Raw genomic sequence first — 57,671 nt, forward strand, 5'->3', positions numbered from 1 at the left:
AGCTTTTTCATACAAAGCGGTTTGCCGGTAACAATAAAATCAATCAACATTTGCGCTGCAGCGGCACCCATCTCATACGCAGGCTGTTTTACTGTTGTCAATGACGGGCTGAGAAAACGGGAAAAATAAATATCATCAAACCCCGTAATTTTAATATTTTCGGGAACGGAAATCTGTTTGTCTTTTAATGCGCTCATTACACCGACAGCGATCAGATCGTTTCCGCATACAATAGCATCGGGGACATACTGCGCAAAGATTTTTTCAACACCTTCGATACCGGTCTCTACATTGTATTGAGCACGATAAACCGATTTTTCATTTAAATCTAATCCGGCATGAATTAAAGCCGATTTGAAACCGTTATATCGTTCATTATCATATTTCCCTTTTGCGGAAATATACGCAATATTTTTACAACCGCAAGCAATAAGATGCTCAGTAACGTCGAAAAAAGCTTTTTTCGCATCTATAACTATTTCTCCCACTTTTTCGCGGCCGGTTTTGCCTTTGCGGTCTACAACGACTATCGGAAAATTGTATTTTGTGAGTATTTCGGATGATTTTCCGAACATTGAGCGAGTTACGATTACGCCGTCGACCATCTTTGATTGCATTAATTGTAAAGCATCTTCTTCCCGTTGTGTATCATTATCCGTATTGCAAAAAGTAACGGAAAAACGATGTGCCCATGCAATATCTTCTACCCCTCTGGCAATTTCGGGAAAAAACGGGTTACTGATATCAGGAAGAATAAAACCGAGTGTCTTAGTCCTTTTGCTTTTGAGGCCTTTTGCGACGGCATTGGGAACATAGTTGTTTTCTTTTATGAGTCGATTGACTTTATCGCGCGTAGCACGGCTTATATTACGGTCGTTTCCGTTTTTAATTTTGGAAACGGTAGCAATTGAAACTTCAGCCAGCTGAGCGATATCTTTAATGGTAGTCAAAGAAAACACCTCGCTAAGGTAAACGTTTTACTTAGGTAAACGTTTACCTTAATATAAGTGTACAACGACTTTTTTAAGCTGTCAACAAATTTTTATATTTGCTGTATGAGTAGAGTTACAATTGTTTTTTCAGGCTCCACATAGAATTGAAAAAAAAGAGCCCGAAAACTTCGATTTTCGGACTCTTTTTTATGATTTTCGGTTTTTAAGAAACGGTGTTACAAATTATTTGCAACGACGCGGATCATTTCGCAGAGTTTGTTCGAATAACCCCATTCGTTATCGTACCATGAAACAACCTTTACAAAGGTCGGGTCGAGGGCGATACCGGCTTTTGCGTCGAATACGGAAGTGCGTGCTTCACCGCGGAAATCGGTGGAAACAACGGCTTCGTCGGTGTAGCCGAGAATGCCTTTGAGCTCGCCTTCGGAAGCTTTTTTCATAGCGTCGCAGATTTGCTCATAGGTGGCTTCTTTGTTCAATTCGACGGTTAAGTCTACAACCGAAACGTCGGAGGTGGGAACGCGCATCGACATACCGGTCAATTTGCCGTTTAATTCGGGCAATACCTTGCCTACGGCCTTAGCGGCGCCGGTTGATGAGGGGATGATGTTTTCGAGAATACCGCGTCCACCTCTCCAGTCTTTTTTGGAGGGTCCGTCAACGGTTTTTTGGGTAGCGGTAGCGGCGTGAACGGTGGTCATAAGACCGCGCTTAATGCCGAATGCATCGTGCAATACCTTGGCCAAGGGGGCAAGACAGTTTGTGGTGCAGGATGCATTGGAAATAATATCTTCACCCTTGTAGTTTTTGTGGTTTACACCGTATACGAACATGGGGGTAGCGTCTTTGGAGGGAGCCGAAAGAACGACTTTTTTAGCTCCTGCGGTAATGTGTGCGCGGGCAAGTTCATCGGAAAGGAAAAAACCGGTGGATTCGACTACGACATCGGCACCCACTTCGTTCCATTTTAAGTTTGCCGGTTCTTTTTCGGCGGTTAAACGGATTTTGTTACCGTTTACAATCATTGTGTTTCCGTCGACTTTTACATCGCCTTTAAAGCGGCCGTGTACGGAGTCGTATTTAAGCATATACGCAAGATAATCGGGATCGAGAAGGTCGTTGATACCGACAATCTGAATGTCATTTGCAAAATTTTGTACAGCGGCGCGGAACACCATGCGTCCGATGCGGCCGAAACCGTTAATTCCTACTTTAATCATAAGAGCACTCCTATCTCTATAAAATTCTATCTTATAATAGAGAAATTAAAGACAAAAGTCAAGAACAGCGCGAAAACGGAAACGCGCAATACCGTTTGTATCGTATGTTTTCAACTTTTATTCGGCTTTCACTACATGAAAATCGCAACAATCGTCTCCGTTACCCAGTGTTTTAGTACGAAGCAGCTTTCCGCCCGAAAATTCTATGGTCGGATAATCCATAACACACATGTGCGGAACCAAAAAAGAAAGATTTTCCTGCTTACCTATCATGCAAACACCGCACTGCCGGTGCGTAATATAGTATTCCGGTACATCGGGATTGCAGTTGAATTCATATACCCAATCCATAGGATATTCTCTTTTTTGAGAACGGATTGCTCCCTGTCGATACCGCTCCATTTTTTTAGAATCAAAGCAGCTTTTGTTTTTGTACATCTTTTTCATACGCTCACTGTAACACACCGCATAAACCATACCGTCAAATATATCCATAGTAATTTTTTCCGGAGCAGCCTTGTAATAGCCGAACAAATAGCAGGCTAAATACATAACGGGGGCGAGCATATTGTCTTTAGGTGAGCCTATCGAAGGCGTGCGCTCAATCATGGCCTTATATTCCTTCAAATGAGCCTTTTTAAACGCTTTGATATCCAGTTCCGGCACAGCAGAAGATGTATAGGCATATACGGTTTTGCCGAAAAACACCGGGGCCATAAGACCGATGGGAAAATACTTCATAAGAGCCTCCTATAAAAAATTAAAAAGATTATAAGTGCATATCTTCCAGCATTATAAATGCCAATTTTTCCAAAAATACCATACCGTAGTTGAGTCCGATTGCAACGGCACACTTTTTTTTGAGGTCAATGGCCAAAACGCTGCTAAAGGCCCCTGCCAGCCCTTCGTGGTAAGATATTTCGGTGCCGTTTTTAAGGTGCCAGGCGAGTCCCTGACTAAAGTCTTTTTGTCCGTCCGCCAAACGCTTATGACACTGCGCCACATAAGGCAAACTTCCGTCCAAATGCTTTTGTGCATAGGCAAGCAAATCTTCTATGGACGAGTATATGCCGCCGGCCGGCGTTATAATGTCGTTTTTATCCCACAGCCAGGGACGGCAGGGGCGGTCTTTTTTGTCGTAACCGGTCAGCGATATATCTCCGTAGCCGGTATCGGAAAGTCCGAGCTCTTTACGGATGTAAGGCTCTATTACCGTGTAGTAGTCGCTTCCCTCAATCCGTCCTAGAATATAGGCGAGCACGGAAAACCCGAAATTCGAATACCGGTACTTATAGGGTTTATCTTTAAGTTTTGTTTGCGTAAGGATTGGAATAAATTCCTTATCCATAGTGTGTCCGTGGAAGGGATTTTTCCGGAACATACCGTCTTCTTTATGCTGCCTAAGCTGACTTTTAAGCATTTCCGTAAAGGTAAGGGGTTGAATAAAATAGCCCGAATGATGTGTTGCAAGCCTAAGAAGGTTCGGGTAATAGCGTTTCGGCAATCCGGGGATATAATCGCACAGACTTTTGTGTAAATCTATTTTCCCCTCCTCTACCCTTTTGGCTAAAAGAGCGGCGGTAATCGTCTTGCCGATAGAACCCACCGGATAAGTAAGCTTTTCTTCTTTTTCTTTGCCGTCCGGGCCGAAGTGTTTTATCTTTGTCATCCCGTCTTTGAGCACACCCACGGTCAGCTCCACATGTGAGCGCGAGGCATAGAGTCTGTTTACATAATTCCTTGCTCCGGTGTTGAACATTGTTTTCCTCCTTAACATCGGACTTGTTGAAACATAAGCGGCTTTTTATCCAAGTCCGTCTTATTTTTCCAGCATAATATTCAAAATCTCAAGGTCGGTGCTTTTCATCCCTTCACGGCCCATACGTCCGACGCTTTCAATAGTTTTTTCCAAACTCTCTTCCACCAATCCTTCGCCGGGCAAAAACACTCTGTTTTTTATGCTCATTTCCAAACTAAGCAGAGCCATGGAAACAGAAGCTGCTATTTTGGACGCGCATGAGGACTTTGCACCGTCGCAAATAATACCGCCGGTTGTGTTTATGGAATTGGTAATTACGCCGTAAATCACATCGTACTCGTATCCGAGCATATAGGCGATTCCGCAGGCGGCGGCGGTTGCGGCGCTTACCGCTCCGCAATAGGCCGAAAGACTTCCGATAAAACGTTTTTGATGAAGAGAAATCAGGTTTGCAAGTGCCAAAGAGCGCAGCATTTTTTCTTCGGGAATATTATAAAACTTAGCGTATACATAGAGGGGCATGGAAACGGTAATTCCCTGATTTCCGCTGCCTGAATTGATAACCACCGGCAGCGGGCAGCCGTTCATCCGTGCATCCGAGCCGGCGGCTGCATAAGCTGCAGCCATTGCTTTAACGGAGTCGTCGCTCTCCGAGATTGTTTTACCCACGGAGGCGCCCCAGTCGTTTTTAAGCCCTTCTTCGGCAATTTTTTTGTTACACTGAATCTGTGTAAGCAGCGTTTTGTGAACATCTGTAAGTTCAAGCGTGTTTGCAAATTCCAAAATATCTTTCACGTTGAGAAGACTTCTGTCCGGTTCTTCGTATTTTTTTCCGATATGTTTTGAAGCGTCCAGCAGTACGACTCCGTTATGTTCAATGCGCACAATATTCGTATGATAGTTTTGAATCTCTACAAGTGCGCGGTTTTCTCCGGTTTCGCCTTCCAAACGGATATACAAATTGGGTACTCCCGCCGCCAAATGCTTTGTGCAGCGTTTTTCGGCTACATATTGCTTCATACGACGTATATCTTCTTCACTTACTTCGCCGAGCACATCCAAAACACGCTCAGAATTCCCGCCGACGGCCCCCAAATAGGCTGCAGCTTCGATTCCTTTAGCGCCGCCGGAATTGGGTACGGTTACCGCCAACACGTTTTTTACAATATTTCCGCTGCAATACACGTCCATTTTTTCCGGAATTTCTCCCATTGTCTTTCTCAGTACGGCTCCCGCATAAGCAATCGCAATAGGCTCGGTACAGCCGGTTGCCATAGTAAGCTCGTCCTGCAGTAAGCGCACATAGGTTTCATAGACTTTTTTTTCGAGCATTGTCTTTTCTCCGCTTTCAAACCGCTTTTTCCCGCCATGCTTTGCCGAGAATCAAATCGGCGTAATCCGCCATCTGCGAAATATATTCGGTCATTTCCGCTTCGTTTTTTTTTGTTCCATTTTTTTTCGTTCCGTTATGTGCCGATACGAGTTCTTTCAGCTTAACAAGCACCATCTTTTTTTTTGTTAGGTTTTCCACAAGCGCTACCGGAATAAGATGTACGTGCTTAACCGGATGCTTTGCGCCCTTTTCAAAGGCAATCCGTGCCGTTAAACTCATCGCAGATTCAGGACAGGAAAAAAGCGGGGTCAAATTTCCCAAGCTGTAAATAACCGGTACGTCTTTTTCCGGCTCGCCGCAGGGATGTAAAACTTCCGTAAATTGCGCCACATGAGGATGATGCCCTATCACAATATCGGCTCCGGCATCGATAAGATGCTGTGCCCAACGGCGCTGGCAGGGGTGCGGATAAGCTTCAAATTCCAACCCCCAGTGCAAGGCTGCAATTACAACCTCGCAGCCCGCCTTTTTGCAATACGCTATCTGTTCCAAAATCTGCGAAAGGTCTGGCTCCGCTTCGTAATGAAAGGGGGTTATATTTACCAAATAGGGCATCTCTGTAGGAATAGGCCGCTCATTAACACAGAGTGTGTGGGCAACCCAGCCGGTGCGGATTCCGCCTTTTTCCGTAATAACGGCTTCACGGCTTTCCCGTTCCGTTAAATTAATACCGCAAAAGGCAATACCGTCTTTTTGCAAGCGGCTTACGGTCGTTAAAATCCCCTCCGTTCCTTCATCCAAAACGTGATTATTTGCCAGCTGTACCATATCTATGTGCCGGTCTTTGCAGCGGATAAGCGTTTCGTACTGCGACGGAGTAAGATTAACTTTCGGCCCGTTATTATCCGAAAAGCTGACATCGGCTGCTTTCCCCGGAGAAAGAGCGGATTCCAAATTGGCAAAAATAAGGTCCGCCGAAAATAACTCATCGCGGATTCCTTCATAAAGCTCGTCCTTTGAGTTTTCAATACCCTTAGTGCACAAAAGATCGCCTGCAAAACTCATGTATATGGGCCTTTGTGCGGGCAAACCGCCGTTTAAAGAAAACACGTTTCCTTTTTTTTCGTTAAAAATCGCGGAAAGCTCTTCGCATCCGAAAAGCGGCTTGCGGATTGTTTTTGCGGATTTGGTCATCCAGTATGCCCAAAAATACGGGTCTTCCATATCCAAGGCGACTTCTTTGGCATACTCCCAGCTGCCCTCCTCGATATTTTTTTGTGCAATCTCCCGAATCGTTTTTTCCTGCTCCTTAGGAAGCGACATAAGCTCATAGCCGGAGCGCGGCAAAGGAGCCGGGCCGAACTTACACATGGGGGTAATCCTCCGGTATATTTTCGGGAATATCGGGCTGAATATCTTTCGGAATCAAACATTCATACACCCCGCCGGTTGTCTTTATAAGTTCCGCCCTTGCCTCGTCGGCGATGTGCCGGTTTTCCAAAACTTTCAGCGCAGTGTAGGCCATAACCTTGGCAATATGGACCAAAGCATTGTCGCCGATAGCCGATCCTACCTGAGCACATAGCTGGCGGGAATGGTCGGTTGTTCCCTTAACATAGGATGAGGCCATAAGCATAACCGTAGGAACATTAAAAGAAACGTCCCCGACATCCGTGGACGCAGGCAATACAATATCCGACAGCGTATATTCGGGAATCTCGGAAGTAATATTTTCTTCAAGGGGTTCGCCGAAATATCGGCTAAAGCGGTTTGCAATCTCATGCGCTTCTGCAGAATATTCGCAGGCGCCTATTTCTTTCCAACACGAGGCGGCCAAACGGCTCAGCGTTTGACTGGGAATAAACTCGGTCATGCCCGATTCAATTTTATAATCAAGTTCGGTTTCCGTCATGAGAGCCGCCCCCTGCGCAATTTTAACGACTCTGTCAAAAATTTGTTTTGCCTCGACACTTTTGGGACAGCGGATATAGTAAAGCAGTTTAGAAAAACTTTGCACTACGTTGGGAGACGAACCGCCGGTATCCTGAAAAGCGTAATGTATGCGCGTTGTCGGCGGCACATGCTCTCTTAAAAACTGCACGCCTATGTTCATCAGTTCGGCGGCATCGAGGGCGCTGCGTCCTTTTTCCGGACAGGCCGAAGCGTGGGCGGGCAGACCTTTAAAGGTAAAATTGACTTGAATATTGGCAAGCGTCGGAAAATTAACGATTCGGTTAAGTTCATCCGGATGCCAGCAGACGGCGGCGTCCACTCCGTCGAACACACCGGCCCTTGCCATAAACGATTTACCGCAGCCTCTCTCTTCGGCAGGGCAGCCGAAAAAAATAATTGTTCCCGGCACTTTGTGCCGCTCCATATGGTTTTTGAGCGCCGCAACCGCCAAAGCAGTACCGGCTCCCAAGGCATTGTGGCCGCAACCGTGACCGTTCCCTCCCGGAACGACGGGCGAGTCAAATTCGACACCTGCATGCTGGCTCAGATTCGGCAGAGCATCGTATTCTCCCAAAAAACCTATAACCGGTTTTCCGGAACCGTAAACCGCTTTAAAAGCGGTCGGAATCCCTGCCAATCCCGTTTCGATCTTAAAACCGTTTTTTTTCATACAGTCTATAATAAACCGGCAAGAGGAAAACTCGTGATAGGCTAACTCGGGATTGCTCCATATGCGGTGACTCAGCTCTATAAACTCCGCGCCGAGCGCATCGGTTTCGCAGCATAAAGCTTGACACGAATTCATACACATGCCTCCTTGCCGATTTTACAACTAATTTCGTTCTAATTATCGTATCACGACTAATTTGTTCTGTCAAGCATACGGCATATCCGCATAAGTACGGCCTGAATTACTGCGCACCTATATAGACTTTATTTTTTTTTCGTAGAGCCGGAGCGGCTTTTTTTTCGGGGTGTTTTATATTTAGTCGTAAATTGCGGAGAAATCAGCGATTCCTTTGTGGCAAGATTAACAATCCGAACAAACTCTTGAGCCTCTGCATAGGTAATCCGCGAAACAAAATTATGCGCCGCATTGATATCGATCATATCGTGTTCCGTGTTGATTTTAGAGCCAAGCTCCGTAAGAGAAAGCAGCGTTTGTCTTTTATCTTCCGGACTCGGCGTACGGGAAATGCATCCGTTGGAAACCAACCGATTAATAATACTGGAAACGGTGCTCACGGGCAGATCGATTTGAGTGTTTAACTGACTTCTAAGCATTTTTCCGCCGTGATGGGCTATCGCTTTAAGCAAATGAAGCTCAATCATAGAATAATCCTCTATGGATTTTTTTTCACTGCTGCGATAACCGGAATAGTACATCAGCTCCCATGCTTTGATAATGTTGTGAAGCGCTTCATTCACTTCCCTTTCGATTTCAAACAAAAAGCACCCTCATTCATTTTTTTGCAGTAACAGTGCTGCAACTTAAAACTAAGTTCACTTCCATCATAATACACAGAGAACATAGAACCTGTCAATAAAAGCAGCGAAAAAGCCTGATTCGCCTGTAAATATATGCTTGACAGCCGGCAAAAAGCGTGTTACCCTTTTATTTATAACGAAGTTCGTTTTGTTTTTGAAATAAAACGGGAAAAGGTGTGTCTGCCATGAAAACAATTCAGGACGTACCTATGCTTTTACGGCGGGAGATTGAGGCAAAAATGATAGCGCCCTTTTATGACGCATTCGTAGAAGAAATAGGTAAAGAACGGACAGACGAAATTGTCCGTAAGGTTATTGCCGGCTTGGCGCGGGAAGCCGGCGCCGCAATGGTTAAGGAAAAACCGGCGGATAAAAATGTTTTAACCTTTTTTAAAGAATCGGTTACACCCCGCTTTGCCGCCGGCGGTGCATTGGAACCCGAATACAAAGAGCTTTCAGATACGCGGGTTCTTATGGACATAAAGCGCTGCGCGTATGTACAAATGTATAAAGATATGGGACGAGCGGACTTGGGACCGCTTCTTTCCTGCCAGCGGGACGAATTTCTTTTTAAGGGAATGGATCCGCGCATTTGTTTTAAGAGAACGGGTACAATTATGGAAGGAAATCCCGTCTGCGATTTTTGTTTGGAACTGGGCAAGCAGCAAGAAAGCTGAAAAAAGGAAATAATATGTACGGAAAACGCGGAAGAGTCGGTGTAGCGACTCCCTTCGGAGGAGAAATTATCATCAGCGATATGTACCGCTATCTTCATCCCGATATACAGGTAGCGGAAGTGCCTATTCTGTTCAGTAAACTTACCAAAGAAGGTTTGGAGAATCTCAGCAGCAAGGTTGTAGAGGGTATGTCCAATTTTCCTCTTTCCCTTCCTATAGATTTGGCGTATTTTTCCTGTACAACCGGAAGTCAAATCGGCGGTGCGGGCTTTGATAAAAAAATGTGCGAAGCTATGAAAAAAGCAGCCCAATCGCGCGGAGCATTGACTACAACCACTGCACTTTTGCAAGCTCTTAGAGCCGTCGGTTCAAAAAAACTTTCGATTATAACCCCGTATCCGGACGAAATCAACGATATGGAAAAAGCATACCTTGAACATGAAGGTTTTAAAGTCGTTTCCATAAACGGTATGAAAACCGAAAATCCGACCAATCCCATGCTTATCACAAAAATACCCGAAGAGCAGACCTTTGATTTCGCGGTCAAACATGTGAGCGGACAAGCCGATACGCTGCTTATCAGCTGTTGCGGCCTGCACTCCTTATCGCTGCCGGCAGCCCTTGAAAAAAAACTCAATATTCCGGTTCTTACGAGCAACCAGTGCGCCGTATGGGCAGTAGGAAAATTTTTCGGATCTCACGGTCCTCTGGCAAAAGAACTCGGAAGCCTCTTTGATAAGTAACATTTTTTGCAGCGGTACCGTTATAAGAATACGGTATCGTTAAACTTATAATAAAAGGAAGGAGCGTATGGAAAAGAAAAACTCTTGGAATTCATTTAAAACCTGGTTCGCCATCGGTGCGGTTATGTTCGGAACCGGCTTCGGCGCAAATATCGCTTCCGGCGCCTACGCTGCAGCTTATATCGTCCCTGTGGGCGGCGGTTGGGCGATTATCTGGCTGCTCATTATAGGTATACTGGTGAGCTTATTCGGTATTATGAGTCTTTCCTTTATTCGCAGCTATAAGATCGGTAACTATAATCAGTTTTTTACAACCCTCTGGGGCGTACACAAAACGAAAAATAAATTCGCTAAAGCTGTAGTTTCGACTTTTTTTGATATCTATCAAACAGGTTCCGGTATTATCGCCTGCGCAGCTTCAACGGCACTTTTCGGTACGCTTTTAAAACAACTGTTCGGCCTGCCCTACTGGCCAGCCTGTATTCTCGGTACCGTACTCTTTGCCTTTTTAACTATGTACGGAGCACGATTTTTAAGAAATTTCAGTTCCGTTATGTCTGTAGGGCTGGCGGTAAGCTGTGTGATTATTTTGTTTGCCGTAATCGGTGAACGGGGACAGACGCTTGCACAGCGAATCGGAAATTTTCAAATCGGCTTGGATTGGGGTATTTCCACCGTTCCCAAAACGGCTGTTATGATATTGATATTTTGTTTTTCCAATTCGTCCGTAGGAGCTTTACTCTGTAATTTTTCGGAAAAAATTACCACCCGTCGCGATTCCGTCGGAGCCGGAATTGTCGTCGGCATTATGTCCGCTTTAATGCTGCTTTTAACGGGTATCATTGTATTACCCTATATGCCGGACTGCCATTCCGATGCTCCTATTTTAACCATTTGCTCTACCTATCTCAAAAGCTGGGTAACGGGTGTTTACTGGATCATTGCGATTTTGGCTATTGTTTCCACTATACCCACCATGGCCTTCGGTATTTCCAACCGCTGGGCTATGTCGTGGAAAACGGAAAAAATAACGAAAAAAATGAAATTCTTTATTATTTCCATTGTATTTTTATCCGCTTCGCTTTTAATATCGAGTATAGGGCTTATGACCATTGTTCGCGTACTGATTCAATTTATCGGCTATATTGCCATGGTCGCTATTGTAATTCCGCTTATTGTTTCGGTTTTCCGAGTTCGAAAGCACGATAAAGGCGAATAGAAAAAAACAAAGAAGGAAAATATGCAGATGAAATTTAGTGTTGAACCGAAACGGGCTGTATCCGACTGCCCGCTACGCATTTCAGCAAGCGGCTTGACACCCGGAGAAAAAGTTACCTTAATTGCCCGGGAAAAAGACATGTTCGGCAACCTTTGGGAATCGTCTACCTGCTTTGCCGCACAAGCGGACGGTACTGTAGACGTATCGCGAGATTTACCCCTCTCCGGAAATTACGACTGGGTAGATGCGATGGGACCTGCCGTTTCCATGAAGGCGGTTTCTCCCGGCCCCGGCGTACCCGGACGTACCATGCATAAAACGGAGTCTTTTTCAACCGAGTATACTCTTATCCGGGAAGACGGCTCAAAAGCAACGCAGACAGCCGAACGCCTTATGATGGCCGACGGCATGCGCCGGGAAGTTATAGAAGAAGACGGTATTTTCGGCACACTTTTTATGCCGGCATCCGAAAAAAAACTTCCGGTTATTATCCAACTGAACGGATCGGACGGCGGCATTGAAGAAGGAATGGCTGCAGTACTTGCCTCACACGGTTTTGCGGTTATTACACTGGCGTATTTTAACTATGCTTCGCTTCCCAAAATTATGGAAAATATCCCGCTTGAATATTTCGGAAAAACCATTCGTTATTTGCAAAGCAGGTCCGAAATCGATGCCGAAAAAATCGGTATATTCGGCGGCTCTTTCGGCGGACTTCTTTCTTTACTGGTGCCTTCTCTTTATCCTGAAATTACGGCTTGTGCCGCCAATGTACCCAGCGGAATACTGTTCGGAGGTTCCGGGGTCGATTACAATAAGCCCATATCCCCTTTTTCGTGGCAAGGCAACCCCCTGCCCCTTGTTCCCCGCCCGTCCGATACAAAAGAATGGATGAACTCTCAAATGGAAGAAAACGGAGCTATAGACTTCACGCAAAATCATTGGAATGCTTTGAAAGCAGCCTCAAAGGAGCAGATAGAGGCAGCAACCATAAAGGTTGAAAATATCAACGGGCCTGTTATGCTTATTTCCGGCGACGACGACCGGCAGTGGCCGAGCATGGAACTGTCCGATATGGTAGTACAGCGCTTAAAAGAAAAAGGCTTTTCGCACAAAGTTATTCATTTAGCCTACAAAAACGCGGGGCACAGCTTAATCCATCCCTATTATACCTTTACGCAGAGTCGATTTACGCATCCGGTAGACGGAAACACGTATCTTCTCGGTGGCACGCATAGGGCAAACATATCTGCTATTGAAGATTATTGGCCGAAAATGATTGCTTTTTTCCGCGAAGCGTTTAATATGTAAACGGGCTTTTAATAATAAGAAACTAAAGGAATCTTTTTCTTTTATTGCTGACAGTCTTTTTCACTTTTTTTTCCGCACCGCAGCGCTTAATTTAGGGCCGTATACAACGAGTTTTTCATATTGCGGATTCAATAAGCGGTGTAGCGATTCGCTTAACGCTTGGGCACTTAAATCACGTACCGCTTGCAAACTGTCGTCAAAAGCGGTTTGCGGAAAACCGAAAAATCGGCAGCGGGCCAAACGTTTCATACGGTATTCGGTATCTTCGGCATTGATGATTTCTTCCCCGCATACGTGCTCTTTTGCCGCCTGTACTTCATCGGCGCTAAAGCCGTTTTTTACAAGCAGGGCCAACTCGGCACGGACGGTCGAAATAATGTCCGCGGCATTTTTTTTCGGAGCGCAAGCGTAAGCGCACCAATAACCGCAATCGGCATACATTGAAAAAAAACTGTACACGGTATAACAATAGCCGCTTTTTTCACGCAAAGCTTGAAAAAGCCGCGAGCTCATCGTATCCCCGATAAGGGCATTCAGTACCGCCCAGCAATAATAATCCTTTAAGCTGAAGGGAAAGCTCAACGGATACAGCATAAAAAACTGTTCTTGCCTAAAATCCGCAGTTATAAAATGCACACGGCCGGCTTTATCTTTATCGGTATTTTCGGTTTTAACGCAGAAAGAACTGCATTCGAAAGTGCAGCCCGGCTTTTTGGCACCGCTCTTTTTTCCATGACAGTTTTTTTCCGTATGACGGCCGGCTTGCAGCGAAAGATTACGGTTTTTCATTTTTTCCAAGCGGTTTTGCATTTCGAATATATCTATATTGCCCGATATACATACGGTCAATTCGCCTTGCTGAAAAAATTCCGCATACCATGAACGCAAAAAATCGGCACTAAGGCTTTGTACGTCTTCAACCGTTCCCGCTATGGGAAGCGAAAGCGGATTGTCCGGCCACAAGATTTCGGCAACGGCATCCAAGGCGGCTTCTTCAGGGTCGTCCGAAGATGCAATGATTTCGCTTTCTATAACGGAGCGTTCCCGTTCAAGTTCCGAGTCCGGAAATACGGAATTTTCGGTCATATCGCAGAGGATATCGAGGGCGTTTCGGGCATAAACGGCCGGAACAACGCAGTATAAGCATACCTGTTCGCGCTCGGTAAAGGCGTTTGCATAGCCTCCCATACGGTCGAAAGCGGCGGCAATATCAAATGCGCTGCGGCTTTTTGTGCCCTTAAAAAGCATGTGTTCGGCAAAGTGGCTTACCCCCCTATGCCCGGCTTTTTCATAACGCGAACCGCAGGAAAACCAAAAACCGATTGCGGCCGTTCGCACGGCTTCAATCGGTTCGGCAATAAGGGTAACGCCGTTTGAACACGTTTTTTGAACAATGTCCGCTGCGGCGTTGTTTGTTTTATGTATTCGGGGTTTCAAGGGCATCAATATAGGACAAGTTTAATCTGCCCATCTTATCGATTTCCAGCAACTTTACCGGAATTTGCTGACCTTCGCTTACCACATCGGAAACCGAAGCGATTTTTGTGCGTGAAAATTTGGAAATATGACACAAGCCTTCTTTTCCCGGTAAGATTTCCACAAAGGCGCCGAAATCCATAATGCGCTTTACGGTTCCGTTATAAATCAAGCCTACTTCCGGATCTTCAACGATTCCCTTTACCGCCGCACGTGCAGCATCGGTTGAAGCGGCGTTTTTACCGTAAATCGTAACCGTTCCGTCGTCATCGGTGTTGATGGTAACCCCGTATTGGGCGGAAATGGCTTTGACGTTTTTACCGCCGGGGCCTATAAGGGCTCCGATTTTATCCACATCGATTTTCATCGTTTCTATTTTAGGCGCATACTTGCTGATTTCGGCGGCGGGAGCGCTGATAGTTTGGTTCATAATGCCCAAAATATGCAAACGGCCGCGCTTTGCCTGATCCAGGGCCTTGGTCATAATTTCTTTGGTAACGCCGGCGATTTTAATGTCCATTTGAAAGCCGGTAATACCGTCTTCGGTACCCGCAACTTTAAAGTCCATATCTCCGAGGTGATCTTCTTCGCCCAAAATATCCGACAAAATCGCATATTTTTCATATGCGTTTCCTTCAGTAATAAGTCCCATAGCTATACCCGCGACGGGCTTTTTCATCGGAACGCCGGCCGCAAGCATACAGAGGGTGCCGCCGCATACGGAAGCCATCGACGAAGAACCGTTCGATTCCATAATTTCGGAAACGACGCGCACTGTATAGGGAAACTTATCGCGGCCGGGAACCATGGGCTCCAAAGAGCGCCGCGCCAAATTTCCGTGTCCGATTTCGCGCCGGCCGGTACCCATTCTGCCTACCTCGCCTACCGAATAGGGCGGGAAATTATAGTGCAAAATAAAGTGTTCGCGGCGGTCGCCGTCTATATCGTCGTACACTTGCTCGTCAAGCATCGTACCCAGAGTGGCAACGGCCAAAGCTTGGGTTTCGCCGCGCGTAAACAGGGCCGAACCGTGCGGCCGCGGCAATACGCCGGTTTCGCAGGTAATGGGACGGATATCTTCGGTACCGCGTCCGTCTACGCGCACGCCCTTATCCAAAATGCTTTTGCGAAGGATATTGTATTCCATATCTTCAAACAAGGCGTTAAACAGTTTGTTTTGTACCTCGTCTTCAAGCTGTGCCTCATATTTTTCGGACAAAGCGGTTTTAACGGCAGCGATAGCGTCGCGCCTCTCGTGCTTGCCTTTTACAAAACAGGCTTTTTCCATTTGAGGCATAGCTTCGGCAAGCATCGCATCCTTATTTTCAAGACTGATTTGAAGGGGCGAAAGCGGAAGCTTTTCTTTTCCGGCAAGCTTACGCAAATCGTCCTGTAAGCGGCACATCGCGGCGATAAAATCCTGAGCCTTTTCCAAGGCGCCGAGCATAACCTCTTCGGACACTTCGTTTGCACCGCCTTCAACCATCGTAAAACCTTCGGCGGTTCCGGCGACAACGATTTCCATATCGCCCTTTTCGATTTGCTCGTAAGTGGGATTCAATACGTATTCACCGTTGATATAGCCGACACGCACGCCGGCGATAGGGCCGTTAAAGGGAATATCCGAAATATGTACCGCCGCTGAACTTGCGATAACCGACAAAATATCGGGCGGGTTGATTTGGTCAGATGAAATACAGGTCGGAATAACCTGAATTTCCCGCCCGAATGCGATATCGAACAAAGGCCGCATAGGGCGGTCGATAAGGCGCGATACGAGGATTTCTTTATCCTTGGGGCGTCCTTCCCTCTTTATAAAACCGCCGGGAATTTTTCCTGCGGCATAGTATTTTTCGTTGTAATCAACGGTAAGCGGTACGTAATCCAAACCTTCCTGTGCAGAAGAAGACGTACACACCGTCGCAATAACGGCCGAACCGCCGTATTGGGCATACACGGCGCCGTTTGCCTGTTTTGCAATCCGGCCCGTTTCCAAAATCAGCTCGTCATCGCCGATTTTATATGTAACTCTATGAACCATTTATTCCTTCTTTGTTATGAATGCACTATTTGCGCAAACCGAGCTCTTTGATAAGGGCGCGGTATGTTTCCAAACTAGTACGCTGTAAATATTTTAAGAGCTTTCTGCGCTGACCGACCAATTTTAAAAGTCCGCGCGATGCGCTTTTATCTTTTTTAAACGTCTTACAATGCTCGGTAAGCTGTTTAATCCGTTCGGTTAATAATGCAATTTGAACCTTTGTGTTTCCGGTGTCTTTGTCGTTTGCACCGAAATTATTTACAACCGATGCCGTTTTTTCTTTTGTAAGTGCCATTACTTACTCCTTATTGTTTAATCCTTAAAATATCACATTTTAAATCGGATTTTATCGAACCGGTAATCCGTATCCGCATCGGGAACTTCCAGGCGAAGGACGGAAGAAGCCGAATGTAAATCCGTATAAAAACACAGTTTTGTGTTATGCACCGAAGCAAAAACATCGGCAGCATATATGCCGTCAGGCGGAAGCAATTGAAGATGTTCCGCACGGGGGCGCAGTACAACCGTTTTGCCCCTTTGTTTTTCGATATCGAATAACAGGCAATCGATATCGAAGGGGCGTCCCAAAAACTGAGCCGCCTTATCGAGTTTACCGGCACGTATATAACGGCGCACGGCCGAAGAACTGATACGGCTTCCCGCATCCGCCTGCAAAGCCGCAAAATCGCATTCAATTCCGTGAACTTCGGCAAACTGCCGTATGTCGGTTTCGCCCGTAGCATGATTGTGTCCGCAGCGAAAGCCCTCTCCCACTCCGAAAAAACGCATTAAACAGCATTCTTTCAAAACGGTTAAAAATGCATACCCTTCCATTTTACTGAAATCGGCGGAAAAGTCAATGACTACGGCAAAGGCAAAGCCCCATTCTTCAAAAACTTTAAGACGTAAACGCAAACTGGATATGTCGCCTTCGTATTCGGCTTTTTGTTTAAAAGAACGCGGGGAATGTGTAAAGGTAATAAGACCGGGAACAAGACTGCGCTTTCGAGCAGCCTCCGTAACCCTTCGGCATACGGTTTCATGTCCACGATGCGGACCGTCAAAACCGCCGACGGTTAATGCACTTCCGGCAATTTCGCCCGAATACAAAGTGTGTATAAATTCTTTTGCTTTTGAATTAAGAACATCGTCCCAAGAAAAAACTTTCATGCCGAACCAGTATAGCAAAAAAAAAGATATTATAAAAGCGGAAAAAAGAAAAAATCGTTTCAAACCTTTTGCACGACAAAGCCGTATTTTAAGCGCCGAAAGCCGCCCGTATTTGAAAGCGCTGTCTGTACTACGCCGCAAAAGGTGCGGTCGGGTAAAAAGACGGCACAGTTTAAAGGTTCGTACATACAGGACCCGGACAAGCGTTTTTTATAAAGCTCAAAGGCGGCCTCAAGGCTTTCAAAATCTTCAAAAAAAGCGGCTTTTAAAGGCTTACCGTTGATAAAATCAAAGCGGCGCCCTTCGCGCAGTGTAAGCCGAATAAAGCCGCAGTATTCGGCAGTGTTCGGGTCAAAACTCATAAGAGAGCGCAGGATTGTATCTTCATTTTGCGGCCGAACATCATCGGTACGCTGGCGAACCTTATCGCAAAAAGAGCTCATACTGCCGTTTTCGGTGCGGCGGACAACCGACTCTATTGTAAAGTCTTCCAGTTCATCGGCAAAAGCGGCCTGCTCCAAAGAAAAACAGCCGACCTTCGTGCGCTTTAAGCCGATTAAATGAGCGGCCGAATTGCAGGAGAGGGCGATGTCGCGGGCAAGACTCCGTATGTACGTTCCCTTGGAAACGTGAAACAAAACGCGCGCACAGCTCACCCTGTTTTCGGGCGTTAAGCGCGTTTCAAGGATTTCGCTTTTAAATACGGTAACGGGACGCGCGGGAATATCTTGAAGTTTTCCTTCGCGGGCAAGCTCGGAAGCACGCCGTCCGTTTACATGAATTGCCGAATATGCCGGCGGAGACTGCATACTATTTCCGCGGAAGGAATCAAGGGCTTTTTCAAAATCGGCACTGTCGGGAAGAGGGGCGCTTCTTATAACCGAACCTGAGGGGTCTAAGGTATCGGTTTCTTCGCCGAAAGAGATAACCGCTTCATAGGTTTTATCGAAGAGGGTAAAAAAGGGTACCAGGCGCGTAAGACTTCCGGTTAATACGACAAGCAAACCTTCTGCAAAAGAATCGAGGGTGCCCGTATGGCCGACCTTTTTTGTGTGCAGAGCTTTTTTAATACAGCCTAAAGAAGAAAAACTGGTTAAACCGCTTTTTTTTGCGTACGGTAAAATCCCGGACAGGGCGGCATAATTGCCGGCGGCAATCATGCCGGCGTCAGGATTGCCGGCGTCGGAAAAACTCATAACTCCTGCTGTTCAAGCTCATTGAGTTTGCGCACCATATCCATGCCTTCTTTTATGCTCGTGTCGGCAATAAAGGTCAGTTTGGGAAATTGACGCAGCCTGAGTTTTTTACTCAGCGAGGTTTGAATAAAACCCGCAGCGCTTTCCAAGCCTTTTACGCCCTTTTCGGTGGATTTATCGGCTAAAAAGCTCGACACATACACCTTTGCATAAGACAAATCGCGGCTTACTTCAACCCGGTTTACATTTAAAAAGGTGGAAACCCGCGGATCCTTTATATGCCCCGAAATAATCATCGAGGCGATTTCTTCGCGGATTTGCTCTCCCAAACGGATAAGGCGGAACTCTCCCATCGGCCTTATTCTCCGTCCGCTTTTCCGGCTCCCGTGTCGGAAGCGGCTTCATCGGCTTTGGTATTTTTCGCCTTTGTTCCTTTTTTAGACAAGGGTTCGCTGTCGGTAAGTTTACGGGCAACTTCCACGTATTCGAATACTTCCAGTTGGTCGCCGACCTTTATATCCTGCCATTGGTCTATGCCGACACCGCACTCAAATCCGCTTTTTATTTCTTTTGCATCGTCTTTAAAGTGCTTGAGAGAAGAAACCTTACCGGTATAGATAACGATACCGTCGCGGATAACGTTTACGCTGCTTGTACGCTTGATAAGCCCCTGCGTAACGTAGGAACCGGCGATAAGGCCGACCTTGGGTACTTTGAAAGTATCGCGCACTTCGAGCATACCGATAACTTCTTCTTTAACGTCCGGCTTTAACATACCTTCCATCGCAAGGGTGATTTCTTCAACCGCCTTGTAGATGATATTGTATTTACGGATATCGACCTTTTCCTGTTCGGCCAGCACCTTCGCCTTGGGCGTGGGGCGCACGTTAAAGCCGATGATAATCGCGTTCGAATCGGCGGCGGCAAGCATAACGTCGCTTTCGTTAATGGCGCCGGCGGACGAGTGAATAACAACGAGGCGTATATCGCGCGTTGAAAGTTTTTCAAGCGATTCTTTAAGGGCTTCGGCGGAACCTTGAAGGTCGGCTTTTACGATAACCTTAAGTTCCATAACTTCGCCCGCATCGATTGTATCGTAAAGGTTATCGAGTGTAACCTTTTTGATATTTTTAGCGTCTTCAAAGCGCTTTAATTCCTGGCGTTTTGCCGAAACGGCGCGCGCTTCGCGTTCGGTATCGGTAACTTGGAAGGGGTCTCCGGCATTCGGCATAGCTTCCAAACCGAGTATTTCAACCGGCATGGAAGGAGATGCTTCTTCTATTTTTTGACCGAGGTCGTTAAAGATGGCGCGCACACGGCCGGAATAGACACCGGCAACATAGGGATCTCCCGTGCGTAAAATTCCGCGCTCGACAATAATGGTTGCGACGACACCGCGTCCGTGATCTATACGCGATTCGATAACCTTTCCTTCGGCGCGGCATTTCCAGTTTGCTTTTAATTCAAGAATTTCGGCCTGCAAAAGAACGGCGTCCAACAGTTCGTCCAAGCCTTCTTTTTTTAAGGCGCTGATTTTTACAAACTGGGTTTGTCCGCCCCATTCTTCGGGCATAAGACCCATATCCGAAAGCTGGGTCATCACCTTATCGGGGTTTGCTTCGGGTTTATCTATTTTGTTTACCGCAACGACAATCGGAACATCCGCGTCTTTTGCGTGATTTATAGCTTCCACCGTTTGGGGCATAACACCGTCGTCGGCGGCAACCACCAAAATAACGATGTCGGTAACCTTTGCACCGCGCGCCCTCATCATCGTAAAAGCTTCGTGACCGGGAGTGTCCAAAAAGGTTATGCGTCCCTTGGGCGTTTCCACCATATAAGCGCCGATGTGCTGGGTAATGCCGCCGAATTCGGTTGCGACAACGTTTGTACTGCGGATTGCGTCCAAGGTTTTTGTTTTACCGTGATCTACGTGACCCATAATCGTAACAACAGGCGGGCGCGGCGCCATCGCATCTTCCGAGTCTTCTTCGGTTGCGATAACCGTTTCTTCATACAAGCTGACGACTTTTACATCGCAGTTGTATTCGGACGCCACTAAGGTTGCCGTATCCGAATCTATGGATTGAGTAATAGACACCATCATGCCCATCGACATAAGTTTGGCAATAATCTCCGACGCTTTTAAGTTCATCTTTTTTGCCAAATCGGAAACGGAAATTGTTTCCATAATTTCTATTTTTTCGGGAACTACGCTTGCCTTTGTAATTTGCTTTTTCTTTTGATTAAAAAGTTTGTCTTCCAAATCTTCTTCGCGGTCTTTACGCGAATATACGGTTTTCTTTTTTGTAAACGTTTTTTTGGAAGAGGTTTTTTTATTGGCTTCGGGAAGCGGCGCCGGTGCCGAAGAAAATCCTTGTCGGGGTACAAAACCCGGCCGTCCGGCCGAAGCTCCGCCGGTTCCGGGCCGGGATCCGTAGCCGCCTCTGCCCGATTGAAAACCGCCTTGCCTATAATCACGCCCGCGCGAACCCTGTCCGCCGAAGCCGCCTGAAGACTGCTGGCGTCCCTGATAAGTGCCGGTACCGGAACGGTCGCTGCGGCTTTGAAACCCTTCACGTGCTTGAGCACCGGTAAAACCGCCGTCCGAATACGTGCGGCCGCCTTTGCCTTGAAATCTGTTGTCCGTCCGGGAACGCCCCGCAAGATTACCTTGCTTTATATTCGGCCGCGGCGGACTTAATTCCGAAATGGAAGATACTTTTTTCGGGCTTGCATTTTCGGCAGGAGGAACGGAAGATGAAACGGGTACGGCCTTTACCGCAACTTTTACGGCAGGCTTTGTTTCAGGTTTTTGTACGGCAGGTTTCTTTTTTACCACAACCACTTTTTTCTTTTCCGGTGCTGCCGATTCCGTCGATACGGCATGTTCGGGCCGCTGTTTATGCACTCGAATTCTAGTCTTTTTTTCCAATTCTTCCGCCATGTAAATCCTACTCTTCGTCCTCATATTCAAAACTCAAACCGATACCGCAACTCGGACAATTGGTCATATCGGTTGTTATTTTTGCCCCGCACTCGGGACATTCATATTCTTCATCTTCGGAATCCTGCAATTCGGAAGTTTTACCGCCGTCTTCATCGACACTGAAATCGGCATCCGTTTGCGAATCTTTTTGTTTTTCCGCTTCGGAATCCGTTTCCGCACTGTCTTCCACAAACTCAACCGTTTGTTCGATAAGGGCGGCAACGGAGTCTATATCTTCTTTAGAAAGATTTTCCAAACTGTCGAGGCGTCCTTCTTCTTTTGCACTCATAAATTCCTGTATATCGCTTATTCCCTGTTCGCTTAAAACGTCAACCGTTTTTTGATCCACACCGGGTAATTCAGACAGAGAAGCGATTTCATATACTTCCTCGTCGGAGCCGCTGAACAGGTCTTGAGCGGCTTTACGCGATTCGGCCAAAAGCTCGTCGAAATCTTCATATTGCTCTTCGGTTTTAACGTCGATATTCCAATCCGCCAAGCGGTTTGCAAGACGCACGTTTAAGCCCTGCTTTCCGATTGCAAGCGAAAATTGACTTTCCGGAACGACGGCCAAAGCTTGACGTTTTTCTTCATCCAAAATAACGACACCCGTCACTTCCGCCGGAGAAAGAGCATTTTTTATAAAAACACGCGGATCGGGGTCATAACGTAAAATATCTATTTTTTCGCCTTCAAGTTCGCGTATAACCGCTTGAATGCGCACACCCTTTAAGCCGACGCAGGCGCCGACAGGATCTACATCTTCACGATGCGAAAAAACGGCTATCTTTGTACGGTAGCCGGCTTCACGCACGATTTTAAATATTTCAACCGTATTATCGTAGATTTCGGGAACTTCCAATTCCACAATCGCCCTAACAAGTTCGGGGTCGGTACGGGACAGCACAACCTGTAAGCCCGCATATGTTTTTTTTACATCGGTTACCAGTGCCCGTATGCGGTCATTTTTATGATACACTTCGCGCGGAGATTGAAATTTTGCCGGCAAAATACCTTCCACATTTCCCAAATTAACGTAAATGTTTCCGTTCCGTTCCCGCTGATAATAACCGACGATAATTTCGCCGACCTTATCTTTGTATTCCGCCATAAGCGTATCTTTTTGGATTTCCGACAAAGATTGACGTGCCGTTTGTTTTCCCGTTTGCACGGCGGAAAGCTCAAAATCCCTCGGATCTATCAGGATGTCTATTTCATCGCCGATTTCGCATTCGGGACTCATTTGTAAGGCTTCTTCAAGTTCGATTTCAAGAACAGGATCATATACGCCGTCTACAATCACTTTGCGCGAATATACCGACACATCGCTTAAATCGTCTTCAAATTCGACATAACAATTATCGGATGTGCCGTATGCACGTTTATATGCCGCTTTTATCGTATTTTCCACTGTTTTTAAAACAGCTTCTTCAGTCAAGCCTTTGTCTTGAATAAGCTGGTGAATTGCTTCAGCTAACTGTGATGCCATTTTCAGCCCTCCGTATCTGCCAATTTTGCTTTTGCAATATTTTCATATGCAAAGGTTTTAGTTTCTCCCGTATCCGACAGTTCCAAATCCAACGTTTCGGAACAAGCGGTGCGTATAATACCGCCGATCCAATCCGAGGCATCCCTATCCCATATACGGACATTTTTACCGATAAACAAGGCGAATTCCGCCGCATTTTTTATATTGCGGTTCATTCCCGGTGAAGTTACTTCCATATAGATATCCTGCGAATTCAATAAAGCTTCAAAACGGGGCAATAAAAGCCGATGCACCTTTGCACAATCGTTTACGCCGATTGTATGAGGGTCATCCGTTTTATCCGTGCAGGGTTTTGAAATAACCGTACGTATTTGAAAAGCCGAACGAGTATGCCCTATTTTAAGTTCAATCAGCATATATCCCAATCCCTCAACAAGACTTTTGCATTCAGAATAATAGTGCTGATTTTCAAGAGGTATATACTCCATCTTACTCCCTGTATATAAAAAAAGAGCCGTGTGAACGACTCCCAACCTTGAGGATATTACTATGTTCAATTGTATTATAATACTTTGTTTGTACAGTGTCAACAGCTAAATAAGGTAACAGCATAGACCCTTTGTACGCCGGATTTTTTAAGGATTAAAGCACAGGTTTCCAAAGTTGCCCCGGTAGTCATAATATCGTCAAGCAAAACAAGGTTGTGCGGCAATTTTGTTCCATGCCGATATTTTTTTTTCAGCACATATTCTTTTCCCACACGGGAAAGGCGTTCGGCACGGTTTAATTTTTTTTGCTGCCGGGACGACAAGCGGCGCAACGCTTTATATATGCGCGTTCCGTACAAACCGTTCAAATACCGGCATAAATCTTCTATTTGATCCCATCCTTCACGGAATATTTTACCCGGCCGCGGCGGAACGGGTACGACGGCAAAATCGGGGTAATTGTTTTGCAAAACCTTGTGTATAAGGCCGGCAAAAAAGGACGAAAAAGCCCGATTCCCCTCCGTTTTCCATTGAAAAAGCAATTCTTTTTTCCACAACAAATAAGGAAACAAAGAATAAGCGCCGTCCACATGACACATTATTTTTGTTTCGCGGCATTCAAGGCAGCTTTTTTTTTCGGAAACGAGCAGGCGGCCGCAAAAAACACAGCGGTTTTCGGCGCAAACCGATTGTTTTTCAAGTTCGCGGCGGCAGTTTGTACACAGGGGCATATACAGGCTTTGTCCGCCGCATGAAATACAGTTTTGCGAAGCACACAAAGCCGCATATACGTAAGCCGCGCCGGTATGCAAAAAATGCAAGGTTTTAAATAAAAAGCTCATATATATGTTATAGGGGCACAAACAAAAAAAATAAGAACATGATACATGATTTTTTGTATTTTTTGCGAAAAATCGATTAGGTTTTACCGGACAGATTTTTTTTCCATCGGGCTATAAGCTGCAAAGCTTCAAGCGGAGTCATAGCATCCGGCTCCGACGATAAAATTTCATCGAGGATAAGTTCTTCGTCACTGAACAAACCGGGATTTTGAAAAGTTTGAACACGGCTTTCTTTTTGTGCATTTTGTGCATGCTGCGGATTTTTATCCGTATCGCAGACAGGCGGTTCCGAGGGCGGGAAAACGGGTAAGGAGCTTTCCGTCCACGTTGTTTTTTTTTGCAAACCGTCCAAAATAACCTGTGCGCGTTCTATAATCGTATGCGGAATACCGGCAAGACGGGCAACATGCAGCCCGTATGAGTTTTCGGAAGCTCCGCTGCGTATTTTTTTTGTAAAAACGATTTCGCCGGAACGTTCTTGCACATCCAGGCATAAAAGCTGCAATTTTTTATGCAGAATACGGGTAAGCTCATGATAATGGGTTGCAAAAAAAGTACGCGCTTGTAATGTATTTAAAAGATATTCGCATACCGCCCAAGCGATGGACAGTCCGTCTTCGGTGGAAGTTCCCCGCCCTACTTCGTCCATAATCACGAGGCTGCGTTCCGTTGCCGCACGCAAAATAAGCGCGGTTTCCGACATTTCCACTAAAAAAGTGGATTCTCCCCGGGCAAGATTATCGGATGCGCCGACGCGGCAAAAAATACGGTCAACCGTACCTATACGCGCTTTTTCGGCGGGAACCCAAGAGCCTGTTTGCGCTAAAAACACAATAAGGGCGTTTTGCCGCAAATAAGTACTTTTTCCGGCCATATTGGGTCCGGTAACAAGGGCAAAGTTTTGTCCGCACAAAAAAGCATCGTTCGGTACGAATTCGCCCGAAGGCAAATGCATTTCAACCACCGGATGACGCCCGCCGGTAATTTCGAATACGTTTCCTTCTTCAATATCCGGACAAGTCCAATTATGCAATCCGGCGGCATATGCAAAGGAAGCGATCACGTCAATATAGGCAATTTCCGAAGCAACCGTTAATAAATATCTGATATGCTCCGCCAATTTTGCACGTATTTCCAAAAATAAAGCTTTTTCAATTTCTATGATTTTTTCGCCTGCACCGGTTAATTCGCGTTCCAATTCCTGAAGACGCACGGACGTATAACGGTCGCCGTTTACCAATGCCCGGCGCAATATAAAGTGTTCGGGTACCGCATCGAGTTTTCCCTTGGTCACTTCGATATAATAACCGATATTTCTGTTAAATCTGATTTTAAGATTGGGAATACCGGTACGCTGTTTTTCTTCTTCCAAATAATCGTCCAAAATCCGGGTAAAATCGGTTTGAAGCCGGCGGTACCGATCCAATTCCTGCGACCATCCGTCTTTTATAATGCCGCCTTCGTTAAGAGAAACGGAAGGTTCGTCCAATAAAGAAGAACGTATAATATCGATAATTTTTAACGCGGTGTCCGTTTCAAATACATACAGCGCATCGGAAAATTCGCCCGGCGCAAATTTTTCGCACAAATTCCGGATAGTAAGCCAGTTTTCCAAACCGGTACGCAAAGCTTGTAAATCTTTTGCATGTGCTTTTTCAAGCGCAATACGGCTTGTAAGACGTTCTATATCCAAAATACGCGACAAAACCGTGCGTACGGAACGCAGGGTTTGCCCGTCTTTAACAAAAAGACCGACATGATTTTGCCGGCGTTTGATATCCTGTACCACACACAACGGATGTGCAAAAAAACTGCGTAAAAGACGTGTTCCCATAGCGGTCTGCGTATGCTGCACCGTTTCCAATAAGCTGTATCGCATAGTGCCGTCGCGCAAATTTTCCGTAATTTCCAGATTTTTGCGGGACGAATGATCCAAAACGACATAATCGGTGTCGGCATAAACGGAAATACCGGTAACTTGCGGTAAAACGCCGTCGGAACGGCAAAAAGCCGATGTTCTCAGCACATAGCGCAGTAAAGAGCCGGCGGCAAAAATTTCCGGAGAAGCGGCCGTTAAAGCAAAGGATTGTAAATTAAGCGTTCCGAATTGCCGCAATAACTGTTTGTATGCAGACTCCGCATCGAATCTCCAATCATCTTCAATATTTATATAGACCGACGGGAAACGGTTAAAAACAGCGGCATTTTTTTCCGTTTCCGCAAAAGACCGGGACACAAGCAGTTCGCGGGGCATAACGCGCCCCAGCTCTTTGGGTAATTCTTCTTCCGTGTCGGCACAATTCCAATGCGTGGCACAAAAAGTGCCGGTCGAAATATCGATATAGGCAAAGGATACTGTTTGTTTTTTTAATGTGCGCTTATGATTTCCGTAATAAATTGAAGATTCGGTGTCTTCGGCAAAACACAGGGCGGCTAAAAAATTATTTGTATTTTGTTCCAAATACTCTTCTTCAAGCGCAGTACCCGGCGTAATAACTTCAACAACCTTGCGTTCCGCAAGCCCCTTCCCGTTTTCAGGCAAGGAAATTTGCTCGCATATTGCGATTTTTTTACCCAAGCGTAAAAGCCGCGCAATATAAACACGCGATGCATGATAGGGAATGCCGCACATCGGGCTTTCGCCGCGGCGGGTTAAGGTAAGATTTAAAAGGCGCGACACTTCCACCGCGTCGCCGTCAAACATTTCGTAAAAATCGCCCAATCTGAAAAATAACACTTCCGTGCTGTACTGTGCTTTTATACGCCGGTATTGAGCCATTAAAGGCGTCACGGTACCGGAAGGCATTTTTTCCATGTGCGCTCCCGCAGATGTTCGGACGGCTTATTGGTTTCCCAATTCGGCTATCACTTTTTCCGTAATATCAACGGTAGGACTGTACCATAAAACGGCATTTGCCTGCTGCAAACTTAAAATAATGGTATAACCTTCGCTTTCGGCAATATGACGTATAACCTTATACAGCTGCTGATAAAAAGAATTTGAAGTAGAAAGATTTTTACGAAGCTTTTCCAACTCCATATTCTTTGAACTTGCATAGGCTTCCAAATACTCGGTTTTTTTGTTTATTTCGGATTCTATGCGAAGAACTGCGGTTTCGTTGCGGGCTTTTTCGTATTCCACTTTTTTATCCTGCAAACTTTTTAATTCCGCAGTACGCTTATCTATTTCCGCTTGGAATTCGGCTTTTTTGGTGTCATAATTGCGTACCGCCGAAGATTCCCGAAAGTATGTCGTATACACCCGTCCGATATCAACTACGCCGACATTGGTTATTTGTTGTGCAAAAACGCATGCATAAAGACTTAACAATACTATACATATACCTGTTTTTTTTGTGTTCATATGCTACCTCGCTATTGGTTTGTCAAATTAAATGAAAGTACGAATTTTCCGCCGTATTTGGTCGTCGAATTCCATTCAAAGGCGCCGTTATTGGTTTTAAACGCCCATCCCCACATTAAACGCAGGGGAAATTGCGGTAAAGAAAAACGCAAGCCCGGTCCGAAGCTGAAAAAGAAATCGTCTATGGATAATTGGGTAAACATTTTTTGAGGCGTTTCTTTTACCGCTATTATGTCCGCAAAAAAATCGAGAGAAAACACACCCGGCGCAAGCGGCATACGCAGTTCGGCAAAGCTCGACCACATTGCAGTTCCGCGTACGGAAGAAGACTGATCTGCGAGCGCTGCCCATCCGCGGCCGTTAAACATACCGTCTATAATCAGCATATTGTTTTGACCTATATCGGAACCGGGAACCGGCACCAAAAAAGTAAAGCCCGTATATCCTGCAAAAACGAATTTCAAATTCCACGTTTCGGAAACGGGTTTATCCAAAAGCGTAAAATAAATTTCCCCTTTTGTATCGGTTTTCAAAAAATACTCGGATTCGAGCTTCGGCAGCAAACCTATCCATGAAAACTGTTGGCTGACAAACCATCCCTTCGACGGGTCAAAAAGAGTGTCGCGCGCATTGAGAGAACCCTTTGTCCAAACCGTATTTTGAATACCGAATTTACCGTGTCTGTCGCTGACTGTCGTATCTACAGGCGTATACAGTTTTGCATCATAAAAATTACGCAAAAAGGTATTTGAAAAACCGCCGGTGAGCGTAAAAGCGGCAAAATCCCATACCCAGCGTTTTCCCAAGGCAAAATCGACGCCGAAAGACAATTGATTATAATCCATCATATAATCTTTATCGTTTACACCGCCCGGAAAATAATTGTAATAGGGTGCGGACATTTTTCTGTGCTTTACGTTAATTCCGGCATTAAAATTAAGCGGTTTATTTAAAAACCACGGATCGTTAAAATTAAACGATAAAGCCTGTTCGTCATTCGAACCGGTTATATTAACGCCTATGGTTTTTCCCGTTCCTAAAAAGTTTGCATCTTTCCAATTCGCAAATACGGAAACGGGCCACGAACCGGGTTCCGCTATACCCGAAAAGGTAATACCGAATTCTACGGATGTAGTCGATTGTTCTTCGACATTTATAACCAAATCGATCAAACTCTCGTCGGACCCCTGCACAATGCGGGGAATGACGGCGGAAAAAAAGCCGAGATTATATAAACTGCGCAAACCGGTTTCGACTTTTCGTTTTGAAAAAATATCGCCGCTTTCAAGCGGTATTTCGCGCAATATAACATAATCTTTTGTTTTTGTGTTTCCGGTAACCGTTATGCGTTCTATATGGCTTCTTTTTCCCTCGGTTATATACATAATACAGGAAATAAGGCGGTTTTCGTTGTCTTTTTTTATATCCGGATAAAAGGTGTTTGACGTATAACCGTTTTCATAATATAAATCCGCTATAGCCGCCAAACCTTCTTGAAACCGTGTTTGATTGAATACGCTGCCTTTTTTAAGCCTCATTAAAGCGGTTAATTCTTCGGTCGAAAAAATAATATTACCTTCGGTTGTAATTCCGTTAAACGTATATTGGCTGCCTTCTTTCAGCACATAGGTTAAGGTAATTTCATCTCGTTTTTTTTCTTCGTTATAGGAGGTTTCGCGCACCACATCCGTAATTGCGGCATCCATATAGCCTTTGTTTTGGTAATACAACAAAACATGTTGTTTATCAAGCTCAAGATAGGCTTCCAAAAACGCGCCCTTATTAAATAAACCGACCGCTTTTAATTTCATGTCTTTTTTTAAGTTTTTTTCGCCGATTGCGGCATTCCCCTGAAAACGAATCGCAGTGATAACGGTTTGCCGGCCTTCGTCTATATTAAAAATAACGTTTACGCCGTCTTCTTCGGTATTGATTTCGGAAACGAGTTTTACGTTTGTATAACCGCTTTCCAAATAAAGCGTTTGCAGTTTACGCTCATCAAGCAATACCTTTGATGAAATATAAATATCGTTTTCTTTAACCGAAACGGCATCCCGTAATTCGGGAGTCCGAATACGGCGGTTTCCTTTAAAAATCAAAGATTTTACAATCGGCCGTTCTATAACCGTAAACTGAATAATCACTTCATTTTTTTCGGCATCGGCAGGAAGAGCAAGCGGACTTATATCTTCAAAATATTCAAGCGCATATATTTTATTCAGCAATTCGGTATATAATTCGTCCGAAAACACTTCACCGATAAAAGAATCGGTAACGGCGGTCATATCGGCATTTTTTACGAATTTCAATCCGTTAAATTTTATTGCACGGATTTCTTTTCCGTAATACCAATTATTATCGCTTTGTGCCGGCAAGTTTATACATAAAATAACGAATACGCACATACAAAAAGCAGTTAAAAAACCTCGTTTGCCGTACATACAGCCTCCTAAGTTAAAAGTTAAATTTCCACGATAAACTGATTGAAGTATGCGGGACAAGCAATTTCCAATCCGAAGTTAAGTCCGGCGCGATACTCCATCGTATGGCAGCAAAGGGACTGGGCAATTCCAAACCTATTTCGGGCTGAAACACCAAGCCGCCGGTACTGCCGTCTTTGTTTTCAAGATTTCCGTTATATACCAAATGCAGCATCGCATCGGCATATAAGGTATCTCCAAAGTACTTACCTATATAAACAGTTGTATTATCTAAAAAGTTACCGGCCGATATCCTTGTTCCGGTATTAACATTTAGAGCGCTTATAAAAGCATTTTGCAAAAACATTGTACGCAATGAAAATATATCAAATTTAAACAAATCACGCAATCGGTTTTCCACACTGCGAAAAAGAGTTATTTGCGCACCGTAATCGGCCAAACCGCCGAGCAGCACCAAGGGGTTCGTATTGCCCGCATCGACTAAAAAGATTTGGCCCAACAAGGTCATAATTTCTTGCTGCGATTTTACCGGAACGGATGAAAAACCGGGATTAAGCCGGCTCAAAGGCTGGTCTTCGACGGTCAGCATAATGCGTACCGGATCTCCGGACTTATCGCGCTCACGGATTTCCGCTTTTGCGCTGAGCTTCGGATCGAACGATTCCATGCTTTCATTTAAAACGGCGGAAGCTTCGCGCACGTAAAAAGTTCTGTTCAAATAAAGTATTTCGCCGCCTTTCATAGAAAAGGTACCGGTAAAAGATGAAGTACCGTAGCGGGTGTCGAGTTGTAAACGCAAAGGACTTGTTTGGGTTACCAAACCGCGCAAAAAGGGATTGGTTTTTGACGGCATAAATAAGCGGGATTTGGTATCAGTTATAAGGGTTATATCCAACACCGTATCTATTTGCGGTTTTTCCTGTATAAGCGTTTCTTCCGGATTTAATACGATAACCGCTTCGACATCGGCAGTTTCTATCAAGCCGCGCACATCTACAAGTTCTTTATCGAGCTGAACCGAAACATCCGCCTTTGCAGTTCCGGTAAAAATTCCGTTCGGCATTTTATATTTGGCGGCGGCACGGCTGTCGTCAAGGGTTTTTACACGCAAATTAAGCGATTCTATAAGCAGTTTTTCCAAAGTCAAATCGACGGTCAAGGATGCCTTTGCTCCGGTTTTTTGACCGACAAATCTGCTGTCTACGGCGGAAAAAACATTATCGACCGTTTTTACACGAAAATCCTTGCACACCAATTTTTCATCGACATACTCCGGTACGCCCACAGTCATATCCGTTCCTTGAAACTCGGCGTTGATAATGGGGCTGCCGAGTGTGCCGCTTATCGTTCCCCGCCCCGACGCCGTTCCCGAATAAAGCGAAAACACGGGTAAATCCAAAAGGCGTGAAAAGGTTTTTGCATCGGCCGATATGTTATTGACAAGCAGGGAAAGTTCTTTATTTTTTACCGTACCGAAGGCATTAAAGCGGACGGGAAACCCGTGAGCGGAACGCATATTTATTTCTCCGTCGTCGAATAAAACCGCTTCAAATTCGTTTGAGCCGGCCGTCAAATCGAAGCGGCCGGAACTTCGGATAAGTTTAAGGGCATAATTTTTACGTGTATTAAAAAACGAACCCGCTAAGGATGAAAAAACCAAATCTGCTTGAAAGGATTTTTCTTTAAAGGGTACATGCTCATTATTTTGAAGCGGCCGCACGGAAAAGGAAAACGGGCTTGCATAAGTTTTTTCCGAAAAATACATATCATCCGAAATCCTTCCGGCTATATGTCCGCCTATATTTCCCGAAAAATCTTCCAATGACACGCTTCCTTCAACTGAGGTTACATCAAAATAGCTGTGCTTTAGATTGCAAGCGGATAAAACAAGATTTTTATCTTCAAGACTTATACCGCCGCTTATATGTATGTCCGATTTTCCGGTAACAAAGGATGCGTTTTCTATATTAAGATGCAGCGAGGGGTTCGCAAGGGACCCCAAGGCGGTCAACGTTCCGCTGACGGTATTATTGTCGTTTTGCATACCGATAAAACGGGCGGACGGAAACGAGCGTATTTCGGCTTCGGCCGAAAAATATATGTGTTCCCAAAAATCGGGGACGCCGCCTTTTACCGATTCGGGATTATATGCTTGCAGCATAAGAGAATACCTTTCGGGAGAAAAAGCATCGGATAAAGAAGCATTTAAAGTAAGGGAATCGAAAATGTCGCCGGAAAAATTCCATAATGCGTTAAGGCTGCCGTCCAAAGACGATAATTCGTCGGAATACCGCGCTTTGTTAAGATATAAAGCGCCCGGCTGCACCGCCCCCGCACAATGTATACGCGGCGATATACGCGAAGTTTTTGAAACTTCGGCTATATCGATTTGCATAATGTCCATATTCCAATCGTCTGCCGCATTGTACGAAAAATCGGCCGATACCGAAGATGAAAACAAAAGATTATGTACTGCAAGCGGAAACGATAAAACCGAAAAGGAACCGGTAAAGCTGCCGTTTTTACCGGCATATACCGAAGCGTTAAAATTATAATCGCCGGTGATATTTAAAAATTGAGAAGGAACAAAAATACCGGAAAAGCTGTAAGGTAAAGAATTGACAAATAAGGATACCGAAAAAAACATTTCCCGATTTTGCGGCGCAATATCCGCATTAGCCTGCATTTGCACGGATTGTCCGGAACTGATCATATCAAAGCGGGAAAGCTGAAACACCGATTCCGTTCCGTCTATTGCAAATAAAAGCACTTCATTATCTTTTTTTGTATTGGCGATAACGGCATAGGGACTGTTATATGTAAAACCTTTAAAATCGGTCGATAAAAATAAATCGGAAGAGCATATATAGGGGCTTAAAAAGGGACGTAAACGCGAAAACCCGCTGCCGACATGTTCCGGTAAAAACCACGATGCAAAGGCGGCGGCGGAATCCAAAAACATATTTTCCGTCGAAAATTGAAGCTGCATTTCTTTTTGAGCGCCTAAGGTAAAGCTGCCGTTTAAGCGCACGGTACCCGGGCCTGCGGTGTCCGATCGCGAATAATCATACGCTTCAAAGGCAAAATCCCGTGTAAGGCCGGTTCCGATTACACGCAGCTGTAAGGCGGTTAAACTGTTTTCACCGAAATATAATTGGGGAATAAAAATCAAACTTTCATTTTCAAAGGATTCCATATACAGTTCGGCGGATATCTGATTTCCGTTCGGTAAAACCGCCGAATGTATGCGGGCATTTCCCTGCGGACGCAGCCCTTCTATATCAAAACTGCCGCTGTAATCGGCGTTCAATATTGAAGAAACGGCATTAATAAAATCGATATAAACGGTTTTTTCATCTCCTTCAAAACGAAAAGACAATTCGGCTTTTTGTTTGGGCGGAAATTCGGTACGTAAGGCTCCTTCGGCATCGTAGCGCAATTCCCGCTTACGCCAATTCCATACCGCATTATAATCGCCCGATATAGATAAAAAGGGAATTTTATTTATAAGGCTGTCTTTTTTTTCGGCCCTAAATAAGTCAAAAAGATTCAAATTGTGCGCATGCAATTTAAACAAAGCGGTTTGCTCAAGGGTATCGGCAACAAGGGTGACGGCAAAGGGTAAAATATTTTGCATAAGCGACAGTTGAACTTTGTTGTCCGCATATGCGGCATACATATTTAAGGCAGGGATAGTGTAATCGGATTCTCTTAGCGAAGAAAGCCGAAGCTGGGCAAAACTGTTTTGAATATTCTGCGTAATTTTCGATTGAACGGAAAAACTCCATGCAAGGGTTCCGTACGCATTACCGCTTTTTCCGGTCGAACGTATACTGTTTTTTCCCGATAAACGTATTTGCAGGGCGGTATCGTTTGCAGGGCGGCTTATTGTAAGATTTGAAATATGCAAGTCGTTTGAAACCGATAAGCCGGCATATAAAAAGGAAGCGTCTTTTATGCGTATGCGGATAGGAAGCGAAAACAGGGTATCGATAAGATTTTGTATGTTTTGACCGGGATTTTGTACCTTAGAGATTTTTGCAGTATCGGCATCAAAATTTTCTATCGCATCAAACAAACGTTTTCTTAAAGCGGATTGGGTAAAATCGTCATAATCGCCGGAAACCCCGGAAATAACCAATTCTCCGAAAGCTTCGGCGGGTTTTCCTCCGATCAGTTTGATAAGATTCCATCGCAGTTTTACGGACTTTACGGTAAGTATTGTGTCATCGCTTTCGATATCGCTGACGCTGATATTCGACATACGAATACCCGATAAAATCGACGGAGATAAAGACGTATATGAAACGGAAAAACCGGTTTTTTCACGGATAAGTGTAAGATAGGTATCACGGATATGTGCAAAGGCCGTATGTGCCGCCGAAAGGACGGGAATTACGGAACAGGCGGCAACAAGGCCAATGCATAAGAGAAGGATTATACTGAAAATTCTGCCATAGGTCTTTTTTTTCATCCGCTTAAAGAGTATAATAGCAAAAAATCCAAGATTATGGTAGGGAGTAAAAATTGATATTGCAGGATTTTATTGTTTTTGAAGGTATAGACGGGTCGGGAACTTCCACGCAGATTGAGCGCTTACAAAGGCGCTTAAACGGAAAAAATGCGGTTTTTACGGCCGAACCGACAAAACTCGAAACGGGTATCTTTTTGCGCCGCGTATTAAGCGGAGAAATCGAAGTTGCCCCCGAAACCGCCGCCCGCCTCTTTGCGGCGGACCGTTCGGAACACATATACGGAAAGGGCGGCATTGCAGAAACATGTAAAACAAAACTCTGCGTATGCGACCGCTACCTTTTTTCAAGCCTCGCCTATCAAAGCGTCGAATGCGGCTTTGAACTTCCCGCAAAGCTGAACGAAGACTTTCCCCTGCCCGAAACCGTTTTTTATTTCCGCATAGACCCCGAAATTTCACTCAAACGCATAGCCGGGCGCGGTATAACCGAAATTTACGAAAAAAAAGACTTTTTGGATAAAACCGCTTCGGCCTACGATAAAATTTTTGCCGATTTTGAAGCAAAAAAAACGGGAATGAACATTGTGTATATCGATGCCGCACAAAACGCGGATGAAATCGAAAAGATCATCTGGGGTGTGCTTAAAAAAATGCCGATACTTGAATTGTGAAGCGTTTTTTTAAATCCGTGTCCGTATCGGCGGCGATTGTCCTCTTTACCTTGCTTTTCAGCTCTTATGCAATTACGTTTAAAGAACAGTATTATAAACTCTATCACGTGCATTATCAGCAATATCCCGACGACGTAATGGAAAATATCTATTGGCTTGAACGGGCTGTCGCCGCCGATTTTGCAAACCCGCAATTTGCCCTTACTCATATAAAAGATAAAAAAGATTGGGAAAAATACCGCTATTTATTTATGATGCACGTAAACCTTAAATTGATTGAACAGCACATGAGGCTCGGGCGCACATGGGATAAAAAAATCGCTTATTTTTACGATGCTCCCTGGAAAGAAGAGTACCTTCGCGATTTGGAAACCGCCGAACGCTGTTACCGCGCGGGCTTGTACTATTGGACTGAGGCTAAAATCTGGGCGGAAAAAGCGAATCAGTCCAAGTTCAAATTCTTGTACTTAACGGGCATTCAAAATTGGGAAGACGAATCCTACCGCATAGACAGGGGCGAATTGAATTACGAAAAAATTCTAAACCGCGAACTTGCGCGTTTGCAAAAAGTAAAAGAAAGCTTTATTGCAATGGATGAAAATACCTATTAAAATAGCGGTATGAATACATCTCATTTTACAATACGGTACAAAGCCGTGCATCCGGGAACGGAGTGCACGCAGCTTCTTTTTTACAGCTCAATCGAACAAGCCCTGCAAAGCGCAGCTAATACGGAACCGAATGCCGGCAATACAAAATCTGACGCCGCCGCTTCTACAGTGCAATGCGCTACTTCTGCCAAACAAAACCGCCTTTATATTACCGACGAGCGGGTTGCCTCCTTAAGCCCCGTAAAAAACTTTTTGGAAAAGCAAAAAAGCGAGGGCATTCCCGTATGCATCGTAAAAGCGGGCGAACAACACAAAACAATCGATACCGTTTTGGAAATTGTAAAAACCGCCCTCGATAACAATTTAAACCGTTCATCAACCTTTGTCGGCATAGGAGGCGGGGTTGTCTGCGATATGAGCGCCTTTGCCGCCTCCGTTTTTAAGCGGGGAGCCCGCGTCGATTTGATGCCGACTACCCTGCTTGCAATGGTTGACGCGGCAATAGGCGGAAAAACCGGCTGCGACTTCGGCAGTTATAAAAACATGATAGGAAGCTTTTACCCCGCCGGCACACTCTATATAGCGCCCGAATTTATACAAAGTTTAAGCGACACTGAATTCCGTTCGGGTCTTGCCGAAGTTTTAAAAACCGCCCTTCTCTACGATAAAAAGCTGTTCCGTCTTTTACGGGAACAAAAAGAAAAGGTTTTAAATCGGGAAGCGGAAATTATAAATCACATTGTAAAAGTATGTGCCCGTGCAAAGGCGAAAACAGTACAAAAAGATTTAACCGAGCGCGGTATACGCATGCACTTGAATTTGGGACATACCTTCGGCCACGCTCTTGAAACCCTGGCAGGTTTGGGAACAATCAGCCACGGAGAAGCGGTTGCATGGGGCATAGGGCGCGCAGTCGATTTAAGTGAAAAACTGGGGCTTTGTCCGTCATCATACAAAGAAGAAGTGTTTCGAGCGCTTCAAAGCTACGGATGGAGCTGCGGGCGCATTCACAGCGCACTGCAAACCGCACTTGCGGACAGTCCGACAGAAGCACTTTTGCAGGCGATGAAAAAAGACAAAAAAAACAGCGGCGGCACCGTCCGCCTTATATTGCAAAAAGGCATAGAATCCGCCCTTATAAGAGAAGTTGAAGATGAATATATCCGCACAGTACTTTGATTGGGCTGCAAGCGCGCCGCAAAACCCCGAAATAGCCGCCGAAGCTTTGGACATTGCGCAAAAATACGCGGCAAATCCTTCGAGCGTACACAAGGCGGGCATTGAAGCGCGCAAAAAACTCGAAGAAGCGCGAAAACGCTGCGCCGATGTTTTAAACGTAAAGCCCGAATGCCTCGTTTTTACATCGGGCGGCACCGAATCGAACCATATTCCCCTCCTTTCTTTACTGCAAAAGCCGATTAAGGGCAGCATTGTTATAAGCGCGATAGAACACGCCGCCGTCCGCGAACAGGCCCTTGCATTACGGCACTGCGGAAGGCGCGTTATCACCGCCGACTGCGGCAAAGACGGCATTGTAAGCGCCGATGAGGTTTTAAAAAAATGCGAGGGCGATACCGAAATGGTGTGCATTATGGCCGTCAACAACGAAACGGGGGCAATACAGCCCGTATATGAAATTGCCGATGCTCTTGCCTCGCTCAAGGGAAGACGGCCTAAGCTGCACGTGGATGCTGTACAAGCCGCAGGAAAGATTCCCTTTGATTTTTCCTATACGGGTATAGACAGCGCCGCCGTCAGCGCTCATAAAATATACGGCTGTCGCGGCATAGGCCTTTTATACACGGCTTCGCGGACTGAAAGCTTTTTAAAAGGCGGCGGCCAGGAAGGCGGTATGCGAAGCGGAACCGAAAACCTGTTCGGCATATGGAGCCTTATGCGCTGCCTTGAAACCTGTGCCGAAAAAACCGCATGCACGGCAGCCCTCGAAGCGCAAAAAGAAAAAACCGCCTTTTTTATCGGCGCTTTACAAAAAATTCCGGGCTGCACCATTATACCCGAAGCGCGCGCCGCTTTTCCCGACTTATATTCGCCCTGGATTGTGCAGGCAAGCTTTAAGGGTATTCCGGGAGAAGTTGCCGTACGCGCGTTAAGCGAACGGGGCTTTTATATTTCAACCGGTTCGGCATGTTCGGCACGCAAAAACAAACGTCCCGTTTTAAGCGCAATGAAAATCGACGAAGAAACCGCGCGCAATTCCGTGCGCTTTTCGTTCGGTTCCATGCAAACGCATAAAGACATCGAAGCGCTTATAGAAGCGGTACGGGAAGTAAACGCCTTATTCGGCCAAAAGATTTAGGATTTTTTCTTCAAGAGCCGCTTTTTCGGGGCCGAGACGGATATAGGCGTTTTTTACCGCCTCCGCACCCGATTCCCTTGCAAAATCGGCCGTACCGCAAACCGCCGGCTCGCTTTCAGCCCGATTAAAAAGTATGCTTTCGTTTTTTTCGTCAAGGACTGCCGAAAGCGGGCTTCCGCGCAGGACAACGATACGTCGGGCGAGGCAGAGGGCTTCCCGGATATCATGGGTTACCGAAACAACGGTACGTTTTTCTTCCCGGCACAATTTTGCAAACAGGGCCATAAGGCGGAATTTTATATGCAAATCCAAAGACTGAAAGGCTTCGTCCATCAGCAAAATGCGCGAAGGATAGGCAAATGCGCGCGCCAAAGACACCCGCTGTTTTTCGCCTCCCGAAAGCTCGTCCGGAAAAGCATGTAATTTATCCTGCAAACCGCATTTTTCAAGATAGGTACGGGCGCGCTTTTTCGCTTCAAGAGGAGAAAACAAAGATACAAGGGGGAAAAAAACGTTTTGAAACACGGTCGAGCTTTTAATCAAACGGTCTTCCTGAAATACATAGGAAATAAGAGCTTTTTCCGCGCAGGATTCGCCTCGCGTACAAAACGAAACGCTTTTATCGGCGGTTTGCAATAAGCCCGCTATCAAATCGAATAAACTTGTTTTTCCCGCCCCGGAAGGCGCAATCAGGGCGGTAATCGTTTCGGCTTCAAAATCAAGAGAAAAATCTTTAAAGAGGCTTTTTCCGCCGCGCTCAAGCGTCAAATGTTTTATCCGAATGTCCGTCATCGTTTTTTCCGCCGATTAAAAATAAAGCCCAAAGCGCGCTCGCACAGATAACTCAATACGATAATTGCAATCGTATAGGCAAACACATCCGCCGTTTCTATGTGAGTTTTGGCGGTTTGCATAGCCGTCCCGATTCCTTTTTTGGGAAGACAAATCACTTCGGCGGCGGCAACCACCTTCCAGCTCAGTGAAAAAGCCGTCAACGCGCCCGATAAAAAATACGGAAGTACCGACGGCACATAAATATAGCGGATTTTTTGTATAACAGTAAAGCCGTAAATGCGCGCCATGGCAAGAATTTTTTGATCCGTTTCGCGTATGCCCGAAGCGCAGGAAGCGCTCATAATCGGCAGCGTCATAAGCAAGCCGATAAAAACGGGCACCGTATCGGTCGAAAACCAAAACACCGCAAGCAAAATAAAGGACACAACGGGAGACGCTTTTATAATCCCCATCGGAAAGCCGATAAAATCTCTAAAACGGGGAAAAAGGCCTGCAAGGGTGCCTAATACAATCGATAAAACAAGGGAAATAAAAAACGAATACACACTGCGGAAAGCCGTAGCACCCGCATGCTGCCAAAAGCGCGGATCGGTAATGAGAACTCCAATGCGCCGAAAAACTTCGGAAGGGGAAGGAAGCACCAGGGTAAGTCCTAAACGCAGGCTTTGCACCTGCCAAATAAAAACAAGAACGGCTGCCGGCAAAACCGCCGAAATAAAAATCCCGTTAAGCGTCTCCAAAACACCCGATTTTTGTACAGTCATGCCGGCAAGTATAGCAAAGAATTATTTTAAATAAAAGCCGTCGTCGGGGAGTTTTCCTCCGATGGATTCGGGTGCGAATTCCGCAAACACGGACAAAAGGCGCTCTACGTTTTGCCTGCTTTCCCGGGCGCTTTGCCATACAAAGGCCGAACGCGGAACCGAAGCGGCAACAATCGGCGCTTTTAAGCCGAGCGTGTGTTTTTCAACCAAGGCGCCGGCAGCCTTCGGGTCGGCATTTACCGCCTCAACCGATTCTTTACATGCCTGCAAAAATAATTCGAGGGTTGCAGGATATTTTTCCGCAAAGGCTTTGCGCACAACCAAAGCCATAACCGGATATTCACAGCCTTCGATACCGCAGGCTTTTTCATAGAGTTTTTGCACGTCCAAAACCCGCGCAATGGTTTTATCCTTTATCGATGCAACCGTCGAAAAAGGCTCGGGTACCAAAGCGTAATCGATTTTTCCTGCAAGGAGGGCGGGAACTATTTCGGGCGTAGGAATGGAAAAATCGATTTCAATACCGTCTGTGGTATTGAGTTCAATACCTTCCGAGCGCGCCAAATACCGAATCATATAATCGGGGGTGCCGCCCTGACCGGCAACGGTAAGTTTTTTACCCTTTAAATCGGCAAGGCTTTTTACGGATGTATCGCGGCTTATAACCGAAAGCATACCGTTACCCGTGATAGCGGCCAAAAGGACGGCCTGCTTGTTTGCGGTATACACTTTTGCCGCAACGTTTATGGGTAAGATGCCCGCATCGACTTCACCTTTCAAAAGCTTGGGCAACAGCACTTGCGGAGAAGCCGACACTTCAAAGCTTGAAGGAATGCCGTTCAAGTCGGGAGCCTTTTCAAAAAGAGGCACCATACCGATACCGCTGGGGCCGTTTAAAACGGACATGCGTACGATTTCGGGCTTTTCGGGTTTTACCGGAACGATTGCCGCGGCATCCGAAGAAGGTGCAGCCTTTACAGGCTCGGCACTTTGCACTTGTGCAGGCTTTGCAGATTCGGTATCTTTCGTTCCCTTTGCAAAAAGCGGATTTACAACGCATAAAAGCGCAATCACACCGACAATCAACATACGATTGAGTTTCATTTTTCTCTCCTAAACCGCCGCAACGATAGGCCGAATGGCGTTTAATTTAAAGGCGCCAAAGGGCATTTAAAAAGCGGTAAAATTATAAGGAAAGACTAACATTTTCCCGCACCGATGTCAAGAACGGCGGAAAACTGACTTTTCAAAAGTACTTACTTTTCGGAACAAACCCGTTAAAAACTTGACGGGCATCTCTATTCCGAAGGATGCGAAGAAAATCTATACCTGAGTTTTTAGAGATGTCCGATAATAAAAAAACAAGTCACGCAAAACTTGTCATATCGCCGTTTTTGTCGCCGTTCCCTTATCTTTTTCCCGACTCCTTTTCCACCCGCTTTACATAGTCTTCGCCCCAGTAGTCGCAAAGCATTGCGTAGGCTTCTTCGCGCAAAGAAGGGGTAACGCGCTCCAGATGATGCAGGTTCATCATGGCGTGATTAAGGCAGAGTTTTTCCAAGGCGAGTTTAAGCTCGGCGGCACGGGGACAGTCAAGCGGATGTTCCTGCAAATAATCAAAAATGACGGTAAAAACGGAAGCGGCGGTACAGGCTTTTTCCCAGCGCTCAAGGCTTGTGACTTCGGAGTTGGATGTGATACCTTTATCATTAGTGTAATTATACACAAAAGAATCGATGCCGTAGTACGATGGTTTTTTTAAAAGTACAAAAAAATACAAAAGCAAGTCTTCGGCCATAGTACAAAAAGTATGAGGAAGCTCGGCATACACTTCTTGTAAAAGACGGGTACGGAACAGTTTAGCGCATAAAAAACTCGAATGCTCTTTTTTGATAAGAAAATTTTCCAGGACATCTTCTCCGGAAAGAAAACCCTTATGTATCGACTGCACACTTTTTGAAAAAGCATTGAATTTTTCCGCAGCCTTTTTATCCGACGGGTCCAGCCCCGGAACAAATAAACGCATTTTACCGTGAATAATATCTGCAGCATAGGCAAGGTTTCCGCTGCCTGAAGCAAGCAGGCCTTTGTAAAAGTTCAGTAAAGCTTCGGGAGGCAGGATGTCATCGGAATCTATACAGCATACCCACTCTCCCGATGCGGCCATAGCCCCCGTTCTGCGAGCTTCGACAAGACCCAGGTTTTTGCGGTGTTCCAAAAGCGTAAGGGGAACGCCGAGGGCTTTGAATTTTTTTTTATAGGGTTTGATGATTTTCGGTAAGGATGAACCGCCGGGACTTCCGTCATTGACGATGAGGATTTCGATGGGAAGGAACCGCAAAGAGCGCAGAGGACACAAAGAAGCTTCTTCGGTTAAAAAGAAATCCCCCTCCCGAACCGAACTTTCGTGAAGGGGCTGCTGCTCCAAGATACTGTCCAACAAGGCGGGTAAAGTGCTTTCCGTTCCGTATACCGGAACGGAAAGACTTATAAGAGGGTTATTCACTTAATACCAAATGAAACCGCAGAGATTCCTGTACTCTAATTCTCTTGAGAATGCAGCCTCGGTAGAGATTTCGCTCAATAAGGTGCCGCTTAAACTGAAGGTAAGCACCTTGTTTCTTTGATTACCCAGTTGAATTCCTTGATTAGTATTCTCACCGTAAAAACCGTCGTTTGCAATAACCAATTCTTTGGGCTTTACGGCAATAAAACGGTAGGGAGCATACCCCTTATCTTCCTCGGCACCGCTCCATAATTCATGAGGTTCATTCGGAAGCTCATCGGAAGCAGGTCCTAAGTCCAAAAGCCTGCCGCTTACAACAGCTTGCGAGTCGTTTCCAGCAATATGATTATCTTCATCTCCCGCCCCCACGGTTTTATAACTTACGGCATAAAGCCTTCCGTTAAGAATCTGCATAGAATGTATAAACTCTACAATGGGATTTTTATGAACTCCTCCAGAACCGCTGCTTATTTCCATGCTGTCTCCGACAGGGCTGCCGTTTTTATCATACTTTTGGACAGTAATCTTGTATTTATCACCGGTACGATTTTTTGATGCAACAAAAAGACCGTCTTTATTTGCCGCCATTGCGGAAGGTTCATTGCCGGAAGGCAAAACTATTCCGTTGCCGCTTGCAAAAGAGGTATCAGGAGCCGCAGTCTGAAATCCATTTCCCTGCCATTTAAGGCGTTTTATCTTATTACTATTATCAACATAGTATAGATACTTATAACCATCGGAAGCGGAGCTGTCTACAGCCATACCGCTTTTAGAGTTAAGATTACTAACAGGATTATTAGTTGTATATTGCAAGTTCCCGGAATAAACACCTTCAACCTGAGGATACATACTTATCTTATTATCATTTTTTAGAATATACAGGTTTCCGTCCAAGTCATAACAGAAAACATCTTTACAGTTGTTCGTTAATAATTGAGGCTGATTTAAAGCTTCATTTCCCCTGTCAATTTGATAGTACTCAAAGCCGGACGCATTACGCTTCCATACAATCGTCTTGGTATTCGGAGCTTTCCACTCTTTCCATTCGTTATACCATTTTGCAGGACCGGCATCCGTAAAGGTCAGGGCATTGGTGTTCATGTTAAGAACGCCGATGCGGTTGCGGTTTTTAACGATACGGACACCTGCGGGAGTATCTGCGGCATCAAAGCCGTCGTCGGCTATGTAGATATTGTCCTCGTCAAAGCCGATTACCTTTACCGCCCCGTAAAAGTTTTCGGAATAATCGTAATCTTCCAATACACCGTTTTCAAAGTCGGGATCATCGGCAAAACCTATTTTTACCGGGTCTTCAGCCAAATTATTTATCTTATAGCGGACAACACCGCCTAAAGAGTAGAGAGCTTTATTATTTCCGGTTATGGTTTCATTCACCGTTTTAAAAAGCACATAGGCATAACCATTGCGGATAAAAATATCGGTTACTTCCGACTCTTTACAGTCTCCGATGTTAATATGAGTTTTAATCGAAATATGGGGTTCAGTTGCGCCACCAACATTTTGGGCATAGATATTAAGAGGATCGTGAGGAGCATCCTTTCCTACCCACACAACCCGATTATTATCGATTGCTGCCTGACCTTAAAAAAACGTGAGGCTTGTTGTTAGAGGGGAACCGTTGACCGCGTTTTCTTCTATTTCATAAACACTACCGTTTTGATCAACAACATAAGTTATGCCTGTTGTAAAATCGTTCATAATAGTTATAGGAATAATTGCGGAAAGAGTTATAGATTCAGGACCGTCACCCTCGCTTGTGTAGCGGTCAGTCTTATCGGAAGTCGATTTATATCCGACATACAGTCCTCCCAAGCTGTCTCGGGCAAAGATATGCCCTTCATCGGTTGATTGGGGCACAGTAATCGGTTTTCCGTCCATGTAGAGGGTTAAGTCATAATTAACGTCCCCATATGCGGAAACTGTTTTTTTCTGTGTAAACAACAGCTTATTTAAGCCGGATATCTTTTTACTCAACTTGACGGCAACGGCATTCACACCCGGTTCAACGGTGTGCGTAACAGAGCCCGACCATATACCCGAGGGATTATAGACGGACACCTTTATGCGCACCGTATCTCCTATCGGAAGGTATAAACTGACGCTTTTCGGATCTTCCGGCTTTAACTCTTTTACCGAATAGCCGCTAAGTGCTCCTTCGGCTTCTATTTTTATGTGTGCGCTTGAAAGTATCGGAAGAGAATTCGAATCCAAGGCGCGATCAAGCGATGAAGAAGCGCCGAAATCGATTTGTACCGCTGCAAAATCTTTTTTTATCCCGAAATTACAGGCTAAAAAAAGTATCGAATATAAACTTATACACCATACACAGAGTTTTTTCATAGCAGCCTCCTCTAAGGAAGGGCATACCCCAAAAGGGGATTCATTCCCACATGTACAGTATATACGATTTTTTTTAAAAAAAACAACGTTTCACACAACTTGCACCTCGGCATTCGACATTTGACATTCGGCATTCGACATTTGAACCTTACTCCCCTATATTTCCTGCGCGTCTCCCGATTCGGGTTGTTTGTACATCTTCCAGTTTTTCGCTTTCGCTCCGTTAAAGGCAGCTTGTAAAGAAGACGGAAAAGTAAAATCCGTACAATTTTCTTCACCCGCCCCGGTTGAATACAGCGTACAACACCCCCTATACCACGTAGGACAATCCGGAAGTGCATTGAATATACTTATAAAAGCGTCTGCATCCAGCTTATTTTTCCAGCAGTCCAACCAGTACAAACCTGAACAGCCCTGCACATTAAGCAATGTTAATTGATTATTATAGCAGAACAATCTCCACAAAGCTGAACAGCCCTGCATATTAAGCGATGTCAATCGATTATATTGGCAGTCCAAGAAATGCAAAGCTGAACAGCCCTGCACGTTAAGCGATATCAATTGATTATCATTGCAGTACAAAGACTGCAAAGCCGAACAGCCCTGTACATTAAGCGCCGCCAATTGATTATTTTGGCAGTTCAACTGCATAATTTTACCCTTCAGCACCACCTTAGTGCCTGAAGCGTTTAAGACTATCCCACTATTGTTCGGAATGAAAGTTTGAGTACAGCCTTCAACATTAACAGGCAAAGAGTCGGCCGTTACAACTCCAATATAAATGTTTTTTTTGTCGGGACTTAAAATCAGCGAAGCCCCGCCTTCCACATAGGGAGCGCTTATCGTTCCGGGACCGGAGGAAGCATTCTCCCCTTCCAGCATACTTTGCAAAAAGGGATTTTTACAGGAAACCGTTGTAAAAACCGCAGCTAAAACAACAAAAATCAATATTTTTTTCATAGCTTACTCCCCTAGGGGCGGCACGCCAAGCGGAAGCCAAAATCACCGTCAACATTGCTTGGATGACAGACAAGCCGCATTCCTACTACGCATAAGATAGAATCGTTGACCCAGCTGCCGCCGCGCCACACACGACCGCCGCCCGACACGGGACCCGTAGGATCCGTATCTGTACCGGCTGTTACTATACCGTACCAATCCCAGCACCATTCCCAGACGTTTCCGCTCATATCCTTTAAGCCTAGATAATTACCCCTTTTTCCTCCTACAGGATGAGTTTCAAAGTTTGAATTCACCTTATACCATGCTACCGTATTCATTTCGGCCGAATCGTTCAAATCACCTTTTGTCCCGCTTGCACTGTTCAGTTTTGTAAGCCAAACATCTCCGTATAGCTCGGCATTAGTGCTGTCGCTTCCCTGCCAGCGGGCTGCATATTCCCATTCGGCTTCGGTCGGAAGTCTGTATCCTTTTTTGCTCTTGTCAAAATAAGCGGCATCACAATCGGTTTCATTGTTTGAATCTTTTAATACCACCGCATGATTATCCTTTTTTCGGTATATACATTCGGCATCCGAACCGTTTACCATCTCTGTATAGGCATTGCACCAAATTATACAATCCCGCCAATTGATATGAGTTACAGGTTTATTCTTACCCTCTGCTGTAGGCGGTCCTCCTTCAGTACTATGACTTCCTTCTCTTCCCGCATTGGCAAAAACATACCCCTTGTTATTGTCATAATTCCATTTGCGCACCTTATACCACAGCTCATAGGTTACCTCCGTTTTTCCTATCATAAAGGGACTGAGTTTTACACTTCTACCTGCACGGAAAACACCTTTCCAATCCTCAGTTGCACCGGGTAAGCCGTATGTCGGATTATGGCCTATAATACCGTTTAAAGGCGGGGTTATTTTTACGAAGTATCCGGCATCTTCAAAAAAGCCCACATAGGGGTTTTGCGGATTTTCCGTTCCGGGATTTTCGGTTACGGCATTCTCTATTCCGGCATTTTCCCCTTCCAGCATACTTTGCAAAAAGGGATTTTTACAGGCAGCCGTTGTAAAAACCGCAGCCAAAACAACAAAAATCAATATTTTTTTCATAGCTTACTCCCCTAGGGGCGGCACGCCAAGCGGAAGCCGAGGTAGTCGCACCAGGTATGGGCGGAGGTATAGCCCCGCCTGCCTACAAGGCAGGTGATTGCTATGATGTTGATGTCGCCGGTATTATGATTATTCCCAAAATGTCCGAAGCCGATCCAGCTGCCGCCGCGTTCAATACGGGAACCGGATACTGCACCTTCAGGGTCAGTAACCTCACCTGTTGCTATAGTATACCTCCCATCAAAACACTATTCCCTGACATTTCCGGACATATCTTTAAGACCCAGCGCATTCGCAGCCTTGCTTCCAACCACAGCTGTCTTTGTTGGCGCAGACGTTTGATTTACCCAGCCAGTTCCATTCCACCAAACGCCACACACAGCCACCCTGTTAAGCTCATCCCTTAAACTCTCCCAGCTTTCGCCTTCGGGTAAGGGAAGACCTTGAAAACCTATAGGCTTTTTCATACCGCTTGCGCTCCAAAGCTTTGTCAAATATACGTCTCCGTACTTGTCGGCATTTGTGCTGTTGCTTCCCTGCCAGCGGGCTGCATATTCCCACTCGGCTTCGGTCGGAAGCCTGTATCCTTTTTTGCTTTGATCAAAATAAGCGGCATCACAATCGGTTGCATTGCTTGAATTTCTTAATACCTCATCATGATTATCTTTTTTTCGGTATACACATTCGGCATCCGAACCGTTTACCATCTCTGTATAGGCATTGCACCAAATTATACAATCCCGCCAATTGATATGAGTTACAGGCTCTTTTTTACCCGATTCGGTGGGTTCTCCGTAATAACCATGACTTCCTTCTCTTCCCGCATTGACAAAAACATATCCCTTGCTATGGTCATCATTCCATTTGCGTACCTTATACCACAGCTCATAGGTTACCTCCGTTTTTCCTATCCGGCATTTTCCCCTTCCAGCATACTTTGCAAAAAGGGATTTTTACAGGAAACCGTTGTAAAAACCGCAGCAAAAACAACAAAAATCAATATTTTTTTCATACAAATCTCCTTCAACATTCAGCATTCGAACTTTGTCATTCGCCATTCGAACTTCGAACCTCGCCCTTCGACATTCGAACTTTGACCTTCGACCTTCGTCATTTCCTACTTCTTGCAGTTTTTTTACTTGAAATTATAATTGCCAATATTTCCTGCATTTCTTTATATAAAGGTCTTATTTCTTCTTCATATTCGGATTTTAACTCTAATATTATTTCAAACCAATACAGAGTTTCATCCGCTTCTTCTTCTACAATTCCCAATTTTGCGATAAATTCTGCCTTTGACCTTGCACGGCAGGCAGCACGATAGTTTGCTCCGACCGATGTTGCTGAACGCATTATTTGCTTTTCAATCACAAAATATTTTGTTTCCTTCGCAAATTTTTCACAAAATCGAATAATATCAACCGCTAATTTTTTTGTTCTATCCTTAATATTCTCAGCCAAACTCCCCCCTTTTAAAAGGTCAAAGGTCAAATTGAACTTCGCCCTTTGCACTTCGCACCTCGACATTCGAACTTCGACATTTGACATTCGTCATTCGCCATTCGACATTTGACCTTCATCAATCCCCGAACCGTATTCCTCCTGCAAGGCCTACAGCCCATACTACCGGATAGCCGCCGCGTATATAGGGTTCTATAAAAAAGTTGTTTATTGTCCGGCGGTATCCGAAAGAAGCTTGTCCCAAACCGAATATAAGCGGGTTGCCCGCTTTTTTATGTTCGCTGTAACTTAAAACTGCGCCGCCTTCGGCTTGAATAAAAAAGCCCGAATCTTTGTGTGGTTTTGAGGCAAAATCGTAAAAGTTCCAACGAAACAACAGAGCGGTATCGAACAGGTGATGTTTGTTAAAATCGTGCGAATACAGCGCCTTTACCCCTGCGGAAAAGTTTCCGAGCTTTACATCGAACGGCAGGACAAAAAGGGCGTACATGCCCGTTCCGGAGGCGGGATTTACAGGGCTGTTCATATTCGCTTCGGCTAAAAAGGCGAGCGACCATGCAAACCTTTTCGGGGCGCCCGCGGCAAAGGAAAAGGCGGGTGTATCTTGAACGGTTTTGCCGGGCCTTTTTTCGGTATTTTTTTCCGAAGCGTCAACCGGGCTTTTTGGTTCCGCAGCGGGGGCGCTTTCGGAAACCTTTTTTGGTTCCGGCATTGTTTGTACCTTTTCGCTGTCGGCGCTTTTTTCGAAACCGGCCGCAGGTCTAACCTGTTCTGCAGACGTTTTTTTGACCGACGGACTTTTTGCAGCCGGAACTTTCGCTGCAGGATTTTTTGCCTGCGGAACTTTTTTTTGCAGGCGGCGGATTCGATTCGGCAGTTTTCGACATATCACGGGCGGAAAAAGGCGGAAGGGGCTTCAAAGGTTCTTGCTGCAGCAGGGAAACATCGGCGGATTTTTTTTCCGCATTTTGAACAGCTGCAGGCGGCTGTACTTGCAATTCGCGGTTTTTTACCGTTTTATTATACAGCCACAGTCCGGCACTTGCAGTACCGGCACAGACGAAAACAAACACTGCCGTTTTTACAATATTTGTATTCATATGTTATTGTACCGAATGCCTTTTGCAAGTGTCAATAGACACATTGCCGCTTTTTGTTATTTTCCCATTCGAACCTCGCCATTCGACCTTCGACCTTCGACCTTCGACCTTCGACCTTCGACATTTGACATTCGTCATTCGCCATTTGACATTCGACACTCAGCATTCGACCTTCGCCCTTCGACATTCGTCATTCGCCATTCGACCTTCGACATTTGTCCTTCGACCTTCGACCTTCGACATTCGTCATTCGTCATTCGCCATTTGACATTCAGCATTCGGCATTTGCACACAACGGCCCTTATATCGGGAACTCTCGGCTAGTCATCCCATTCAGTATACCACTCGGCAGAATCGGTATCCGTAAAACTTACCGAATTTGTGCGTATGTTAAGAGCGGCTATGCGGTTGCGGTCCTCAAAATCGAAAGAAAGGTGACCGTCGGGGTCAAAACCGAATTCCGCATCAAAGCCGTCGTCGGCTATGTAGATATTGTCCTCGTCAAAGCCGATTACCTTTACCGCCCCGTAAAAGTTTTTGGAATAATCATAACTCGTTTCAAGTATATGAGAGTGGGTATTTATACTCGGGTCGGTAAAACCGATTTTTACCGGATTTTCCCCCAAATCGTTTATATTATAGCGCACAACGCCGCCGAAAGCATAAAAAGTGTGATTGCCGACTTTATACCCTGTCTTAAAAAGTACATAGGCATAATCACCGCGCATAAAAAGATCGGTTACTTCCGAGTCTTGGCAGCCTCTGATGTTCATATCATTTTGAATCTCAATAGAAGATTCAACTGTACTGTCAATAGTTTTGACATAGATTTTAGGAGGATTAAAAGCAGTTTTTCCTATCCATGCAATACGATTATTATCTATTGCCGCCGAACCTTTAAAATGGCTGAGGTTTGCTACCGGAGAAGGGTCAACCGAGTTTCCTGCTGCTTTATGAACACTACCGTTTTGGGTCACAACATAAAATTCACCCTTTGTAAAATCATTCATAAATGCCGAATGACCGGCAAATCCCGAGGGAACAGATATAGATTCAGGACCGTCCCCCTCGCTTGTATAGCGGCCAATTTTATCGGAAGGCGACTTATATCCAACATACAGTCTACCCAAACTGTCGCGGGCAAAGATATGCCTTCCAGCGATTGATTGAGGCACATTAACTGATTTCCCGTCCATGTAGAGGGTTAAGTCGTAAGTGTATAGAGCAGCTCCTACTTTAGTCTGCGTAAACAACAGTTTGTTTAAGCCGGATATCTTTTTATTTAATTTGACGCTGACGGCATTTGCGCCTTCTTCTACCCGGTGCGTAACAAAGCCCGACCATATACCCGACGGATTATAGGCGGATACCTTTATGCGCACCGTATCGCCGACGGGAAGGTTTAAACTGACGTTTTTAGGCGCTTGCGGCGGCAATTCCGTAATCGAATAACCGCTAAGTGCTCCTTCGGCTTCGATTTTTATGTATGCGCTTGAAAGCACCGGAAGAGAATTCGAATCCAAGGCACGTTCAAGCGGTGAAGAAGCGCCGAAATCGATTTGTACCGCTGCAAAATCTTTTTTTATCCCGAAATTACAGGCTAAAAAAAGTATCGAACATAAACTTATACACCATACACAGAGTTTTTTCATAGCAGCCTCCTATGCGGGAGCGGGCTTCAATATAAGTACAAAAACCCCACGCTTTATATTATACACGATCTTTTGGGGAAAAACAATATTAAAAGAAAAACAAAAAAACCGCAGCATGTGTAAAAAGACTTTTTCTGTCAGCCCGTACACCTGTCTGCGGTTATGATTTTGAGTTTATAAAAGCGGTTTCCCGCCGGTATTTTAACTTTCGGCTGCGTTTGTTTCGGCAGCAGGTTTGGCAGGGGCGGCTTTATCGGATTTTTTAACGATAAGCTCGCGTATTTTGGCAGCTTTACCGACTTTACCGCGGATATAGTAGAGTTTTGAGCGGCGCACCCGGCCGGGACGCATCAATTCCACTTTTACAATACGGGGGGAATACAGGGGAAACACCCGTTCAACACCGACACCGTACGAATTTTTACGAACGGTAAAGGTACGCCTGACTCCCGAATTCTTAAAGCAGATTACCAAACCTTCGTATACTTGTACACGTTCGTTTTTTCCTTCAATAATTTTAAAGTGAACTTTTACCGTATCGCCCACATTAAAAGATGCAACTTCCCGTTTTTGGGATTCTTCAATCGTTTTTATTACATCCATCACAATCTCCTTGTATCCGTGTTATTTCGGCAACACAGTTTTCGGTTTCGGTTTCGAGCAATCCCGCTTCGCGTGCCGCCCATATCATATCGGGGCGTACCGCCAATGTTTTGGCCACTCGTTTTTTCAAACGCCATAAGCGTATCCGTTCATGATTGCCGGACAGCAAAACCTCAGGAACTTTCATGCCGTCAAACACTTCCGGTTTTGTATATTGGGGATATTCCAATAAACCGCCGGAAAAACTTTCTTCCGCAAGGCTTTCGGCGGATATAACGCCGTCAACCAAACGATACACGGCGTCAATAACAACTTCGGCCGCTATTTCACCGGAAGACAAAACAAAATCTCCTACGGAGATTTCATCGTCTACCCATTTGTCGATTATCCGCTGGTCGATACCTTCATACCGGCCGCAAATAAACACCAGTTTTTTTTCGCGGCTTAATTCGGCCGCCATTTTTTGAGTAAAGGGTTTGCCCGAAGGCGTTACATAAATAACGCGGGGCTCCCCTTCTTTGCGCTTCCGTACCTTTTTTTTTGCACCGCCGGCCGCTTGAGGCGCTTTACGCGTACCTAAAACCGACTGCAAGGCGCAATCAAGAGGACCGGGCAGCATAAGCATACCGGCGCCTCCGCCGTAGGGAGTATCGTCACAGGTTTTGTGCTTATCGAAGGCAAAATCTCTTATATTTACCAGTTCGTAAGCAATAATTCCCTTTTGCACAGCTTTTGCCATAATGGAGCTTTCAAAAAAGCTGTGCACTATTTCGGGAAATAAGGTCAGCACATAAAATTTCATCGTTTTACTCTAAAATCCAGAGGTGCATAAGCTGAATGGTTCCGTGCTCAATATCAACCGTACCGATAAATTCCTTTTTAAAAGGAACCAAAACCGTCCGCGCTTTGTGCACGCCGGCTTTGTTTTTTTTATCCGTACAGGTGTACCCGGCATCCATGCTTTCGGAAACCGCAACCTCTAAAAGGTCGCCGGCTCCGCCTTCCAATATGCCCGTAACAACTCCGGCAACTACCGGTTTTTCCGGTAATCCGGCTTCGGATTTTTGTTCCGCTTTTTCGCCCTTTGTATCCCAGTACAAAAGAGTACAGCCTTTTAAGTCTTCGGCATAGTACTCGTTTTCGTTAAGCGGACAAGCCATGCTCCGAGGCACTACAATCCGCCAAGAAGACAATTTTTTTGCATCTTCCGGAGAATCAATGCCTTTAAATTTCATTAAAAGACAGGACGTTCCGCTTTCTACGGATTCGACGGTATACGGTACCGCCTGTTCATCCTTCCTTAAAGTTACATCGGTCAGTTTAAAAAAATGTTCAACTTCGCCGGATGTACTTTCCACTTTTACCTTACCAGAAATACCGAACGGACTTCTGATAACTCCGATAATAAAATCTGCGGTCATCAGTCCAAAATATCAAGACTGTACCGTTTGCCGGATCTGCCGGCAGATGCGCTTAAAACAGTCCGCAATGCCTTTGCAATGCGTCCGTATTTACCGATAACTTTACCGATATCGCCTTCGGCAACTTTTAATTGAATTACCGGACCGCGCTCTCCTTCCGTTTCTTCTACGGAAACCGCAGCGGGATCGTCGACCAGGGATTTTGCGATATATTCAATCAGGTCTTTTTCCACTTTGCGAACCTCCTGCGGTTACCGTGTAAAGTTTTTTTTGTTTAAAATTTTGCGAACGGTATCGGAAGGCTGAGCGCCTACTCCGAGCCAATAGCGTACACGTTCGGCATCAAAAACAATTTGTTTGTCTTCGGCTTCGATAGGATGATACAGTCCCACTTCTTCAATAGTGGTTCCGTCCCGCGGTTTACGGGCATCCTGTACGACTATACGGTAATACGGACGCTTTTTTGTTCCGAATTTTTTAAGTCTGATTCGTACCATTTAATACCTCCATAAAAAGATTTGCACAAAGCATGAAATTTATTTATATCACAAAGGGACTGCTTGGTCAAGATACAGATACAAGACGGAGCGCACATACCTTGACAACAAAACTATTGCCGGTATACTCTAAAGAGTGAAGCCGAAAAAACATTCTTTGCTTACTGCGGTACAATCCTTTTTTTTTACGTTTGTATTGTATTTTCAAAATAATTTATATTTATACTCGTTAGCCTGTGCCTTCGGTTTTTTATATTCGCTTATCCCGACCGTAATTATGATAGCGGCCGTTCTTATACGGCTTTTGCATACTTCACCGGATATGCTGTACCTTTTTTTAAAAAATGCGGAAAAATGGATTGATATAAAAAATCTTGATTATTTAACCGCTTATTTTTTTACTTCAAAACGTCCGACGCTCTTTGAAATTATTATCGGTATTACGGTCTTTTTTTTGGCACGCCGATTTTTCGGTACCGTTATGCAATCGGTAAAAAGGATATTTCACGAAGCAACCGACCAGCGGCCGCTTATTACTCATTTTATTACCGTCGCCGGCGAAGTGCTTTTAGTTGTTATTACTGCCGTATTGGTCTTTGTTTTAACCGCTTCAAAATCGTTTTTTTATACGCTTCAGGCCGATTCCGTTTTATCCGTACCGGCTTTACTGCCTTTTATAAGTACCGGCCTGAGCGAACTGCTGCCCCTTTTATTCAATACCGTTCCTTATATACTGATATGGATATTTACAAGTCTTGCATTCCGATTTGCATCGGGCACAAAACCGCGTTTTAAAATATGTGTGTTTGCCGCATTACTTTGTTCGCTTATATTTGCCGGAGTCAGTTATATTTTTTCGCTTTTTATAGATACGGCAAAATACAATTTAATTTACGGCGTTTTGGGCAATCTTATGGTTATGCTGCTTGAAGTGTCGGTATTTTTTTCGCTTTTTTTGTTTTTTGCGCAATTCGTATACGTCTTACAGTTTTTCGATTCTCTTTTGCTTGCCGAACTCTACCTTTTGCCGGCTCGCAATGAAACGGGCTTTTTCCAAGGGATTAGGCGTATGCTGTTTATACGCCCCGAACGATTTTTATACACGGTGCCTATGCCGAAAAGAAAAAAACGGGGTAAAAAAAAGAAGCCGGAAGCGGCACATGCCGAAGATGTGCCCGTTTTCGAAACCAAAAAAAACGGCAGTATTATTTTTTCAAAAGGCGATACGGACAAAGCCGTGTATTATTTGGCGGCAGGGTCGGTCGAATTATTGCGAGAAAACAACATTGCCCACCTTGAGCGAGGCGCTTTTTTCGGCGAATTAAGCTTTTTACTCAGCGAGCCGCGAAATGCAACCGCACGGGCCGTAACCGACGTTCAACTTATAAAAATCAGCGAAAAAACGTTTTCGGAACTTTTAAACCGCAGTCCGGAGGCCGTGCGAAAAACCATATCGCAGATTTCCGCTTATTTTGCACGAAACACCAATTTAACGGAAAACGTACATACATAAAAGCCGGCCGACGTCTATTTTGTTTCGGACTGCAATTTCCGAAACAAACTTAAACTTGCATCGTTCCTTGTATCGGGCGCATAGCGGACGCTGTGTATACTTTTTGAAACAATGTTCCGTAAATCGGCCGTTTGCAAGTCGGGATAAAAATATTTTATTTGCGCCAATAAATTACCCAATGAGGTGCTTTCTTTTGCACCCGTTAACAGTTCTTTGCCCGTATAGTTTGCGGTTAATCGGTTTATACGCTTATTTTTGCTTCCGCCGCCGACAATATAAACCGATTCTATTTTTTTAGCGCACGCTCTTTCAATCTCTTCAATCGCGACGGCATAACTGCATGCAAGCGATTCTTCGGCACAGCAAAAAAGGGTTTGCCAATCTTTTTTACCCGTAACTTGATGCGTTTTCAATAAATAAGCCCAAATCGATTCGCTCATAGAAACAGGGTTAAAATATTCCGCATCGTTGACCGACATTATCGGCACGCCGTCTTTTTTCTTTGCCGTCAATGTATCGATTTCGCTCCATTCGATTTCAGTTCCCTTTTCCGCTTCATATTCTTTTTTGAGCTTTTGCAAAATAAACATTCCGGCATTGTTTTTTAAAAGAGTTATACTGTCAAAAGCGCCGACCTCATTTGTTAAGCCTGCATTTAAAACTTCGTCCGAAATAAGAGGCTCTGAAAGTTCCGTTCCTATTAAAGACCATGTTCCGGCGCTTATAAACGAAAAAGATTCGTCTTTGCCTGCGGGAACGGCTAAAACGGCGGCAGCCGTGTCGTGGGACGGAACACAAATAAGCGGAATATCATAATCAATCCCCAGTTCCGTTTTTATTTTTGCCGTTATATTTCCCAACAGCATACTGTGCTTACCGATAGGAGCAAATAAGCCGGATCGTATGGCAAACATATCGCAGATATATTTGCTTACCGTTTTGGTTTTTGTGTTCATAAGCTGAGTAGTGGAAAATTCGGTCGGCTCATTGATTTTTTGCCCCGTAAAAAAATAATTTAAAATATCGGGTATCATCAATAATGTATCCGCGGCATTTACCAAGCCGGGCATCCGCTCTTGCAAAGCTTTTAGTAAAAAAAGCGAATTGATTTTATCGCATAAAATGCCGGTTTCATAAAACATGTTTTTTTTGTCGGCAGGCGAAACCTTGTTTAAAATCTCCGCACCGTATGTATTACGATATGCACAAGGGTTATTGAGCATAGTTCCTTCTTTAGCAAAAAAAGCAAAATCGACACCCCATGTACAAATACCTGCGGAATGTATCTGTGTAACACAGGATGCCGCTTTTTTCAGTCCTTCAAGCAGTCCCTTGTAAATATGCAATATATCCCAATAAAAATATCCGTTTACTTCAATCATATAATTCGGTACTTGATCTATAACTTCGGTAATCAATTTTTCTCCGTCATAGGTACCTAAAATCGTTCGAAAGGAGGAATTCCCGCAATCAAATGCTATCATATTTTTTTGAATCATATAATCAGTCTAAGCGCAAAAACGGTATTTGTCAATTCGCATTTATATGTATGCACTGTTGCAGAACTCGGTTCTGTTGCAGAACCGGCGGTGTTTGTGATATAATCCGCGCATATGACAAAATATATTTTTATTACCGGCGGTGTCGTTTCGGGTTTGGGCAAGGGTATTGCGGCTGCTTCTATCGGATTGATTTTAAAAAGCAGGGGCTTAAAAGTCGTAAATCAAAAATTCGACCCCTATTTGAACATAGATCCGGGCACTTTAAATCCGTATGAGCACGGGGAAGTATTCGTGACCGACGACGGGGCGGAAACCGACCTTGATTTGGGGCATTACGAGCGTTTTACCGATGTCAGTTTGTCTAAAAACAGCAGTACGAGCGCCGGAAAAGTATACCTTTCCGTATTAAATACCGAACGCGAAGGCGGTTATAACGGAAAAACCGTGCAGGTTATTCCCAACGTAACCGACGAAATCCGCACCAGAATGATGGCCGCCGCTAAAGAAAATAAAGTCGATGTCGTTATTACCGAAGTCGGCGGCACGGTCGGCGATATAGAATCCCTTCCTTTTATAGAAGCAATCAGGCAAATAAAATACGAGGTCGGTTTTGAAAACTGCGCTTACGTGCATTTAACGCTTATGCCCTATATGAAAAAAGCGCAGGAATTAAAAACAAAGCCTACCCAACACAGCGTAAAAGATTTGCAGGGCTTGGGTATTCAGCCCGACGTTATTATGCTCAGAAGCGAAATGCCCATCGATTTTGCAACAAGGGAAAAACTCGCCCTGTTTTGTAATGTTCCCAACGAAGCCATCATTCAAAATTTAAACGCACAGTCTATTTACGAAGTGCCCCTTATGCTTGAAGCGGAAGGCTTGGGAAACGCAATTTGCAAAGCCCTGCATATCGATTGCCGAAAAAGCGATTTAAGCGATTGGGAAAAAATTGTTGAGCGTTTTCACCGGCCGGCACAAAAAGTAAAAATCGCCCTGGTCGGAAAATATATAGAACTGCACGACGCCTATCTTTCGGTCGCCGAATCTTTAATTCATGCGGGCATTCACCACAACAGTGCAGTCGAAATAGAATGGGTGGATTCGGAAAGTATAACCGATTTACAAAGCGCCGCCGATCGGCTTAACGGCGCAAGCGGCATTATTTTACCCGGCGGCTTCGGTACAAGGGGTGTTGAAGGTAT

Annotated in this window: 50 protein-coding genes and 1 pseudogene (2 of these 51 cut by a window edge); 10 read left to right on the top strand and 41 right to left on the bottom strand. The window is 45.1% G+C overall.

All coding sequences use genetic code 11. The annotated features are described in order from the left end of the window. The 8 genes from H0R92_RS02835 to H0R92_RS02870 form a co-directional block, all read right to left on the bottom strand. Positions 1-950 carry the 5' portion of a LacI family DNA-binding transcriptional regulator gene (locus H0R92_RS02835; RefSeq protein WP_315328373.1) on the bottom strand. 61 nt of this gene lie to the left of the window's left edge, so the window shows 950 of its 1,011 coding nt (coding positions 1-950); it begins with the start codon at positions 948-950; its stop codon lies off the left edge, out of view. 218 nt (positions 951-1,168) lie between these two features. Next, a complete protein-coding gene (gap, locus tag H0R92_RS02840; RefSeq protein WP_432960954.1) occupies positions 1,169-2,173 on the bottom strand; it encodes a type I glyceraldehyde-3-phosphate dehydrogenase in 1,005 nt (334 codons plus the stop codon). Positions 2,174-2,290: 117 nt separating this feature from the next. Next, positions 2,291-2,914 (bottom strand): L-2-amino-thiazoline-4-carboxylic acid hydrolase, encoded by a 624-nt coding sequence (locus tag H0R92_RS02845; protein WP_432960956.1) that lies wholly within the window; start codon positions 2,912-2,914, stop codon positions 2,291-2,293. A gap of 28 nt (positions 2,915-2,942) precedes the next feature. Next, positions 2,943-3,932, bottom strand: coding sequence for a serine hydrolase domain-containing protein (locus tag H0R92_RS02850; RefSeq protein WP_432960958.1), 990 nt, complete (start codon positions 3,930-3,932; stop codon positions 2,943-2,945). Between the two features lie 60 nt (positions 3,933-3,992). Beyond that, positions 3,993-5,264, bottom strand: a complete 1,272-nt coding sequence (locus H0R92_RS02855) for a serine dehydratase subunit alpha family protein (RefSeq protein WP_432960960.1) — start codon at positions 5,262-5,264, stop codon at positions 3,993-3,995. Between the two features lie 16 nt (positions 5,265-5,280). Beyond that, positions 5,281-6,636, bottom strand: coding sequence for a CapA family protein (locus H0R92_RS02860; RefSeq protein WP_432960962.1), 1,356 nt, complete (start codon positions 6,634-6,636; stop codon positions 5,281-5,283). Beyond that, positions 6,629-8,023, bottom strand: coding sequence for an amidohydrolase (locus tag H0R92_RS02865; RefSeq protein ID WP_432960964.1), 1,395 nt, complete (start codon positions 8,021-8,023; stop codon positions 6,629-6,631). Before H0R92_RS02865 ends, H0R92_RS02860 begins: the two co-directional genes overlap by 8 nt. A 128-nt stretch (positions 8,024-8,151) precedes the next feature. After that, on the bottom strand, positions 8,152-8,667 hold the full coding sequence (locus tag H0R92_RS02870; RefSeq protein ID WP_432960966.1) for a MarR family winged helix-turn-helix transcriptional regulator: 516 nt from the start codon (positions 8,665-8,667) through the stop codon (positions 8,152-8,154). Between the two features lie 224 nt (positions 8,668-8,891). On the opposite strand from H0R92_RS02870, the gene H0R92_RS02875 reads away from it, so the two are divergent. The 4 genes from H0R92_RS02875 (at position 8,892) to H0R92_RS02890 (ending at position 12,656) form a co-directional block, all read left to right on the top strand. Then, a complete protein-coding gene (locus tag H0R92_RS02875; protein ID WP_432960968.1) occupies positions 8,892-9,383 on the top strand; it encodes an L-2-amino-thiazoline-4-carboxylic acid hydrolase in 492 nt (163 codons plus the stop codon). 14 nt (positions 9,384-9,397) lie between these two features. Further along, positions 9,398-10,126 carry a maleate cis-trans isomerase family protein gene (locus H0R92_RS02880; protein WP_432960970.1) on the top strand — a complete coding sequence of 243 codons (729 nt, stop codon included), beginning with the start codon at positions 9,398-9,400 and terminating at the stop codon, positions 10,124-10,126. 67 nt (positions 10,127-10,193) lie between these two features. Beyond that, on the top strand, positions 10,194-11,345 hold the full coding sequence (locus H0R92_RS02885) for a hypothetical protein (RefSeq protein ID WP_432960972.1): 1,152 nt from the start codon (positions 10,194-10,196) through the stop codon (positions 11,343-11,345). A 21-nt stretch (positions 11,346-11,366) separates the two neighbouring features. Continuing rightward, positions 11,367-12,656, top strand: a complete 1,290-nt coding sequence (locus H0R92_RS02890; protein WP_432960974.1) for an acyl-CoA thioester hydrolase/BAAT C-terminal domain-containing protein — start codon at positions 11,367-11,369, stop codon at positions 12,654-12,656. 60 nt (positions 12,657-12,716) lie between these two features. Here H0R92_RS02890 and H0R92_RS02895 read toward each other — a convergent pair whose 3' ends face one another. From H0R92_RS02895 to H0R92_RS02960, 14 genes are all read right to left on the bottom strand, one after another. Next, the gene (locus tag H0R92_RS02895; RefSeq protein ID WP_432960976.1) at positions 12,717-14,099 is read right to left on the bottom strand and encodes a M16 family metallopeptidase; all 1,383 of its coding nucleotides are present in this window, start codon (positions 14,097-14,099) and stop codon (positions 12,717-12,719) included. Next, on the bottom strand, positions 14,074-16,173 hold the full coding sequence (gene pnp, locus H0R92_RS02900; RefSeq protein ID WP_432960978.1) for a polyribonucleotide nucleotidyltransferase: 2,100 nt from the start codon (positions 16,171-16,173) through the stop codon (positions 14,074-14,076). The genes H0R92_RS02895 and pnp overlap by 26 nt, the downstream gene beginning before the upstream one ends. Positions 16,174-16,198: 25 nt before the next feature. Continuing rightward, positions 16,199-16,468 (bottom strand): 30S ribosomal protein S15, encoded by a 270-nt coding sequence (rpsO, locus tag H0R92_RS02905; protein WP_432960979.1) that lies wholly within the window; start codon positions 16,466-16,468, stop codon positions 16,199-16,201. A gap of 32 nt (positions 16,469-16,500) precedes the next feature. Next, on the bottom strand, positions 16,501-17,343 hold the full coding sequence (locus H0R92_RS02910; protein ID WP_432960981.1) for an FAD synthetase family protein: 843 nt from the start codon (positions 17,341-17,343) through the stop codon (positions 16,501-16,503). Between the two features lie 59 nt (positions 17,344-17,402). After that, positions 17,403-18,539 carry a tRNA pseudouridine(55) synthase TruB gene (truB, locus tag H0R92_RS02915; protein WP_432960983.1) on the bottom strand — a complete coding sequence of 379 codons (1,137 nt, stop codon included), beginning with the start codon at positions 18,537-18,539 and terminating at the stop codon, positions 17,403-17,405. Continuing rightward, on the bottom strand, positions 18,536-18,892 hold the full coding sequence (gene rbfA, locus H0R92_RS02920) for a 30S ribosome-binding factor RbfA (RefSeq protein ID WP_432960985.1): 357 nt from the start codon (positions 18,890-18,892) through the stop codon (positions 18,536-18,538). The genes truB and rbfA overlap by 4 nt, the downstream gene beginning before the upstream one ends. A gap of 5 nt (positions 18,893-18,897) precedes the next feature. Beyond that, on the bottom strand, positions 18,898-21,486 hold the full coding sequence (infB, locus tag H0R92_RS02925; protein WP_432960987.1) for a translation initiation factor IF-2: 2,589 nt from the start codon (positions 21,484-21,486) through the stop codon (positions 18,898-18,900). A gap of 7 nt (positions 21,487-21,493) precedes the next feature. Beyond that, complete coding sequence (gene nusA, locus H0R92_RS02930; protein ID WP_432960989.1) at positions 21,494-23,017, bottom strand: transcription termination factor NusA; 1,524 nt, start codon at positions 23,015-23,017, stop codon at positions 21,494-21,496. 2 nt (positions 23,018-23,019) lie between these two features. Beyond that, positions 23,020-23,505: a ribosome maturation factor gene (locus H0R92_RS02935; protein ID WP_432960991.1), complete on the bottom strand. Its 486-nt coding sequence runs from the start codon at positions 23,503-23,505 to the stop codon at positions 23,020-23,022. A gap of 98 nt (positions 23,506-23,603) precedes the next feature. Next, positions 23,604-24,347 carry a ComF family protein gene (locus H0R92_RS02940; protein WP_432960993.1) on the bottom strand — a complete coding sequence of 248 codons (744 nt, stop codon included), beginning with the start codon at positions 24,345-24,347 and terminating at the stop codon, positions 23,604-23,606. Positions 24,348-24,423: 76 nt separating this feature from the next. Beyond that, positions 24,424-27,162 (bottom strand): DNA mismatch repair protein MutS, encoded by a 2,739-nt coding sequence (mutS, locus tag H0R92_RS02945; RefSeq protein ID WP_432960995.1) that lies wholly within the window; start codon positions 27,160-27,162, stop codon positions 24,424-24,426. Positions 27,163-27,189: 27 nt separating this feature from the next. Next, entirely contained in the window at positions 27,190-27,711 is a 522-nt protein-coding gene (locus H0R92_RS02950; protein WP_432960997.1) for an OmpH family outer membrane protein, read from the bottom strand. A gap of 11 nt (positions 27,712-27,722) precedes the next feature. Continuing rightward, the gene (bamA, locus tag H0R92_RS02955; RefSeq protein WP_432960999.1) at positions 27,723-30,152 is read right to left on the bottom strand and encodes an outer membrane protein assembly factor BamA; all 2,430 of its coding nucleotides are present in this window, start codon (positions 30,150-30,152) and stop codon (positions 27,723-27,725) included. A 13-nt stretch (positions 30,153-30,165) separates the two neighbouring features. Continuing rightward, the gene (locus H0R92_RS02960; protein WP_432961001.1) at positions 30,166-34,626 is read right to left on the bottom strand and encodes a translocation/assembly module TamB domain-containing protein; all 4,461 of its coding nucleotides are present in this window, start codon (positions 34,624-34,626) and stop codon (positions 30,166-30,168) included. A 53-nt stretch (positions 34,627-34,679) separates the two neighbouring features. Between H0R92_RS02960 and tmk the strand changes: the two genes are divergently transcribed. From tmk to H0R92_RS02980, 4 genes are read left to right on the top strand one after another with little or no spacing between them, the layout of a single operon-like run. Further along, positions 34,680-35,297, top strand: a complete 618-nt coding sequence (tmk, locus tag H0R92_RS02965) for a dTMP kinase (RefSeq protein ID WP_432961003.1) — start codon at positions 34,680-34,682, stop codon at positions 35,295-35,297. Continuing rightward, complete coding sequence (locus H0R92_RS02970; protein WP_432961005.1) at positions 35,294-35,908, top strand: hypothetical protein; 615 nt, start codon at positions 35,294-35,296, stop codon at positions 35,906-35,908. The genes tmk and H0R92_RS02970 overlap by 4 nt, the downstream gene beginning before the upstream one ends. A gap of 9 nt (positions 35,909-35,917) precedes the next feature. Continuing rightward, complete coding sequence (aroB, locus tag H0R92_RS02975; protein ID WP_432961007.1) at positions 35,918-37,087, top strand: 3-dehydroquinate synthase; 1,170 nt, start codon at positions 35,918-35,920, stop codon at positions 37,085-37,087. Next, positions 37,062-38,225: a cysteine desulfurase family protein gene (locus H0R92_RS02980; protein WP_432961009.1), complete on the top strand. Its 1,164-nt coding sequence runs from the start codon at positions 37,062-37,064 to the stop codon at positions 38,223-38,225. Before aroB ends, H0R92_RS02980 begins: the two co-directional genes overlap by 26 nt. On the opposite strand, the gene H0R92_RS02985 is transcribed toward H0R92_RS02980, so the two are convergent. The 18 genes and pseudogenes from H0R92_RS02985 to rpsP form a co-directional block, all read right to left on the bottom strand. Then, on the bottom strand, positions 38,205-39,017 hold the full coding sequence (locus H0R92_RS02985) for an ABC transporter ATP-binding protein (RefSeq protein WP_432961011.1): 813 nt from the start codon (positions 39,015-39,017) through the stop codon (positions 38,205-38,207). The two genes, H0R92_RS02980 and H0R92_RS02985, sit on opposite strands and share 21 nt — an antisense overlap. Further along, positions 39,014-39,784, bottom strand: coding sequence for an ABC transporter permease (locus tag H0R92_RS02990; protein WP_432961015.1), 771 nt, complete (start codon positions 39,782-39,784; stop codon positions 39,014-39,016). The genes H0R92_RS02985 and H0R92_RS02990 overlap by 4 nt, the downstream gene beginning before the upstream one ends. 21 nt (positions 39,785-39,805) lie before the next feature. Next, positions 39,806-40,888, bottom strand: coding sequence for an ABC transporter substrate-binding protein (locus H0R92_RS02995; protein WP_432961017.1), 1,083 nt, complete (start codon positions 40,886-40,888; stop codon positions 39,806-39,808). A 304-nt stretch (positions 40,889-41,192) separates the two neighbouring features. Next, positions 41,193-42,290: a glycosyltransferase family 2 protein gene (locus H0R92_RS03000; RefSeq protein WP_432961019.1), complete on the bottom strand. Its 1,098-nt coding sequence runs from the start codon at positions 42,288-42,290 to the stop codon at positions 41,193-41,195. Then, positions 42,291-43,862 carry a hypothetical protein gene (locus H0R92_RS03005; protein ID WP_432961021.1) on the bottom strand — a complete coding sequence of 524 codons (1,572 nt, stop codon included), beginning with the start codon at positions 43,860-43,862 and terminating at the stop codon, positions 42,291-42,293. Between the two features lie 30 nt (positions 43,863-43,892). Then, positions 43,893-44,651: a hypothetical protein gene (locus tag H0R92_RS03010; protein ID WP_432961023.1), complete on the bottom strand. Its 759-nt coding sequence runs from the start codon at positions 44,649-44,651 to the stop codon at positions 43,893-43,895. Positions 44,652-44,807: 156 nt separating this feature from the next. Next, positions 44,808-45,611 carry a leucine-rich repeat domain-containing protein gene (locus tag H0R92_RS03015; protein ID WP_432961025.1) on the bottom strand — a complete coding sequence of 268 codons (804 nt, stop codon included), beginning with the start codon at positions 45,609-45,611 and terminating at the stop codon, positions 44,808-44,810. Positions 45,612-45,622: 11 nt separating this feature from the next. After that, positions 45,623-46,720 (bottom strand): formylglycine-generating enzyme family protein, encoded by a 1,098-nt coding sequence (locus H0R92_RS03020; RefSeq protein WP_432961027.1) that lies wholly within the window; start codon positions 46,718-46,720, stop codon positions 45,623-45,625. Between the two features lie 11 nt (positions 46,721-46,731). After that, positions 46,732-47,634, bottom strand: a pseudogene (locus H0R92_RS03025) (formylglycine-generating enzyme family protein); the annotation flags it as partial. Between the two features lie 196 nt (positions 47,635-47,830). Then, a complete protein-coding gene (locus tag H0R92_RS03030) occupies positions 47,831-48,181 on the bottom strand; it encodes a four helix bundle protein (RefSeq protein ID WP_432961029.1) in 351 nt (116 codons plus the stop codon). Positions 48,182-48,299: 118 nt separating this feature from the next. Continuing rightward, entirely contained in the window at positions 48,300-48,893 is a 594-nt protein-coding gene (locus H0R92_RS03035; RefSeq protein WP_432961031.1) for a hypothetical protein, read from the bottom strand. A 49-nt stretch (positions 48,894-48,942) separates the two neighbouring features. Further along, a complete protein-coding gene (locus H0R92_RS03040; protein WP_432961033.1) occupies positions 48,943-49,281 on the bottom strand; it encodes a hypothetical protein in 339 nt (112 codons plus the stop codon). A 320-nt stretch (positions 49,282-49,601) separates the two neighbouring features. Next, a complete protein-coding gene (locus tag H0R92_RS03045; protein WP_432961035.1) occupies positions 49,602-50,933 on the bottom strand; it encodes a hypothetical protein in 1,332 nt (443 codons plus the stop codon). A 201-nt stretch (positions 50,934-51,134) separates the two neighbouring features. Then, positions 51,135-51,536 carry a 50S ribosomal protein L19 gene (gene rplS / locus H0R92_RS03050; protein WP_432961037.1) on the bottom strand — a complete coding sequence of 134 codons (402 nt, stop codon included), beginning with the start codon at positions 51,534-51,536 and terminating at the stop codon, positions 51,135-51,137. Continuing rightward, positions 51,514-52,338, bottom strand: coding sequence for a tRNA (guanosine(37)-N1)-methyltransferase TrmD (trmD, locus tag H0R92_RS03055; RefSeq protein ID WP_432961039.1), 825 nt, complete (start codon positions 52,336-52,338; stop codon positions 51,514-51,516). The genes rplS and trmD overlap by 23 nt, the downstream gene beginning before the upstream one ends. A gap of 4 nt (positions 52,339-52,342) precedes the next feature. Continuing rightward, on the bottom strand, positions 52,343-52,957 hold the full coding sequence (gene rimM / locus H0R92_RS03060; protein ID WP_432961041.1) for a ribosome maturation factor RimM: 615 nt from the start codon (positions 52,955-52,957) through the stop codon (positions 52,343-52,345). After that, positions 52,957-53,190 (bottom strand): KH domain-containing protein, encoded by a 234-nt coding sequence (locus H0R92_RS03065; protein ID WP_432961043.1) that lies wholly within the window; start codon positions 53,188-53,190, stop codon positions 52,957-52,959. The genes rimM and H0R92_RS03065 overlap by 1 nt, the downstream gene beginning before the upstream one ends. Before the next feature lie 18 nt (positions 53,191-53,208). Then, complete coding sequence (gene rpsP / locus H0R92_RS03070) at positions 53,209-53,454, bottom strand: 30S ribosomal protein S16 (RefSeq protein WP_432961045.1); 246 nt, start codon at positions 53,452-53,454, stop codon at positions 53,209-53,211. A 136-nt stretch (positions 53,455-53,590) separates the two neighbouring features. On the opposite strand from rpsP, the gene H0R92_RS03075 reads away from it, so the two are divergent. Beyond that, complete coding sequence (locus H0R92_RS03075; RefSeq protein WP_432961047.1) at positions 53,591-54,967, top strand: YhjD/YihY/BrkB family envelope integrity protein; 1,377 nt, start codon at positions 53,591-53,593, stop codon at positions 54,965-54,967. A gap of 14 nt (positions 54,968-54,981) precedes the next feature. Here the strand turns inward: H0R92_RS03075 and H0R92_RS03080 are convergent, their stop codons facing one another. After that, complete coding sequence (locus H0R92_RS03080; protein ID WP_432961049.1) at positions 54,982-56,466, bottom strand: rhamnulokinase; 1,485 nt, start codon at positions 56,464-56,466, stop codon at positions 54,982-54,984. Positions 56,467-56,580: 114 nt separating this feature from the next. Here H0R92_RS03080 and H0R92_RS03085 point away from each other — a divergent pair, with 114 nt between their 5' ends. Then, positions 56,581-57,671, top strand: partial view of a CTP synthase gene (locus H0R92_RS03085; RefSeq protein ID WP_432961051.1) — the 5' portion only. The gene runs 544 nt beyond the window's last position; the window shows 1,091 of its 1,635 coding nt (coding positions 1-1,091); its start codon is at positions 56,581-56,583; the stop codon falls past the right edge of the window.

It is taken from the genome of Treponema sp. OMZ 840, assembly GCF_050937815.1.
GTDB lineage: Bacteria > Spirochaetota > Spirochaetia > Treponematales > Treponemataceae > Treponema_C.

Bases quoted from the DNA above. Each gene is read 5' to 3' on its own strand.
- H0R92_RS02910 (WP_432960981.1), bottom strand. From the start codon at position 17,343: ATGAAAGTTTTTTCTTGGGACGATGTTCTTAATTCAAAAGCAAAAGAA.
- bamA (WP_432960999.1), bottom strand. From the start codon at position 30,152: ATGTACGGCAAACGAGGTTTTTTAACTGCTTTTTGTATGTGCGTATTC.
- H0R92_RS03040 (WP_432961033.1), bottom strand. From the start codon at position 49,281: ATGAATACAAATATTGTAAAAACGGCAGTGTTTGTTTTCGTCTGTGCC.
- H0R92_RS02985 (WP_432961011.1), bottom strand. From the start codon at position 39,017: ATGACGGACATTCGGATAAAACATTTGACGCTTGAGCGCGGCGGAAAA.
- H0R92_RS03010 (WP_432961023.1), bottom strand. From the start codon at position 44,651: ATGAAAAAACTCTGTGTATGGTGTATAAGTTTATATTCGATACTTTTT.
- pnp (WP_432960978.1), bottom strand. From the start codon at position 16,173: ATGGTTCATAGAGTTACATATAAAATCGGCGATGACGAGCTGATTTTG.
- H0R92_RS02960 (WP_432961001.1), bottom strand. From the start codon at position 34,626: ATGAAAAAAAAGACCTATGGCAGAATTTTCAGTATAATCCTTCTCTTA.
- infB (WP_432960987.1), bottom strand. From the start codon at position 21,486: ATGGCGGAAGAATTGGAAAAAAAGACTAGAATTCGAGTGCATAAACAG.
- rpsO (WP_432960979.1), bottom strand. From the start codon at position 16,468: ATGGCACTTACAAAAGAAAAAACGGCATCGGTTGTAAATAATTTCGGT.
- H0R92_RS03045 (WP_432961035.1), bottom strand. From the start codon at position 50,933: ATGAAAAAACTCTGTGTATGGTGTATAAGTTTATGTTCGATACTTTTT.
- H0R92_RS03020 (WP_432961027.1), bottom strand. From the start codon at position 46,720: ATGAAAAAAATATTGATTTTTGTTGTTTTGGCTGCGGTTTTTACAACG.
- H0R92_RS02865 (WP_432960964.1), bottom strand. From the start codon at position 8,023: ATGAATTCGTGTCAAGCTTTATGCTGCGAAACCGATGCGCTCGGCGCG.
- H0R92_RS03035 (WP_432961031.1), bottom strand. From the start codon at position 48,893: ATGCCGGAACCAAAAAAGGTTTCCGAAAGCGCCCCCGCTGCGGAACCA.
- rpsP (WP_432961045.1), bottom strand. From the start codon at position 53,454: ATGGTACGAATCAGACTTAAAAAATTCGGAACAAAAAAGCGTCCGTAT.
- H0R92_RS03015 (WP_432961025.1), bottom strand. From the start codon at position 45,611: ATGAAAAAAATATTGATTTTTGTTGTTTTAGCTGCGGTTTTTACAACG.
- H0R92_RS02950 (WP_432960997.1), bottom strand. From the start codon at position 27,711: ATGAACACAAAAAAAACAGGTATATGTATAGTATTGTTAAGTCTTTAT.
- H0R92_RS02980 (WP_432961009.1), top strand. From the start codon at position 37,062: ATGAATATATCCGCACAGTACTTTGATTGGGCTGCAAGCGCGCCGCAA.
- truB (WP_432960983.1), bottom strand. From the start codon at position 18,539: ATGAGTTTTTCCGACGCCGGCAATCCTGACGCCGGCATGATTGCCGCC.
- H0R92_RS02850 (WP_432960958.1), bottom strand. From the start codon at position 3,932: ATGTTCAACACCGGAGCAAGGAATTATGTAAACAGACTCTATGCCTCG.
- nusA (WP_432960989.1), bottom strand. From the start codon at position 23,017: ATGGCATCACAGTTAGCTGAAGCAATTCACCAGCTTATTCAAGACAAA.
- gap (WP_432960954.1), bottom strand. From the start codon at position 2,173: ATGATTAAAGTAGGAATTAACGGTTTCGGCCGCATCGGACGCATGGTG.
- H0R92_RS02880 (WP_432960970.1), top strand. From the start codon at position 9,398: ATGTACGGAAAACGCGGAAGAGTCGGTGTAGCGACTCCCTTCGGAGGA.
- H0R92_RS02860 (WP_432960962.1), bottom strand. From the start codon at position 6,636: ATGTGTAAGTTCGGCCCGGCTCCTTTGCCGCGCTCCGGCTATGAGCTT.
- trmD (WP_432961039.1), bottom strand. From the start codon at position 52,338: ATGAAATTTTATGTGCTGACCTTATTTCCCGAAATAGTGCACAGCTTT.
- rbfA (WP_432960985.1), bottom strand. From the start codon at position 18,892: ATGGGAGAGTTCCGCCTTATCCGTTTGGGAGAGCAAATCCGCGAAGAA.
- H0R92_RS02895 (WP_432960976.1), bottom strand. From the start codon at position 14,099: ATGCCCTTGAAACCCCGAATACATAAAACAAACAACGCCGCAGCGGAC.
- H0R92_RS02885 (WP_432960972.1), top strand. From the start codon at position 10,194: ATGGAAAAGAAAAACTCTTGGAATTCATTTAAAACCTGGTTCGCCATC.
- H0R92_RS02990 (WP_432961015.1), bottom strand. From the start codon at position 39,784: ATGACTGTACAAAAATCGGGTGTTTTGGAGACGCTTAACGGGATTTTT.
- H0R92_RS02940 (WP_432960993.1), bottom strand. From the start codon at position 24,347: ATGAGCTTTTTATTTAAAACCTTGCATTTTTTGCATACCGGCGCGGCT.
- aroB (WP_432961007.1), top strand. From the start codon at position 35,918: ATGAATACATCTCATTTTACAATACGGTACAAAGCCGTGCATCCGGGA.
- rimM (WP_432961041.1), bottom strand. From the start codon at position 52,957: ATGACCGCAGATTTTATTATCGGAGTTATCAGAAGTCCGTTCGGTATT.
- H0R92_RS03080 (WP_432961049.1), bottom strand. From the start codon at position 56,466: ATGATTCAAAAAAATATGATAGCATTTGATTGCGGGAATTCCTCCTTT.
- H0R92_RS02890 (WP_432960974.1), top strand. From the start codon at position 11,367: ATGCAGATGAAATTTAGTGTTGAACCGAAACGGGCTGTATCCGACTGC.
- rplS (WP_432961037.1), bottom strand. From the start codon at position 51,536: ATGGATGTAATAAAAACGATTGAAGAATCCCAAAAACGGGAAGTTGCA.
- H0R92_RS02875 (WP_432960968.1), top strand. From the start codon at position 8,892: ATGAAAACAATTCAGGACGTACCTATGCTTTTACGGCGGGAGATTGAG.
- mutS (WP_432960995.1), bottom strand. From the start codon at position 27,162: ATGGAAAAAATGCCTTCCGGTACCGTGACGCCTTTAATGGCTCAATAC.
- H0R92_RS02845 (WP_432960956.1), bottom strand. From the start codon at position 2,914: ATGAAGTATTTTCCCATCGGTCTTATGGCCCCGGTGTTTTTCGGCAAA.
- H0R92_RS02995 (WP_432961017.1), bottom strand. From the start codon at position 40,888: ATGAAACTCAATCGTATGTTGATTGTCGGTGTGATTGCGCTTTTATGC.
- H0R92_RS02855 (WP_432960960.1), bottom strand. From the start codon at position 5,264: ATGCTCGAAAAAAAAGTCTATGAAACCTATGTGCGCTTACTGCAGGAC.
- H0R92_RS02935 (WP_432960991.1), bottom strand. From the start codon at position 23,505: ATGGAGTATATACCTCTTGAAAATCAGCACTATTATTCTGAATGCAAA.